Annotated in this window: 30 protein-coding genes and 1 pseudogene (1 of these 31 running past the window's edge); 18 read left to right on the forward strand and 13 right to left on the reverse strand. The window is 69.2% G+C overall.

The window, feature by feature from the left end; genetic code table 11:
- Nucleotides 1-272: 272 nt before the first annotated feature.
- Complete coding sequence (locus QM806_RS36485) at nucleotides 273-920, forward strand: IclR family transcriptional regulator (RefSeq protein ID WP_005570725.1); 648 nt, start codon at nucleotides 273-275, stop codon at nucleotides 918-920.
- Nucleotides 921-925: 5 nt separating this feature from the next.
- Here the strand turns inward: QM806_RS36485 and QM806_RS36490 are convergent, their stop codons facing one another.
- Nucleotides 926-1,468: a gamma carbonic anhydrase family protein gene (locus QM806_RS36490; protein WP_182623694.1), complete on the reverse strand. Its 543-nt coding sequence runs from the start codon at nucleotides 1,466-1,468 to the stop codon at nucleotides 926-928.
- A gap of 213 nt (nucleotides 1,469-1,681) precedes the next feature.
- On the opposite strand from QM806_RS36490, the gene QM806_RS36495 reads away from it, so the two are divergent.
- The 4 genes from QM806_RS36495 (at nucleotide 1,682) to QM806_RS36510 (ending at nucleotide 7,682) form a co-directional block, all read left to right on the forward strand.
- Nucleotides 1,682-2,899, forward strand: a complete 1,218-nt coding sequence (locus QM806_RS36495) for a CaiB/BaiF CoA transferase family protein (RefSeq protein WP_054247054.1) — start codon at nucleotides 1,682-1,684, stop codon at nucleotides 2,897-2,899.
- A 16-nt stretch (nucleotides 2,900-2,915) separates the two neighbouring features.
- Nucleotides 2,916-3,785 (forward strand): hydroxymethylglutaryl-CoA lyase, encoded by an 870-nt coding sequence (locus QM806_RS36500; protein WP_005561919.1) that lies wholly within the window; start codon nucleotides 2,916-2,918, stop codon nucleotides 3,783-3,785.
- 28 nt (nucleotides 3,786-3,813) lie between these two features.
- Nucleotides 3,814-5,181: an SLC13 family permease gene (locus QM806_RS36505; RefSeq protein WP_054247057.1), complete on the forward strand. Its 1,368-nt coding sequence runs from the start codon at nucleotides 3,814-3,816 to the stop codon at nucleotides 5,179-5,181.
- Between the two features lie 221 nt (nucleotides 5,182-5,402).
- On the forward strand, nucleotides 5,403-7,682 hold the full coding sequence (locus QM806_RS36510) for a SulP family inorganic anion transporter (RefSeq protein ID WP_283294637.1): 2,280 nt from the start codon (nucleotides 5,403-5,405) through the stop codon (nucleotides 7,680-7,682).
- Nucleotide 7,683: 1 nt separating this feature from the next.
- On the opposite strand, the gene QM806_RS36515 is transcribed toward QM806_RS36510, so the two are convergent.
- Nucleotides 7,684-8,580, reverse strand: a complete 897-nt coding sequence (locus tag QM806_RS36515) for an AurF N-oxygenase family protein (protein ID WP_005255915.1) — start codon at nucleotides 8,578-8,580, stop codon at nucleotides 7,684-7,686.
- A gap of 99 nt (nucleotides 8,581-8,679) precedes the next feature.
- The gene (locus tag QM806_RS36520; RefSeq protein ID WP_283294639.1) at nucleotides 8,680-10,263 is read right to left on the reverse strand and encodes an MFS transporter; all 1,584 of its coding nucleotides are present in this window, start codon (nucleotides 10,261-10,263) and stop codon (nucleotides 8,680-8,682) included.
- Between the two features lie 90 nt (nucleotides 10,264-10,353).
- Here QM806_RS36520 and QM806_RS36525 point away from each other — a divergent pair, with 90 nt between their 5' ends.
- Entirely contained in the window at nucleotides 10,354-11,025 is a 672-nt protein-coding gene (locus tag QM806_RS36525) for a TetR/AcrR family transcriptional regulator (RefSeq protein ID WP_043787452.1), read from the forward strand.
- 204 nt (nucleotides 11,026-11,229) lie between these two features.
- On the opposite strand, the gene QM806_RS36530 is transcribed toward QM806_RS36525, so the two are convergent.
- Nucleotides 11,230-12,285, reverse strand: coding sequence for an adenylate/guanylate cyclase domain-containing protein (locus tag QM806_RS36530; protein ID WP_054247079.1), 1,056 nt, complete (start codon nucleotides 12,283-12,285; stop codon nucleotides 11,230-11,232).
- A gap of 163 nt (nucleotides 12,286-12,448) precedes the next feature.
- Here QM806_RS36530 and QM806_RS36535 point away from each other — a divergent pair, with 163 nt between their 5' ends.
- Nucleotides 12,449-13,162 (forward strand): DUF6319 family protein, encoded by a 714-nt coding sequence (locus QM806_RS36535; RefSeq protein WP_005255920.1) that lies wholly within the window; start codon nucleotides 12,449-12,451, stop codon nucleotides 13,160-13,162.
- A gap of 121 nt (nucleotides 13,163-13,283) precedes the next feature.
- Nucleotides 13,284-13,937, forward strand: coding sequence for a S1 family peptidase (locus QM806_RS36540; RefSeq protein WP_005255921.1), 654 nt, complete (start codon nucleotides 13,284-13,286; stop codon nucleotides 13,935-13,937).
- Nucleotides 13,938-14,003: 66 nt separating this feature from the next.
- Here the strand turns inward: QM806_RS36540 and ilvD are convergent, their stop codons facing one another.
- Nucleotides 14,004-15,698, reverse strand: coding sequence for a dihydroxy-acid dehydratase (ilvD, locus tag QM806_RS36545; RefSeq protein WP_009478121.1), 1,695 nt, complete (start codon nucleotides 15,696-15,698; stop codon nucleotides 14,004-14,006).
- A 37-nt stretch (nucleotides 15,699-15,735) separates the two neighbouring features.
- Nucleotides 15,736-16,302, reverse strand: coding sequence for a TIGR03086 family metal-binding protein (locus QM806_RS36550; protein ID WP_133986168.1), 567 nt, complete (start codon nucleotides 16,300-16,302; stop codon nucleotides 15,736-15,738).
- 83 nt (nucleotides 16,303-16,385) lie between these two features.
- Between QM806_RS36550 and QM806_RS36555 the strand changes: the two genes are divergently transcribed.
- From QM806_RS36555 to QM806_RS36570, 4 genes are all read left to right on the forward strand, one after another.
- Nucleotides 16,386-17,384: an aldo/keto reductase gene (locus QM806_RS36555; RefSeq protein ID WP_007297918.1), complete on the forward strand. Its 999-nt coding sequence runs from the start codon at nucleotides 16,386-16,388 to the stop codon at nucleotides 17,382-17,384.
- Between the two features lie 45 nt (nucleotides 17,385-17,429).
- A complete protein-coding gene (locus tag QM806_RS36560; RefSeq protein WP_037203483.1) occupies nucleotides 17,430-18,698 on the forward strand; it encodes an MFS transporter in 1,269 nt (422 codons plus the stop codon).
- A gap of 92 nt (nucleotides 18,699-18,790) precedes the next feature.
- Nucleotides 18,791-20,371, forward strand: a complete 1,581-nt coding sequence (locus QM806_RS36565; protein ID WP_005561894.1) for an FAD-binding oxidoreductase — start codon at nucleotides 18,791-18,793, stop codon at nucleotides 20,369-20,371.
- Complete coding sequence (locus QM806_RS36570) at nucleotides 20,368-21,282, forward strand: diacylglycerol kinase (protein WP_005561892.1); 915 nt, start codon at nucleotides 20,368-20,370, stop codon at nucleotides 21,280-21,282. Before QM806_RS36565 ends, QM806_RS36570 begins: the two co-directional genes overlap by 4 nt.
- A 4-nt stretch (nucleotides 21,283-21,286) precedes the next feature.
- Here QM806_RS36570 and QM806_RS36575 read toward each other — a convergent pair whose 3' ends face one another.
- Nucleotides 21,287-21,670, reverse strand: coding sequence for an RNA-binding S4 domain-containing protein (locus QM806_RS36575; protein WP_005561891.1), 384 nt, complete (start codon nucleotides 21,668-21,670; stop codon nucleotides 21,287-21,289).
- 141 nt (nucleotides 21,671-21,811) lie between these two features.
- Between QM806_RS36575 and QM806_RS36580 the strand changes: the two genes are divergently transcribed.
- Both QM806_RS36580 and QM806_RS36585 read left to right on the forward strand, forming a co-directional pair.
- Nucleotides 21,812-22,495, forward strand: a complete 684-nt coding sequence (locus QM806_RS36580) for a TetR/AcrR family transcriptional regulator (protein ID WP_005561889.1) — start codon at nucleotides 21,812-21,814, stop codon at nucleotides 22,493-22,495.
- Complete coding sequence (locus QM806_RS36585) at nucleotides 22,473-23,162, forward strand: GTP pyrophosphokinase (RefSeq protein ID WP_005255930.1); 690 nt, start codon at nucleotides 22,473-22,475, stop codon at nucleotides 23,160-23,162. Before QM806_RS36580 ends, QM806_RS36585 begins: the two co-directional genes overlap by 23 nt.
- On the opposite strand, the gene QM806_RS36590 is transcribed toward QM806_RS36585, so the two are convergent.
- Nucleotides 23,143-24,633 carry an MFS transporter gene (locus QM806_RS36590; protein ID WP_283294642.1) on the reverse strand — a complete coding sequence of 497 codons (1,491 nt, stop codon included), beginning with the start codon at nucleotides 24,631-24,633 and terminating at the stop codon, nucleotides 23,143-23,145. The two genes, QM806_RS36585 and QM806_RS36590, sit on opposite strands and share 20 nt — an antisense overlap.
- A 6-nt stretch (nucleotides 24,634-24,639) precedes the next feature.
- Between QM806_RS36590 and QM806_RS36595 the strand changes: the two genes are divergently transcribed.
- The gene (locus QM806_RS36595) at nucleotides 24,640-25,167 is read left to right on the forward strand and encodes a GNAT family N-acetyltransferase (protein WP_120659637.1); all 528 of its coding nucleotides are present in this window, start codon (nucleotides 24,640-24,642) and stop codon (nucleotides 25,165-25,167) included.
- 53 nt (nucleotides 25,168-25,220) lie between these two features.
- The gene (locus QM806_RS36600) at nucleotides 25,221-25,640 is read left to right on the forward strand and encodes a hypothetical protein (RefSeq protein ID WP_283294645.1); all 420 of its coding nucleotides are present in this window, start codon (nucleotides 25,221-25,223) and stop codon (nucleotides 25,638-25,640) included.
- 15 nt (nucleotides 25,641-25,655) lie between these two features.
- On the opposite strand, the pseudogene QM806_RS36605 reads toward QM806_RS36600, so the two are convergent.
- Both QM806_RS36605 and QM806_RS36610 read right to left on the reverse strand, forming a co-directional pair.
- Nucleotides 25,656-27,102, reverse strand: a pseudogene (locus QM806_RS36605) (MFS transporter).
- An 86-nt stretch (nucleotides 27,103-27,188) separates the two neighbouring features.
- Entirely contained in the window at nucleotides 27,189-28,157 is a 969-nt protein-coding gene (locus tag QM806_RS36610) for a hypothetical protein (RefSeq protein WP_283294647.1), read from the reverse strand.
- A 366-nt stretch (nucleotides 28,158-28,523) separates the two neighbouring features.
- On the opposite strand from QM806_RS36610, the gene ubiG reads away from it, so the two are divergent.
- Nucleotides 28,524-29,357 carry a bifunctional 2-polyprenyl-6-hydroxyphenol methylase/3-demethylubiquinol 3-O-methyltransferase UbiG gene (gene ubiG / locus QM806_RS36615; RefSeq protein WP_133986172.1) on the forward strand — a complete coding sequence of 278 codons (834 nt, stop codon included), beginning with the start codon at nucleotides 28,524-28,526 and terminating at the stop codon, nucleotides 29,355-29,357.
- On the opposite strand, the gene QM806_RS36620 is transcribed toward ubiG, so the two are convergent.
- The 3 genes from QM806_RS36620 to QM806_RS36630 all read right to left on the reverse strand — a co-directional run bounded on the left by QM806_RS36620 (nucleotide 29,354) and on the right by QM806_RS36630 (nucleotide 32,308).
- A complete protein-coding gene (locus tag QM806_RS36620) occupies nucleotides 29,354-30,202 on the reverse strand; it encodes a 3-hydroxybutyryl-CoA dehydrogenase (protein ID WP_005561875.1) in 849 nt (282 codons plus the stop codon). The genes ubiG and QM806_RS36620 overlap by 4 nt on opposite strands.
- 74 nt (nucleotides 30,203-30,276) lie before the next feature.
- Entirely contained in the window at nucleotides 30,277-31,437 is a 1,161-nt protein-coding gene (locus QM806_RS36625) for an acyl-CoA dehydrogenase (RefSeq protein WP_283294651.1), read from the reverse strand.
- 172 nt (nucleotides 31,438-31,609) lie between these two features.
- The gene (locus QM806_RS36630; RefSeq protein ID WP_133986173.1) at nucleotides 31,610-32,308 is read right to left on the reverse strand and encodes a TetR family transcriptional regulator; all 699 of its coding nucleotides are present in this window, start codon (nucleotides 32,306-32,308) and stop codon (nucleotides 31,610-31,612) included.
- A gap of 118 nt (nucleotides 32,309-32,426) precedes the next feature.
- Between QM806_RS36630 and QM806_RS36635 the strand changes: the two genes are divergently transcribed.
- On the forward strand, nucleotides 32,427-57,671 hold the 5' portion of the coding sequence (locus tag QM806_RS36635; RefSeq protein WP_283294653.1) for a non-ribosomal peptide synthase/polyketide synthase. 1,455 nt of this gene lie beyond the right edge of the window; the window shows 25,245 of its 26,700 coding nt (coding positions 1-25,245); it begins with the start codon at nucleotides 32,427-32,429; its stop codon lies beyond the right edge, outside the window.

The raw sequence follows: 57,671 nt of genomic DNA on the forward strand, positions 1-57,671 counted from the left end.
CGAGGTCGAGACCTGCCAGGCGTTCCTTGTCGGTGAGAGTCTGCTCGATCGTCATGATGGTGCCTTTCCTTGCAACGGTTTTCGGATGCCCGGGAGGTGAGCGCGACTACGCACCGGGGAAATGGCGAATGCCTGTCACAGAGGTAACCGGCCCCGGTTCCCGTCGTCAACCGGCACCCGGGCAACTAGCCGTATCGACGGGATGCGGACGGTCGCGCGCCGCTTTCCTATACAATCTGAATACTTCAATGGGGCAATAGAAATGGACTGCGATGGTTGCGCGGAGTGAGATCGGCGTCGGAGTGCTCGCCCGCGCGGTGGCGATCCTCGACGTCGTCGAGTCGAGCCCGATGGGCGCGAGCGACCTCGCCCGTGAACTCGACCTGTCCCTGTCGACCACGTACCGGCTGGCGACCGACATGGTCAAGCACGGCCTTCTGCGCAAGGATGAGGAAGGCCGCTTCTACCTGGGTCAGCGATTCGTCACCACGGCGTTGAGCGACCTCGCGATTCCGGCGCTGCGGGAATTGAGCGAGGCGACAGGGGAATCCGCGCAGTTGTGGGTTCGCCGGGGCGAATCCCGTCTCTGCGCCGCAAGCGTCGATTCCCAGCACGAACTGCGGGTGGCGTTGCCCGTCGGAACGTTGGTACCGCTACCGCAGGGGTCGAGCGGCCACGTGCTGTCCGGAGACTGGGAGGCAGACCCCGAAGCCGTGAAATCGGGTTGGTGGGTGTCGGTTTCGGAACGCACACCGGGATCCGCGTCCATCAGTGCGCCGGTCCGCAGGCACGGCGAGATCGTGGCTGCCGTGTGCGTGTCGGGTCCCGAGGGGCGGATGGGGAAGAACCTGGGTGCGTCGATGGGCCGCGCAGTCGTCGCTGCCGCGCGGCAGATCGAGAAATCCGTTCCGGGCGACTGACTCGCTCAGGCGATGTCGAACGTGGTGACGTCCGCCGACCGATGTTGCTGCGCCAGTTGACGGTAGACCGCTGCGTTGGCGGCGTTGTGGGCCACCTCGTCGTCGGTCAGTTCGCGACGCACCTTGGCGGGCACGCCGGCGACGAGTGAGCGCGGCGGAATTCGCGTGCCCTCGAGTACCAGCGCGCCGGCGGCGACCAGCGACTGCTCGCCGATCACCGCTCCGTTGAGGACGGTGGCTCCCATGCCCACGAGGGCGCCGTCCCCCACGGTGCAGCCGTGCAGGACGGCGTTGTGCCCCACACTGACGTTCCGGCCGACGACGACGGGGAAACCCGGATCGACGTGAACGGCCACTCCGTCCTGAATGTTGCTGCCCTCGCCGAGGGTGATGGAATCGCAATCGGCACGCAGCACCGCGCCGTACCAGACGCTGGTCTCCGCGCCGAGTGTTGCGGCGCCGATCACCGCGGCGGTCGGCGCGACCCACGTGGTCTTCTCCGCGCGCGGCGAACGTCCATCGATCGCAACGACGTGTGGTTCTCTCACCGTGTTCTCCTCCTGTCGAGCAGCGGATTCCTGCTGCATTCCGCAGCGTCCCGTCGTCCATTGTCGTGTGGCGCGGACTCCGGGCATTGCCAATTGTGACTGCTACCACTACCGTCATTCTTATCAGACGGGAATCTAACTGCCAAATAATGAGAATCAGCAGGTAGGAACCCAGTCGTCATCCAGTACAGATCGACGAGGGAGAACTCTCACATGCAGGTCCCAGAGAACGGCCCACTGCACGGCATCCGTGTGCTGGAACTCGGCAACTTCATCGCAGCCCCCATGGCGAGCCGCATCTTCGCCGACTTCGGCGCCGAGGTCGTCAAGATCGAGCGACCGGGCGTCGGCGACGAACTGCGGGGCTGGCGTCGCCGCCGCGGCGCGACGTCGATGATGTTTCGCACGATCGCGCGCAACAAGCGGTCCGTCACCCTCGACCTCCGGACCGACGAGGGCCGCGCGATCATTCTCGACCTCGCCGCGAAGTCGGATGTCGTCATCGAGAACTTCCGTCCAGGAACGCTCGAGCGGTGGGGGATCGGGCCCGACCAGCTGACGGCCGCCAACCCCGACATCGTGCTGGTCCGGATCTCCGGCTACGGGCAGACGGGCCCGTACCGGGAGCGCACCGGCTTCGGCGGCGTCGCCGAGGCCTTCGGCGGACTCCGGCACGTCACCGGCTATCCGGACCGTCAATCGGTCCGGGCCGCCGCCCCCATCGCCGACACGCTCGCCGGACTGCACGGCGCGATCGGCGCTCTGATGATGTTGCTGGCCAAGGCGAGGCAGGGCGATCACTCGACCCCGCGCGTCGCGGACGTGGCCCTGTACGAGTCGGTGTTCATGGCGATGGAATCCCTCGTCCCCGACTACGACGCGTACGGCATGGTCCGAGAACGGACCGCGGGCAACCTGCCCGGCGTGGTGCCCAGCGGCGTCTATCCGTGCGACGGCGGCTCCGTCATCATCGCCGGCAACTCGAGTGGCGTGTTCGGCCGGTTGATGCAGGCCGTGGGGCGCGGCGATCTGGCCGACGATCCCGAGCTCGCCGACGGTGATCAGCGATTCCGTCGGGAAGCCGAACTCGACGAGGCCATCTCGTCGTGGACGTCGGTGCGTCGCCCCCGCGACGTCGTCGCCGAACTCGGCGCCGCCGGTGTGCCCGTGGGCGAGGTGTACGACGCCGTGCAGATCGCCGACGACGAGCACTACAACGCCCGCGGCATGCTGCAGAGCCTGAAGGTGTCCGTCGACGGGGAACCCGAAGAGGTGCGCTTCCCCGGAGTGGTCCCGCAGCTCGACGGCGAACCCACACAGATCCGCTGGGCCGGACCCGAACTGGGTGAGCACACCGACGAGATCCTCGGCGGATTGCTGAATCTGTCGGGTGATCAGCTCGACGACTACCGCGCCCGCAACGTCATCTGAATCGGAGGAAAGTGAAATGTCAGTCACCATAACGGATGTCGTGCTGCGAGACGGACTGCAGGACGAGGATGTCGTCGTCTCCACCGACCACAAGATCGCCGTCGCGGACGCCCTCGTCGCCGCCGGTGTGAAGCACATCGAAGCGGCATCGTTCGTCTCACCCACGCGTGTCCCGCAGATGGCGGACGCCGACGACGTCATCGCCCGGCTGCCCCGCACCGACCCGTCGGTCACGTACAGCGCTCTGGCACTCAACCCGCGCGGGGTGCACCGTGCGATCGCGACCGGCATCGACGAGATCCAGGTCGTGACGTCCGCCAGCGCCGGGCACAGCACGGCGAACACGGGCCGGAACCCGGACGAGGCGCTGCACGGACTTGCCGAGGCATTGCAGAAGTACCCGGACCGGAGTTTCCTCGGAGGTGTGTCGACCGCGTTCGTCTGTCCGTTCGAGGGCATCATCGCCCCCGCCACACTGGTACGGGTGGCCAGCGCGATGGCCGCAATGGGTGTGCGCCGGCTCGGGCTGGCCGACACACTGGGGACGGCCACCACCGAGCAGGTGCTCGCATCGGCCGGGGCGGTACGCGACGCCCTCCCCGACATCGAACTGAGCCTGCACCTCCACAACGCGCACGGTCAGGCCCTGGGCACCGTGATCGCCGCGCACCGGCAGCTCGGCATCACGCACTTCGACAGTGCCATCGGCGGGTACGGCGGCTGCCCGTTCGCGCCCGGCGCCCACGGCAACCTCGCCACCGAGGAACTGGTCGCGCACCTGCACGCGCACGACATCGACACCGGTATCGATCAGCAGGCCCTCGGCCTCGCCGTCGACACCGTGAAACACGCTCTGGCCCAAGCTCGGCCCCTCACCGCAGTGTGATCTGCGAACTCACCTCGAAAGGCCGACCATGGTCTACACAATCTCCATCGTCGCTCTGATCGCGATCTTCACAGTGGCGACCCTCACCCCGATCAACATGGGCATCCTCGCGTTCGCCGGAGCGTTCGTCATCGGCGGCTGGGTGTCCGGGATCCCGGTCGAGGACATCATCGACGCCTTCCCCGGCAGCACGTTCATCATCGTCGGCGGCATCACGCTGCTGTTCGCCATAGCAAAGACGAACGGGACCATCGACCTCGTCATCGAGGCCTCGCTCCGACTCGTGCGCGGCAGGCGGTGGGCGATCCTGTGGATGATGTTCCTGCTGTCCGGACTGCTGATGGCCCTCGGGTCCGTCCTCGCGGTCGGGATGCTCGCCCCCATCGCAATGCCTCTCGCGGCCAAGAACAAGATCAACCCGTTCCTGATGGGTATGGTCATCAGCCATGGTGCCCTGGCCTGCGCGTTCTCACCCATCAATCTCTACGGCGCATTCATCAACGGACTGATGGACTCGACCGGCGTCGGATCGAATCCCCTGGTCCTGTTCGCTCTGCCGTTCGTCCTCAACCTGGCCATCGCGATCGTGCTGTTCCTGATCTACGGCCTCGACCTGATCGGTCGCCGCACTCCCCGCCCCGTCGAGGAGACGCCCGACGACGGAGGATTCGGCGGTTCCTCGCGCCGGCCGTCCGGGGGCGTGGCGTCGGGCAACGGCCCGGGCGGGAACACCGCGACCCTCACCGATCGCGAGGTCATCGAGGAGGCGCTGATCCACGAAGGCATGAAGCCGGTGAAGATGAATCGGTACCGGTTCGCGACGCTCGCCGGCATCGGCTTTCTCGTCGTCGGGTCGGTCGCGTTCGGAATCGACGTCGGCGTCAGCTCGATCTGCATCAGTGCGGTGCTGCTGCTGATGGCGCCCAAGTCGCACCCCAAGGTCATCGACAACGTGGCATGGCCGGCCGTGGTGCTCGTGTGCGGGATGCTCACCTACATGGCGGTCATGACGCAGAACGGCACGCTCGACTTCCTCGGCGATGCGGCGTCGGCTCTCGGATCGCCGTTGCTGACCGCGTTGATCCTCTGCTACGCGGTTGCGATCATCTCCGCGTTCGGATCGTCGATCGGTACCCTCGGCATCGCGTTGCCCCTCGCCGCGCCGATGCTCGCGATGGGAGAGGTCGGCGCCGTGGGATTCGTCGCGGCCCTGGCATTCTCCGCGACGGTGGTCGACGTCAGCCCGTTCTCGACGAACGGCGTGATGGTGCTCGCCAACGCGCAGGTCGAGGACAAGGGCCGTTTCCAGCGCAAGATGCTCGCCTACTGCGGTCTGATCGTGCTGTCGGCCCCGATGTTCGTCTGGGCACTGGTTGTCGTGCCCACGTCCGTCTAGGTCCGACCGGCCGTGCCGGTCACCGTTTTCCCTCGGTGACCGGCACGTCTCACAGTGTGAGAGCGGGCGACGTGAACTTTGTGAACTTTAAGCTTCATGTAATGAACTGTTGTCCAATAGTTTTCGATTCAACTGGGTGAAAAGTGCTGTCACAGTGACACATGCCACAAGACCCCGTCCGTTTCGGGCGTTTCGTCGTTCTCCGCCCGTAAGGTGACGACATGTCGATCCTCGAGAACGAGAAAGCACCCCCATCCGGTGCACCCGCCCCCGGACCGACCCTCGGCGAAAGGTTGCGAGATAACGCGCGATACGACCTGCCCGCGTCGCTCGTCGTCTTCCTCGTCGCACTGCCGCTGTCGCTCGGTATCGCGATCGCGTCCGACGCCCCGATCATGGCGGGGCTCATCGCGGCGATTGTCGGCGGTGTGGTGGCGGGTTCCATCGGTGGCTCACCACTCCAGGTCAGCGGTCCTGCCGCCGGATTGACCGTGGTGGTAGGAGAATTGGTCGCCACATTCGGCTGGAAGGCCACGTGCGCGATCACCGTCGCAGCCGGATTCCTTCAAATCATCTTCGGGCTCAGTAGAATTGCCCGTGCAGCCCTGGCCATCGCGCCGGTCGTGGTCCACGCCATGCTGGCCGGTATCGGAATCACGATCGCCCTCCAGCAGATTCACGTCCTACTCGGTGGCAGCTCGCACAGCTCGACCATCGAGAACCTCACTCAGCTCCCCGGCCAGCTGACGTCCGCCCGCTACGGCGACGTCCTCGTGGGAACGGTGGTCATCGCCGTCCTGCTGTTCTGGAAGAAGATCCCCGGCAAGCTGCAGGTGCTCCCCGGCCCGCTGGTCGCCGTCGTCGCCGCCACCGTTCTGTCCCTTGTCCTCCCACTCGACATCGATCGAATCACGTTGGACGGCTCCCTGTTCGACGCCGTGGCACTGCCTTCGATGCCGGACGGCCCGTGGCTCGCAGTGGCCACCGGCGTACTCACGGTCGCGTTGATCGCGAGCGTCGAGAGCCTGTTGTCCGCGGTCTCCGTCGACAAGATGCACGGCGGCACGCGTTCGGAGTTCAACCGTGAACTCGTCGGTCAGGGCTCGGCCAACATGCTCTCGGGTCTCATCGGCGGCCTGCCGGTCACCGGTGTGATCGTGCGCAGTTCCACCAACGTGGCCGCCGGGGCGCGCACCCGGGCGTCCGCCGTGCTGCACGGCGTGTGGATCCTCGTCTTCGCCGCGCTGCTCACCGGGCTCGTCGAGCAGATCCCGATGGCAGCGCTGGCCGGCCTCCTCATCGTGATCGGCATCCAGCTCGTCAAAATGGCTCATCTGCGGACGGCCCGGCGCACCGGCGACCTGTGGGTGTACGGCGTGACCGTGGCCGGCGTGGTCTTCCTGAACCTGCTCGAGGGTGTGATCATCGGCCTCGCACTCGCGGTGGTCCTGCTGTTGTGGCGGGTCATCCACCCCAAGATGCGGGCCGAACCTGTCGGCTCCGAGGATTCCGGGCGGTGGCGCGTGACCGTCGAGGGGTCGTGCAGCTTCCTGTCCATGCCGGCGTTGACGGGGATCCTCGCGAAGGTGCCCGAGGGCGCGCACGTCACCGTGGAACTGGCGGTCGACTTCCTCGACCACGCCATGTTCGAGGCGATCGACGACTGGAAGCGTCACCACGAGCGGAACGGCGGAACGGTCGTGATCGACGCGCTCGGTCCCGTCGACATGGACGCCGTCGGCGCGTCGCCGCCCCGGCGCGGCATCGGCGTGGTGAGCCCCCGCGGGTTCGCCCCGTGGAAGAGCTGGCAGCCGCGGCACACCGACACCGAGGACTCCACCACCACACCGGCGGCACTCCGGCCGGTCCTCGCGGGAGTGTCGGAGTATCACCGGCGGAACGCGGCTCAGCTGCTCCCGCACCTCGACGAACTGCGGGACGGACAGCGCCCCGACTCGTTGTTCCTCACCTGCTCCGATTCACGCATCGTGCCGAACGTGATCACCAGCAGCGGTCCGGGCGACCTGTTCACGGTGCGCAACGTGGGCAACCTCGTCCCGACCGGGAAACAGGACGTGTCGGTCGAGGCGGGACTGGCCTTCGCCCTCGACGAACTCGAGGTCAGCTCGGTGATCGTGTGCGGCCACTCCGGCTGCGGCGCGATGAAGGCCGTGCTCGCGAGTGCACCGACCGAGACCGACGGGTCCGATCGCGACGCCGTCGAACAGTGGCTGACGTTCGCGCAGCCGAGCCGGAACGCGTTCCTCAGCGGTCATCCGGTGGCACGTGCAGCGGCCGAACTCGGATTCGACGAGGTCGACCAGCTGGGCATGGTGAACGTGGCGGTCCAGGTGCAAACCCTCGGGCGCCATCCCCTCGTCGGCGCGGCAGCGGCCGAGGGTCGAGTACGCGTCGCGGGAATGTTCTTCGACATTCCGTCCGCCCGCGTACTCGAGATCACCTCGACCGGTGTGTCCTACCTGGACCACGTCCCCACATGATTCAGAGGAGATGGACCCTCTTGTAGAGGCGCTTGGACGGGCCGCCGACGAGGCCGACGCCATCGAGGAACTGCATCAACTTGGAACCGGACGTGCGAACGGTGTCCTTGTAGTGCTGGTTGTTCTTGGCCTCGGCGGCGGCCCGCTCCGGGTCGAGTCCGGCATTCGCATACACGTCCTTGCGGATCATGCTCTTCATCACGAAGTACACGACCACCGCGGTGTTGAGCCGCTCGAACTGCAGCCGAGCCCAGCTGGCGCCCTCGATGCGGCGGCCGACCTCTTCGCGGGCGAAGCGGATGTGGCGGGCCTCTTCGAGGACGTGGATCTTGCTGACCGTGCGGGTGACGGGCTGCACGCGCTCGTCCTTCATGAAGTCGCGCTGCATCATGTCGAGGATCTCCTCGGCGGCCATCACGCTGGCGTACGCGTTCGCGCCCCGGAAGAAGCCACCCCAGATGCGTCCGAGCTTGTGGATCGCGGGGTGCGGTCCGTAGCTCGGCATGTTGAGGCGTTCACCGGCGCGGGCGAACATCACCGAGTGGCGGCATTCGTCGGCCACCTCGGTGAGCGCGAACTGGACGTGGCGCGAGTGCTTGTCGCGGCCGTACACGTCGCGCAGGAGCATCTGCATGAGCAGGATCTCGAACCACAGTCCGACGCTGGACACGCTGGCGGCCTCGTGCTTGGTGAGCTCGATCTTCTGTTCTTCGGTCATTTCGTCCCAGAGGGCGGTGCCGTAGAGCGTGCTCCACTCAGGGGTGAGACCGAACTTGTCGTCGGGGATCGGTGCTTCCCAGTCGACCTCGACCATCGGGTCGTAGGACTTGCGTGCCGACGACGCCAGCAAGCGCTGGGCGGTCTCTTCGCGGTCGGAGACGACGATCGATGCGGTCATCACTACCCCTTGTTCTGTGACTAGGCGGTCAACTAACTGTGACATTCAGTAACTGATACTGAACGATACAATGACGGCGGTCACAAGGGCAACGTCCGCTCAGTCGACGTCGGCCAGTTCCTCGTCCTTCCGCGGCGCCGGAGACGACCCTTTCCGGCCCGGCGCCCACACCGCGAGCACGACCGCGGACGCAAAGCACACGCAGGCCAGGGCGATGGACGCCTCGTCCATTCCCTCGAGGAACGCTTTCCGGGCGAAGCTCGCGAGCTGCTCGCCCTGCGGGCCCGCCGACTGGGCGACGTGCAGCGCGGCGGCCAGGGAACTCGACACGGGCTCCTTCGCGACGTCGGGGACGGCGTCGACGGCCGGCTGGACGTGCCTGCCGTAGCCCGCGGCCAGGATGCTGCCTGCCAGTGCGACGCCGATCGCCGCCCCGATCTCGCGTGCCGTGTCGTTGACGGCGGACGCCACTCCCTGTTTCTCATCGGGAGTGTTCTGCACGATTGCGGTGGTGGCGGGTGCGGTGCACAGGCCGATGCCGAACGCGGCCACGACCAGCGGCAGAGCCACCTGGGGGTAACTCGAGTACTCGTCGAGCCGGACCATCAGCAGGATTCCGACACCGAGGATCGCGGCGCCGACGGACAGCAACGGGCGGAGGCCGACATAGGGGAGGACGAACGGCATCCCCGCGGACAGCATCATCACGGGTACCGCGATGGGGGCGAGCGCGAGCGCCGACTCCAGCGGCGAGTAGCTCAGCACCAGTTGCAGGTACTGCACCGCGAAGAAGAAGAGCCCGAGGATGGCGAGGAACTGCATCAGCAACGACATCGACCCCGACCCGAAGGCGCGGTTGGCGAAGAGCCTGACGTCGAGGAGCGGATGCTCGCGGCGCAACTCGACGAGCGCGAACGCCACCGCGGCGGCGACGCCACCCGCCATGAGTCCGACGACGGCAGGGTCCAGCCAGCCGCGGTGCGGCGCCTCGATCGTGCCGAGCACGAACAGGCCCACCGCCGTCGCGATCGTCACGGTGCCGGGAACGTCGAGCGGCGCCTGGTCGGTCTGGCGTGAGGAGGTGATGGTGAATCCGGTGAGGAAGAGGACGCCGGACACCACGGCGAGGCTGACGAAGATCGCCTTCCACGACCACTGTTCGAGCAGCAGTCCCGAGACCAGCAGTCCGGCGATCGCGCCCGACCCGGCGACACCCGACCAGATGCCGACGGCCCGGCCGCGCTGGGACAGTGGAAAACCGGCAGTGAGCAGCGACAGCGTCGCCGGCATCACGAAGGCCGCGCCGATGCCGGCGACCGCGCGGGACCCGATGATCCACTCCGGGCTGTCGTTCAGGATCGGAATGGCGGCACCCAGGCCGAAGATCAGCAGTCCGAACATGAGGAGGCCGCGGCGGCCGTAGCGGTCGCCGAGTGCGCCGGCGGGAAGCAGGAGTGCGGCGAGGGTGAGGGTGTAGCCGTCGACGATCCAGGTGAGCTGGCTCTGGCTGGCGCCGGTGTCGCGGGCGAGGTCGGGCAGGGCGGTGTTCAGTGCGGCCATCGCCGCAACGACGAGTGCGACCGCGCAGCACGCGACGGTCAGCATCCAGATCTGCCGAAGGGTCCAGCCGGTGGTGTTGCTCTGTTCGGTGTCCTGCGGTGGTGCGGAGTCCCGAGAGCGCACGATGTAATCCCTCCGTGGAAGTAACGAGACTGTCAGTATCGTTGGTAGACTGGTAGTTCACAAGAGGTGCGGCAGTGGCAGGAACGGGCGGTGCAGATGACCGAGCAGGATCCCCGCAGGCAGCGCTCTCGCGCGAGACTTCTCGACGCCGCGACAACTCTTCTCGCGAAGGGTGGCACCGACGCCGTGACGATCGACGCCGTCACCAAGCTGGCGAACGTGGCTCGGGCCACGCTCTACCGGCATTTCGGCAACGGCACCGAACTGGTCGCCGCGGCGTTCGGGCGGTTGCTCCCACCCGCGCCGACCGTGCCCGCCGACGGCGACCTCCGCGACCGGCTGGTCGAGCTGATGGTCAGTCAGGCGAAACTCATCGAGAGTGCCCCCATGAACGTGACGGCCATGTGCTGGCTCGGCATGGGCCCCGCGCTGGACGACTACTCGAGCGCGGCCGCTGTCGAGTCGGACAAACCGGAACTGCGGACGCTGAGGCAGACCATCGTCGAGCAGTACCGGGCGGCGTTCGACCAGGTCTTCGGCACACCCGAGGCGGCCGAACGCCTCGGCGAATTCGACTACGACCTCGCTCTCGCCCAACTCATCGGACCACTCGTCTTCACCCGGCTCGCGACCCTGACCCCGCTGGGACGGACCGCGTGTGAGCAGATCGTCGACGACTTCCTCGCCGCACGCGCCGCCCAGGTCGCCGCCGGTCCCGCGAAGCCGACGCTCCTCGAGATACCGCCTGCTCAGGCATTGTGACGTCGACAGCTCCGCGCGTCGTCATTACCGTGGCACGTGCGCGCGGCACCGGATGCCGCGCGTATCGAATGAATGGTGTGGGAAGGTTTCTCGATGATCACTGATGCACTCAACTGGCTCCTCGGTGCTTGGGGCGGCGTCGCCGCCGGCAGCAGCGGATACTCCATCCCGCCCGGAACCCTTCCCTTCGGAAGCTGACAGTCGCTAGGCGTCCCGGTCTCGACGCAGCACGAACTGTTCGAGTCGTCGAATCCCTCGAACACGTCGTGGACGTAGCTGCTTGAGGTAGTAACCGGGAGCGTCGGCGAGTTCGTGGGCGAGCGCCTCGTCGATCAGCACCGTGCCGGGACGCGCCGAACCGGTGAGTCGCGCCGCGGTGTTGACGACGGAGCCGTAGAGGTCGCCGAACCGGACGAGCACCGGACCCATCGCGAGTCCTACCCGCAGTTCGGGGTCCGCCTCGTCCGGCAGAACCTGCTCCTGCAGCTGCAGGGCGATCTCCGCCGCATCGGACGGCGACTCGACGGCGAACATCACCTCGTCGCCGACCGTCTTCACCACCCACCCCTGATGGCGGCCGATGACCGACGTCGACGCCGACTCGAAACGTTCCAGAAGGTCGCTCAGTTCCCGCGCGCCGAGCTGACGGGTCAACGACGTGTACCCGACGATGTCCGCGAAGCCGACCACCAGTTTCCGGCTCGCGACCTCCTCGCCGGGATTCCCGACGTTGCGACCGGTGGTCGAGGCGATGTGCCTGCGCCACACGTACGCCTGCAACGACTCGACCGCCGGAAGGATCTCGGCAGTGAGTTCGCGCACCTGCTCCCGGATGGCCTGCTCGTCGCTGCCCGCGGACCCGGCGAGTTGATCGACGATGTGGGTGCTGATCAACGAGACCTGCCATTCGGCGAGCCGCGACATCGACTGGCCGAGAGCACGAGCCGCCGCCACTTCGCGTTCCGGTGAGATGATCCCCTGGTCGACGAGCGACGCGATGGTGCGCAACGCGGCGGCGTCCCCCTCGGTGAACATGACGCCGTCCGGATCGGTGTCGACCGCGAAACCCATCGACACCCACAGGCGATCCGCCCGTTCGAGGGATACCCCCGCGAAGTCGGCGATCTCGGTCCGCGTGTAGCGGCGGGGCCCGCCCAGAAGCGACTCCTCGAGATCGGCCTGGACGTCGCGGAGCAGGGTCGGTGAGATCTCCGTCGTCGTTGCGGTCTCGTCGCCGTTCTCCGGTGCTTCCGAGGTCACGTCGTTCCTCTCGATACGGTCGATGCGCACGCATGGTCGCGGTGCGTCCATTCCCCTCAATCTGCCACTGTGCGAGCCCGTCCGATGCGGAACCGTCGGTGGGGTGTGCGAGAGTTGCGGTGCTCACGAGCGTAACCAGGAGACAGACCAGAAAGGACAGCGCATGCCGCCCCGTAGACGTTCCGGTGCCGCCGCACCGGATCACCTGACCGCGGAGAATCTCGAGACCCTCGCTGCCGCGATCGCGGAAGGTAAGCGGGCCACCGTGTATCTGCGCGAGGCGATGCCCAGCCTCGGGCTCGAGGCCGGAGCCTCGGCGAAAGTTATCTCCGTGCAAGGCAATACGCTCTTGATCCGCCCCAAAGGCGTCGACGACGAGCTCCCCTTCGAAGCGGAGGAGCTTCTGATGAGACGAATTCCGGCCGCCAAGTCTGCGCCCGCGCCCGCCGCTCCCGCGACCCCGGTCGTGCACCAGGAGATCGAGCCCGGTCCGCCCCCCGCCCCCAAGACTCCGGCCGCCAAGACCGTCGCGACGCCTGCGCCCGCCGCCACCGCGGTCCCGAAACCCGCCGCGGTACCGGCCAAACGCACCAGCAAGAAGGTGCCCGCGGGAGTCAGCGTCACCATCCACGCCGGCGCCGACAACGACTGGAGCGTCACCGTCGCGCACGGAGCCAAGCGTCCCGGCAAGGCCGTCCCCGTCTCGCCGGACGCCGTCGAGCGCGCCGTCCGGGAACTCGGGGAGGAGACGGCGATCGAGGCCGTCGAGTCGATCATCGTGGCGGCACGCAACCTCGCGGCGGCCCGGGTGGACGAGCTGAGCCGGCAACTCGAGGACGCCCGCAAAGCACTGGAGGCGCTCGGCGCCGTCGAGTAGCGCCCGGGTCGGCAACGGTCGCGGTCTCTACATCGGCATTCCCCCACGCAGGTCTTGTGCGGGGTGGGATTCTTATGGGGAGACACGCGGCCGTCGGGGCTCATCCGGGAAGGTTCGAAAAATGTTGAAACGATTCGCGGCGGTTGTTGCGGCGACAGCGGGAATTCTGGGATTCGTTGCGGCGGGGTCCGCGACAGCAGCTCCGGCCGCCGTCTTGGGGGGCGGTTCGGGGATCGTGGTGAACGACGAACTCGTCTGCTCACTCACCACCATCGGACACGACAACGCGGGCCGGCTCGTCGGCCTGACAGCGGGCCACTGCGGTGAATCGGGTTCCTACGTGGTGCCCGAGGCCAGCCAGGACAGCGGCATCGTCGGAACGTTCGTCGTCTCCAACCCCGTTCTCGACTACGCGGTGATCCAGTTCGACCCGGCGAAGGTCGTCCCGGTCAACAGGGTGGGCGGCGTCACCATCACCAACATCGGCGCACCGGCAGCCTTCCCACAGGTGGCGTGCAAGGAAGGCCGCACCACGGGCAACACCTGCGGCATCGTCTACGGCGACCTCATGCAGACGGGTGAGACGTGGACCCAGGCCTGCGTGATCGAGGGTGACTCGGGCGCACCGATGGTCGTCGGCACCACCCTGGTGGCCATGGTCAACGCCTACCTCGCGGCACCGTGCATCGGCCCGGAGATCGGCACCAACCTCAACTCGATCATCGCCGACATGAACGCGAGCGGCGGTCCCGGCGCCGGGTTCCGGCCCATCTAGGCCCTTCGGGCCCGTGCGCCTTTTTGGTAGCCAGGACAACCAGAAAGGCGCACGGGCGCGAAGCGCCTACCCGCAGACGGCGCCGCCCGAGGCGGAGCCGACGAGCTTCGTGTACTTGGCCAGGACCCCGCGGGTGTAGCGCGGGGGCAGAGGCTCCCACCCGTTCTTACGGCCGGCGAGTTCCTCCTCGTCGACGAGCAGTTCGAGGGTGCCCGTCCCGACGTCCAGTCGGATCTGGTCGCCGTCGCGGACGAACGCGATGGGACCGCCGTCGACGGCCTCCGGTGCCACGTGGCCGACGCACAGGCCGGTGGTGCCGCCGGAGAATCGGCCGTCGGTGAGCAGGAGGACGTCCTTGCCCAGTCCGGCACCCTTGATCGCGCCGGTGATCGCGAGCATCTCGCGCATGCCGGGTCCGCCCTTGGGACCCTCGTAGCGGATGACCACGACGTCGCCGTTCGTGATGGTGCCGTCCTCGAGGGCGTCCATCGCGGCGCGTTCCCGTTCGAAGACGCGGGCGGTGCCGGTGAAGACGTCGGAGTCGAACCCGGCCGACTTCACCACCGCGCCGCCCGGGGCGAGGGAACCCTTGAGGATCGTGATTCCGCCGGTCGGGTGGATGGGCGAGCTCATCGCGCGGAGCACCTTGCCGTCGGGGTCGGGAGGGGCGATGGCCGACAGGTTCTCGGCCATGGTCTTGCCGGTGACGGTGAGGCAGTCGCCGTGCAGCATCCCGGCGTCGAGCAGGGCCTTCATGATGACGGGGACGCCGCCGATGTGGTCGACGTCCTTCATCACGTGCTTGCCGAACGGTTTGACGTCCGCGAGGTGCGGGACGCGGGCACCGACGCGGGAGAAGTCGTCGAGGGTCAGTTCCACATCCGCTTCGCTCGCGATCGCCAGCAGGTGCAGGACGGCGTTGGTGGAGCCGCCGAACGCCATGACCACGGCGATGGCGTTCTCGAACGCCTCCTTGGTGAGGATGTCCCTGGCGGTGATGCCGCGTCGGAGCAGTTCGACGACGGCTTCACCGCTGCGCCTCGCGAATCCGTCGCGACGACGGTCGGTGGCGGGCGGGGAGGCGCTGCCGGGCAGCGACATGCCGAGTGCCTCGGCGGCACTGGCCATCGTGTTCGCGGTGTACATTCCGCCGCACGCGCCCTCGCCGGGACAGATGGCTCGTTCGATGGCGTCGACGTCCTCACGGCTCATCAGTCCGCGCGAGCAGGCGCCGACCGCCTCGAACGCGTCGATGATGGTGACGTCGCGTTCGGTGCCGTCCGACATTTTGGCGACACCCGGCAGGATCGAACCGGCGTAGAGGAACACGCTCGCGAGGTCGAGGCGGGCCGCGGCCATCAGCATGCCGGGCAGCGACTTGTCGCAACCGGCGAGCAGCACCGATCCGTCGAGGCGTTCGGCCTGCATCACCGTTTCCACACTGTCGGCGATCACCTCACGGGAGACGAGGGAGAAGTGCATGCCCTCGTGTCCCATCGAGATGCCGTCGGACACGGAGATGGTGCCGAACTCGAGGGGGTACCCGCCCGCGGCGTGGACGCCGTCCTTGACGGCCTTCGCGAGCCGGTCGAGCGACAGGTTGCAGGGGGTGATCTCGTTCCAGGACGACGCCACGCCGATCTGGGACTTTCCCCAGTCGTCGTCGCCCATGCCCACCGCACGGAGCATTCCGCGCGCTGCGGTCTTCTCCAATCCGTCGGTGACGTCGCGGCTGCGGGGTTTGGGATCCGGGGTACTCATGTCTCCCAGCGTAGGCGGGACCCTCGGCGGCGGTTGGTTAAATGCGTTGCCGGGGATCGCGACCGGTCAGGGCGATCAGGCGATCCTGGAGCGGCGCGTCGTCGGGAACGTCGACGGGGTCGGCGAACAGCCCGCTCTCGGAGAGCATCTCGCGTTGGCCGTCGAGATCCGACCAGACGCCGGCGACGAGTTGCGGGTCGAGTGTGTCGTCGGATCCGGTGGCCTTGGCGAGGTCCCATGCGTGGATGGTGACGTCGGCGATCTGCTGCCGCAGATACGGCTCGAGCGGCACCGTGCCGTAGGACAGGTGCACCTGCGTCCGCGGGTCGGTCGACGACCACGCGTGTATGGCCGCGTCCGAGTACCGCTGCCATTCCGACCGCATGTCGCCGTGCAGGGGCTCGATGTCCGGGGTCGCTTCGCCGACCGTCTTCCCGGCGAGCAGCGGGGGAACCCACTGCTGTTCCTCGATGACGTGCCGCACCAGCTGGGTGACGTCCCAGTCGCGGTCCGGTGTCGGCGCCGACCAGTCGGTGATCGCGGCGACCCGTGCACCGAACTCGCGGTGGGCGATGCGGGCGAGTTCGAACCAGTCGAATGCCATGCCTTCAGGGTAGAGGCAGCCGGGTCACGATCAGCGCGATTCCAAACGATGCACCTGTCGGGGTGCTCGGGAAGGATGGGGGCATGACCAACATCCCCACCGTGCAGTTGTCCGAAGGCTTCACCGTCAGCGCGCAGGGCTACGGCGCCATGTCCGTCGCCCCCGTGTACGGCCCCGTCGACGCCGCGGAGGCGCTCGCGACCCTCCACCACGCCATCGACATCGGAGTGACGTTCATCGACACGGCCAACGTGTACGGCGACGGTGCGAGTGAGATCGCGGTGGGCACGGTGCTGAAGGAACGCCGCGACGAGGTGCAGCTGGCCACCAAGTTCGGTCTCGTCGGCAACATCGCGAACGGCCGGCGCAGCATCAACGGCAAGCCCGAATACGTGGCGCAGGCCCTCGACGAATCCCTGTCCCGGCTCGGCGTCGACACCGTTGATCTGTACTACCTGCACCGCGTCGACCCCGAGGTGCCCATCGAGGACACCGTCGGTGCGATCGCGGAACAGGTGAAGGCCGGGAAGGTCCGCAACATCGGACTGTCGGAGGCGACCGGCGACGAGTTGCGTCGCGCCTCGCGCGTGCACCCCATCGCCGCGATCCAGAGCGAGTGGAGCATCTGGAGTCGCGACGTCGAGAAGCACGTGGTTCCCGCGGCGGCGGAACTCGGCATCGGCTTCGTGCCGTACTCGCCGGTGGGCCGGGGATTCCTCACCGGAACGTACGACCCGGCCACGCTGGGCGACAAGGATCTGCGTCGCCGGTTCCCGCGTTTCGGCGACGATGCGCTGCCGGCGAACCTGAAGGTGCTCGACGTCGTCCGCGAGGTCGCTGCCGAACTCGACGCGACGCCCGCCCAGGTGTCGCTGGCGTGGCTGGACGCGAAAGCCCGCGAGTTCGGGTTGCCGTCCGTGTCGATTCCCGGTACCCGGTTCGCGGCCCGTGTCACGGAGAACGCCGGCGCGCTCGCGCTCACGCTGACCGAAGGGCAGATCGCGCGTCTGGACCTGCTCGCGGATCTCACCGTCGGCGAGCGCACAGCCGATCCGACCTGGGTGTCGCTGGGCCGCGAGTGACTTCGACCGGCGGGTAATACCTGCTGGGGGGTAGTTTGATCTGCGATGAGCAGAGTGTGGTTGGTGTGGGGCGTCGGGGTTGTCGCTTATATCGTCGCCGTCCTGCATCGAACCTCGTTCGGTGTGTCGGGCCTCGCGGCGACGGAACGATTTTCGATCAGTCCGAGTGTGTTGTCGGGTTTCGTCGTACTCCAGATCGTGGTGTACGCGGGGATGCAGATCCCCGCCGGTGTGCTCCTCGACCGGTACGGATCGCGAGTCATGATTTCCGCGGGCGCCCTCATCATGGCGTCGGCGCAGATGCTGCTCGCGCTCACCGAATCGCTGCCGCTGGCGGTCGCCGCGCGCGTTCTCGTCGGCGTCGGCGACGCGATGACGTTCATCTCCGTGCTGCGCCTGGTGCCGCAGTGGTTCGCGCCGCGGCGGGTCCCGCTCGTGTCGCAGCTCACCGGCATCTTCGGTCAGATCGGTCAGATCCTGTCGGCGCTGCCGTTGATGCTGTTGCTGAACGGGCCGGGCTGGAGTTTCGCGTACGGCAGCGCGGCGTCGCTCGGTTTGCTGTCGTTCGTGCTGGCCGTCTCCGTCATCCGCAATGCGCCTCCCGGTCTGGAGGTGGTGGCCGCGCCCGCCGGACTGCGGGAGGTGGGCAGGCAGATCCGCACCGTGTGGGGGCGTCCCGGCACCAGGCTCGGGTTCTTCACCCACATGGGCACGCAGTTCTCGATGACCACGTTCGCCCTGCTGTGGGGTGTGCCGTACCTGAGGTCGGCGCAGGGATTGTCGCCGGCGGAGGCCGGTTCGCTGCTGACCCTGTCGGTGATCTCGGCAATTGTGGCCGGCCCGATCATCGGCATCCTCAGCGGCCGTTTCCCGATGCGCCGCTCCTATCTGGTGCTGGCGATCATGAGCAGCAATGCGGCGATCTGGACCGTTGTCCTGTCGCTGCCGGGTCCGGCGCCGATCTGGTTGCTGATCGTGCTCGTGATGGTGATTTCGGTGGGCGGCCCCGGTTCGATGATCGGTTTCGACTACGCCCGCATGTTCAACCCCAGCACCAGCATGGGAACGGCGCAGGGCATGGTCAACATCGGCGGCTTCCTGGCGTCGTTGCTGGTCATCCAGGCGATGGGTCTCATCCTCGATGCGATGGGCGGGTACTCGTTCGACGCGTTCCGAGTGGCCTGGCTCGTGCAGTACCCGGTTTGGATCGTGGCGATCACGGGTGTTCTGGTGACGCGTGGGAAGACACGGAAACAGATGGGATTGGTGCTGCGGCCCATCCGGCAGGTGTGGCGGGAGCGGGGCGGTCGCTGAAGAGGGCTAGTTACACTCTTACATGATGTGTAACACTATAACGCATGAGCAATGAGCGATCGGAAGATCACGCCGTCCTGACGGCACCCCCGATGCAGTGGGACGCCTGGGGCGCGCCGGAGAAGCACAAGATCCTCTCGGACGGCATCAAGGGGCTGCTGCAACAGGCCCTCGGCGTCACGATCAGGGAGCCCTCCGACCGGGCGGCCGACGACGTCGTCCTGGCTCCGAGCGCACTGTCCGACCAGCAGGTCGCCGCGCTCGCGGGCATCGTCGGAGAACAGTTCTGCAGCACCGCGCACTCCGACCGGCTGCTGCGTTCCGGCGGCAAGAGCACGCTCGACCTGCTGCGCCGCCGCAGCACCGAACCGCAGAACGCGCCCGACGCCGTCGTCACCCCCGGTACGGACGACGAGGTCGCCGACGTGCTCCGATACTGCGCCGACCACGGCATCGCCGTGGTGCCGTTCGGTGGCGGAACGAGCGTGGTCGGCGGGCTCGACCCCGTGCGCGACCGATTCGACGCCGTCGTCTCGCTGGACCTGCGCCGGTTCGACGCGCTCATCGACCTCGACGCCGACTCCGGCATCGCGACGCTGGGAGCCGGTGTGACGGGTCCGCTCGCCGAGGAACTGCTCGGCGCGCACGGCTTCTCGCTCGGGCACTTCCCGCAGAGCTTCATGTTCGCGACCATCGGCGGCTTCGCGGCCACCCGGTCGTCGGGGCAGGCGTCCGCGGGGTACGGGCGGTTCGAGGACATGGTGCAGGGACTGAGGGTGGTGACCCCCACCGGGACCCTCGACACGGGGCGCGCCCCGGCCTCCGCGGCGGGTCCGGACCTCGGCGAACTGTTCGTCGGGTCGGAGGGAACGCTCGGCGTCATCACCCGGGTGCGGGTGCGGGTGCACGCGGTCCCCGACACCACCGTCCGGGAAGGGTGGAGTTTCCCCGACTTCGAGACGGGCGCGGCGGCTCTGCGGGCGTTGCGGCAGGAAGGTGCGGTCCCGACCGTGCTGCGACTGTCCGACGAGGCGGAGACGGCGGTGAACCTCGCGACCACCGACAAGATCGGTGAGGAGACCGTCACCGGCGGCTGCCTGGCGATCACGACGTTCGAGGGCACCGCCGAGCACACCGCGGAGCGGACGGCGGAGGCTCGCGCCGTGCTGGTGGCGCACGGCGGCACGTCCCTGGGTGAGGCGCCTGGAAACGGCTGGGAGCACGGCCGTTTCGACGCACCGTACCTGCGCGACTCGCTGCTCGACGCGGGAGCGCTGTGCGAGACGCTGGAAACCGCGACCACCTGGGGCAACCTCGCTGCGCTCCGCACCGCCGTGACCACTGCGCTGACGGAGTCGCTGGCCGGGCAGGGCACCCCGCCGCTCGTCCTGTGCCACATCTCGCACACGTACCCGACCGGCGCCTCGCTGTACTTCACCGTCGTGTCCGCGCAAGCGGAAGACCCGATCGAACAGTGGCGGAAGGCCAAAACCGCCGCCGGTGATGCGATCATCGCCGCCGGCGGAACCATCACGCATCACCACGCGGTCGGAGTCGACCACCGTCCGTGGATGCGGGACGAGATCGGCGACCTGGGCGTCGCGATTCTGCGGGCGGTCAAGGACGCGGTCGATCCTGCGGGAATCCTCAACCCCGGCAAGTTGATTCCGTGAGCACGCAGCAGGTGATCGAGAAGGTCACCGTCCTCGTCAACCCCCTCGCCGGACACGGTCACGCACCCGTCGCCGGCCGCAAGGGGGTGGCGCGCCTGCGGGAGCGCGGGGTCGCCGTCACCGAGATCATCGGCACGGATGCCGATCACGCGCGCATGCTGGCGCGCCGGGCGATCGACGACGGCACCGACGCGCTCGTCGTCGTCGGCGGGGACGGCGCCATTAGCATCGGGCTGCAGGCGGCCGCGCAATCCGGGACACCGGTCGGGCTGATCCCGGCCGGCACCGGCAACGACCATGCGCGCGAATTCGGTATCCCCGTCGGCGATCCCGTCGCCGCGGCCGACGTGATCGCGGACGGGGAGGTGCAGGAATCCGACCTCGCCCGCATCACGCTCGCGGACGGCGCGGTGGTGTGGGCGGGCACCATCGTCGCGAGCGGATTCGACTCGCTCGTCACGGACCGCGCCAATCGGATGTCGTGGCCCAAAGGCCCGATGCGGTACAACCTCGCGATGCTCGCCGAGCTGACGCAGCTCCGCCCGCTGCACTACACCATCGAACTGGACGAGGAGACGTTCCAGGTGGACGCCACCCTCGTGGCGGTGGGCAACGGACGCTCGTACGGCGGCGGCATGCAGATCTGCCCGGGCGCGGACAAGAGCGACGGCCTGCTCGACGTCACGGTCGTCGACTACGGTCGCCGGTCGAGGCTGGTCCGGTTGTTCCCCCGCGTCTACAAGGGCACTCACGTGGATCTCCCTGACGTGCAGACCTACCGTTCGCGGAAGGTGCGATTGCAGTGCGACGGCATCACGGCGTACGCGGACGGCGACCGGGTCGGTCCGCTGCCGATCACCATCGAGGCGGTGCCGGCCGCCCTGCGCATCCTCAGCCACACCCCGGCCTGAGCGGTCACAACCCGCGCAACCGGTCCATCTCGCGGCGTTCGCGTTTGGTAGGCCGGCCTGCACCGCGGTCGCGTTGCGGTATCGACGCGAGGACTTCGCGCGGTGGGGGCGGTGGTGTGTTGTCGGTGTAGCACTCGACCGCCACCACCGCGCCGACCCGTTTGGTGATGGGCCGGACGACCTCGACGATGCGTTCGACACCCGCCGCGCGAATGCGGACCTCGTCACCGACCTTGACCGGCTGCGCGGGTTTGGCGGTGGTGCCGTTGACCCGCACGTGCCCCGACCTGCAGGCGGCCGCCGCCGCGGAGCGCGTCTTGAACAGCCGGATCGCCCAGGTCCAGCTGTCGACCCGGACGCTCGCGGGATCGGTACCGGAAATCGCCACCTGACCAGGATACGAAAGGGTGCGACTCGCTTGCTGATCGCGGGTGCCGCCTCGAGAAATCGGGCGCGGTCGTCCAGAACGCCGGGCGTGGGCTGACACGATAAACGGAGTGTGCTTTCCACTTCGGGTAGCATCGAGTTCATGGTGAAGCCGGGGTCGAAAGAGGCACGGAATGCGTGCAGGCAGGCGTTGCGCACCGACGCCGAGCGCAACCGCTCGCGCGTCGTCGATGCGGCGCAGGAGGTGTTCGCCGAGCAAGGGTTGACGGCCTCCATGGCCGAGGTCGCCCGGCGGGCCGGGGTCGGCATCGCGACGTTGTATCGCCGTTTCCCCACCAGGGAGGATCTGATCACCGATGTCTTCGCCGACAAGATGAGCGCCTACGTCGACGCCATCGACGAGGCCGCGGCAGACCCCGATCCGTGGAACGGTTTCTGCGCCTACGTCGAGCGGGTGTGCGCCATGCAGGCGGAAGATCGCGGCTTCACTCACGTGCTCACCATGACGTTCCCCACCGCAAGCGAATTCGAGGCGAAGCGGGCCGAGGCCTACCGCGGCTTCGAGCGGCTGATCGAACGCGCCAAGGAGACGGGTCGGCTGCGCGCGGACTTCTCCTCCCAGGACCTGGTGTTGCTTCTGATGGCGAACGCGGGGGTGGTCGAGGCGACAGGCGCCGCGGCCCCTGATGCCTGGCGTCGTCTCATGGGCTACATGCTCCAGGCGTTCTCGGCTGTCGGCGCCGCACCGCTGCCGCCTGCACCCACTCCGTCGGCGATGCACGAGGCAATGGTGGGGGTGACGTGTGGAGCAGCGAACGGCCGATGACGTGACCGGACTGCTGAGTCTCCGAAGCTCCGACGGGGGACGGGATCTCACCCGATTCCTGATGTCGTACAAATTCGGCATCGACGAGATGATGACCAAGATCAACATCTTGAAGGACGAGTTCACCTACATTCACGAGTACACCCCGATCGAGCACGTGAAGTCGAGGCTGAAGTCGGCCGACAGCGTGCTGGGCAAGGCTGCCCGCAAGGGTATTCCGCTCACTCTCGACTCCATCCGCGACAACATCCACGACATCGCCGGAATCCGGATCACCTGCAGCTTCATTCAGGACGCGTACCGGATCAGCGACCTGTTGACGGGCCAGCAGGACATCACCCTCATCGAGGTCAAGGATTACATCGCCGAACCCAAACCCAACGGATACCGGAGCCTGCATCTGATCGTCGAGGTTCCGGTGTTCATGTCCGACCGCGTCGAATCGGTGCGGGTGGAGATCCAGATCCGTACGGTGGCCATGGATTTCTGGGCAAGCCTCGAGCACAAGATCTTCTACAAGTACGACAAGGCGGTCCCGGCCGCGCTGCTGGACGAGTTGAAGGATGCTGCCGACGTGGCCCGCAATCTCGACGTCAAGATGGAGGCCCTCCACGACGAGGTGCGCGAACACGGGGCAGCGCTACACGTCATCGCTTCGGTGGAGTAGGGCTCGACCGGGCGATTGCCGGTTGCACTGCCGGACCGGTGACGTCGCAATGTGGTTTGCATGCAACCGAATCCGGGACGGGACCAAGCGGGGTGCGAGCGGGCGGGGCGGGCGCCCGGATCAGGGCTGCGGCGATGGTCGCCCCGACCAGGAGCAGTGCGATGCAGATGTACATCGCGATGCGGAAGCCGTGCGAGAAGCTGGTGGGGTCGATCATGCTTTCGGCGTCGATCCCCGCGATCCCGGGGAGCGCGGCCACCGCCAGTAGCTGGCTGGTGCGCGCGACGGCGTTGTTCACTCCGGAGGCGATGCCGGACTGGTCCACCGGGACCGACCCGAGCACGGCGGCGGTCAGCGGCGCGACCATCGCGGACAGCCCGAGGCCGAAGACGACGACGCCGGGGAGCACGACCGTCCAATAGTTCGCATCCGGCCCGATCCGGGTCATCAACAGCAGGCCGACCGCTGCGAGTGCGGGCCCGACGGTCATCGGCAGTCGGGGGCCGTGGGTCTGGGCGTAGCTGCCGGCGCGGGAGGAGAACGCCAGCATCGCCAGCGTGATCGGGATGGTGGCGACCCCGGCTTCGATCGGCGAGTATCCGGCCACCAACTGCAACTGCAGGACCAGAAGGAAGAAGACGCCACCGAGTGCGGCGTACACGGCGAGCGTCACCAGGTTCGCCGCCACGAATATGCGCGACGCGAACAGGCTCGGCGGCACCAGCGCGTTCGGTGAGCGCCGTTCCACCACGACGAACGCGATCAGCGCGACCGCGCCCACCACCCCGGCGATCAGGTTCATCTCGATCAGGCCGTAGGTGAGCGCGCCGAGACCGATCACCGCGCACACCGACCCGACCACGTCGAGATGATCGGGCGGATGCGGGTCGCGGCTCTCGGGGACGTGCCGCATCGACGCCCACACCACGACGACGGCGAGCGGAAGATTGATCAGGAACACCGACCGCCAGCCGGCCACCTCCACCAGCCAGCCGCCCAGTAGGGGGCCGATCGCCCCGGCCACCCCGCCGAGTCCCGACCACAGCCCGATCGCGGCACCCCGGTCATCCTCGTGGATCGACGCCGAGATCAGAGCGAGGCTGCCGGGGGTCAGCATCGCAGCCCCGACACCCTGCAGAATCCGTGCGATCACGAGCATGGTGATGTCGGGTGCGATGCCGCACAGGAGTGACGCCGCCGCGAACCAGACCGTCCCCCAGACGAAGACGCGGCGCCTGCCCCAGCGATCCCCGAGCGCCCCGCCCAGCAGGATCAGCGACGCCAGGGCGAGGGTGTAGCCGCTCAAGACCCACTGCATTCCCGCGACATCCGACCCGAGGTCCTCGCCGATGTGCGGCAGGGCGATGTTCACCACCGTGCCGTCCAGTAGCGCGAGACTCGAGCCGAGAACGGTGGCGGTGACCACCCACCGTCCCTGGCGGGTGCTCAGGCGCAGCACTGTCTCGGTCATCTCCCCATGGTGCGCCGCGGTCCAGGCAGCGGGGTGCTCGTTGCGATTTCTCGCACCGGATTCGGCATACTCGAGCCCGTGTACATCGAAGTCGACGACCTGTCCCGTGAGGCCGTGCACGGTCTGCTGGCCGAGCACCTGGCGGACATGCATGCGACGTCGCCGCCCGAAAGTGTTCACGCCCTCGATCTGCCCGGTTTGCGGGACCCGTCGGTCACCGTGTGGACGCTGTGGGACGAGGAGACCGTGCTGGGAACCGTGGCTCTGCGTGAGCTCTCGCCGGCCGAAGGTGAGATCAAGTCGATGCGGACTGCCGCGGAGGCGCGCGGGCGGGGTGTGGCCACCCGGCTCCTCGCGCACCTGGTCGACGAGGCGCGGGCACGCGGGTACGTCCGGCTCAGCCTCGAGACCGGCGTCGAGGATTTCTTCGCCCCGGCCAGGCGTCTGTACACCGAGCAGGGCTTCACCGAATGTCCCCCGTTCGGGGACTACGGCAACGATCCGAACAGCATCTTCTTCACACTCTCCCTGTGACGGCCCTGTCCGTGCGACACTTTCCGCCACGCACCTCGATATACGGAGAACTCATGGACATCATGCGCAAGGTCGCAGTCGGGGCCGTCGCGGTGGCCGGCCTGTCTTTCTTCGCCGCGGGGACGGCCGCAGCGGACCCGGTGCCGGCGCCCATGCCGCCGCCGCTACCTGCGCCCATGCCGGTCCCGTTGCCCGCCGGCACGTACCTCGGCACCACCAACGTTCTCGGTGGTGACCTGATCTGGAAGGGCAAGACGTTCGGACCCGGGTGGGTCATGGACAACTTCGGGGTGTTCTTCCCGTACATCTTCGGCATGACCACTCCGGAAGCGAGCGGTTCCCTCGTCACCGACTACAGCCCCTCCGGGCTTCCTTTCCTGACCGACCGGATCACGCCGAGGCCCGACGGGACCTACGAGGGCACCGTCTACATCAACGGCAACCCGGTGGCGGGGTACGCCCTCCGCAAGTAGGCAACCGGCAAGGGGCTACACCTTCGACGGCGCGAGCGGTTCGGGAATCGAGTTCGGCGCCGCGAGGGTGGCGCGACGGGTGGGAATGGCCAGCGTGATGGCCGCGGCGACGAGTGCGACACCGCAACCGATCAACAGGCCGGTTCGGAAGCCGCCCTCGGTCGGCAGGGTGTGGCCGGCGACCTGGACGCTCATCTGGGCGAGGACCACTCCGACGACGGCCGCGGACACCGCGGTGCCGACCGAGCGCATCAGGGAGTTGACGCTGTTGGCGGAGGCGGTCGCCGACTGCGGCACGGCGCTCATCACCAGAGCGGGCATCGCGCCGTAGGCCAGACCGACACCCGAGCCGCAGATGCAGGTCACCACGACCAGGCCCCACGTCGACCCCATCAGGAACATCGACGATCCGTAGCCGAGCGCGATGACGAGGCTTCCGACGAGCAGGGTGACCTTCGGTCCGCGGGTGGACGACAGCTTGGCGCCGAAGGGGGAGACCGCCATCATCATCAGACCCGAGGGGGCCATCCACAGGCCCATGGCCAGCATCGACTGTCCCAGGCCGTATCCCGTCGACGCCGGCAACTGCAGGAGCTGCGGAAACGATCAGGGACTGGGCGTACATGGCGAAGCCGACCACGACGGACGCGGCGTTGGTCAGCAGTACCTGACGGCCGGCGATCACCCGCAGGTCGACCAGTGGTTCGGGAGTGCGGAGTTCCCACCAGCCCCAGGCCGTCAACGCGACGGCAGTGGTCGCGAACAGACCGAGGGTGGTGCTGCTCGCCCAGCCCCAGTCGGCGCCCTTGGACACCGCCAGCAGCAGGGACACCAGTCCGACACCGAGTCCGACTGCGCCGATGGGATCGAAGCGGGCCTTGGGACCGTGGACGGGCGTGGCGGGCACGAAGAACCAGAGCAGCACGGCGATCAGCGCGCTGAGCCCGGCGGCGCCCCAGAACAGCACGCGCCAGCTCGCATTCTCGGCGACCGTTGCGGCGAGCGGCAGGCCGAGGGCGCCGCCGATGCCCATGGACGAGCTCATCAAGGCGATGGAGGAGTGCAGGCGCTCGGGCGGCAGCAGGTCCCGCAGTGCGCTGATTCCCAGCGGAATCATGCCCACACCGATGCCCTGCAGCCCTCGGCCGATCACCATCGGGGCCAGGGACGTCGCGAGTGCGCAGACCACCGAGCCGAGGACGAGCGGCACCGTGCAGATCAGCATCATTCGCCGCTTGCCGTACAGGTCGCCGAGACGTCCGGTGACCGGTGTCGCCACGGCGCCGGCGAGCAGCGTCGCGGTGATCACCCACGATGCGTTGGAGGCGGTCGTGTCGAGCAGTCGGGGGAGGTCGCCGATCAGCGGCACCACGAGGGTCTGCATGAGCGCGGCGACGATGCCGGTGAATGCCAGGACGGCGATGAGGCCGCCTGGCCGGACGGCGGGCGTCGGACTGTCCACACGAATCTCCTCAACTCTGCGAAACACAATTTGTGCACCATACACAGCGTATGCATGGTGCACAACGTATGTATCGTGCAATGAGCTCAGGTGGGGCGTTTTCCGAGGTGAGCGGCGGCGAGACCGCACGCGACCACGGCAGCCACGGACAGTCCGGTCGATGTCCACGCCCACGAGTCCGGCCCCAGCGTCCTCTCGGATTCGACGAGCGGCGCATACGCCGTCCACCCGTAGTCGGCGATCAGCGGGACGGCCAGCGCGGCAGGCACCGCCAGTGATGTCGCGGTGACCGGCTCGCTCGACGGCAGACTCGACGCGACCGTGTACGAGGCCGCGAGCGGAAGGAGGAGCCACGTCGCCCCGACGTGCAGGTTGTCCCACGGCGGGTGCTCGAACAACGCCGACGCGGCCACGACTGCGAGCGCCGCGATGCCGAGCACCGGGTGCGGGAAGCGCCGGCCGAGCACGGCGCCCGTCAGCACGAGCGCCGCGGGCACCAGCAGCCACGGCCAGGAATCCGGGAACGCCGCCACACCGATGTCCCCCGCGGCGACGAACGCCATTGCGGCGAGCAACACGATCCCGGTGCGGCTCTCCAGCCACAGCGAGGCGGCGATCACCGCCACGACCAGGACGAGTCCGAACATCCACCTGCCGTGCATCGCGCCGTAGGTGCCCACGTTCCAGACACGTCGAACGAACCACCAGTACAGCACCAGCCCGATCAGCGGCAGGACGATCCCGACGACGAGGGCGCGCGCGCTCGCCGCGACGTCCGTCCGCTCACCGAAGTCGCCGGACGCCAGCGTGACGGCCAGAACTACGCACGTGAGCGCGAGGACGGTCAGCGCCACCGGATCGACTGCGGGTGCCGGAAGGTAATCGGCGTAGCGCCGGGGAAAAGACGTCCGGAAGTGGTCGATCGGTCCGGCGAGGAGGAGTCCGGCGAGAACCCCCGCCGCGAGTGCGGTCTGCAACCATGCCCGGTCGGCGGTGGCGCACAGTCCGACGAGGCCGCCGAGCAGCAGGCCCGCACCGACTCCGCCGAGGTACACCTCGAAATCCCACGGCCCCGTCGACGGAGGACACCCAGCAGCGCGAGACCGGCGAACGACAGCGTCGACAGGACCCGGCGGGCACGAACCAGCGCTGCCACCAGGACGGCGACGACCGCAGCCAGGAAGGCACCGGCGGCCGGCCCGGCATACAACGCGTCCAGGCGGTCGCCGCCGACCACGAACGCGAACTCCCTGGACGTGGTGGACGTCAACGCAATTCCCGTGACGAACCCGCCCAGCAGCAGGCACACGTGCGAGACCCTGAATGTCATCCTCTGAGCATCGCGTAAGGGCACCGGCCTTGAAGTGACCGACGCTCAGGAGAAGGCTGGAGGTCGTCGCTGTGCCGTCGGCAGAGAAGGGGTGGTCCGCTTGGTCATCGACAACGACGTCTACAACCGTGTGGGGGAGTCGTGGTGGGAGGAAGACAACCCACTCAACCTGCTGCACGGAAGCCTCACGCCGGGACGATTCGCCTACTTCCGTAAGGTGCTCGGCGAGACGGTCGGTCGTGACCATCACGGGCTCCGCGCCCTCGACGTCGGGTCGGGCGGTGGGTTCCTCGCGGAAGAGTTCACCCGCATCGGTTTCCGGGTGACGGGCATCGATCCGTCCCCTGTGTCGGTCGACACCGCACGGCGTCACGCAGCCGGTTCGGCCCTCGACATCGAGTACCGCATCGGGTCGGGTGAACAGCTGCCGGTACCGGATGCCGCGTTCGACGTCGTCTACTGCTGCGACGTCCTCGAGCACGTGTCGGATCTCGACGGCGTGATCGCCGAGACGTCCCGGGCGCTGAAACCGGGCGGCCTGTACCTGTTCGACACCATCAACCGCACATTCGCCAGCAAGCTCGTCGCGATCAAGATCATGCAGGAGTGGCGGATGACCCGGATGTTCGACACTCCCATCCACGACTGGTCGATGTGTATCCGCCCCGCGGAGCTGGAGCCGATCATGGCGCGGCACGGACTGCGGCTCGGCGAGATCGTCGGGCTCGGGCCGCGGTCGAAGAATCCGCTCCGGCTCCTCGACCTCGCCCGGGCCGGCGGAACACGGCTCAGTTACGGGGAGTTGAGCCGCCGGCTCGACTTCGGGCAGATCCGGAGTACGGCCATCTCCTACATGGGATTTGCGGTCAAGAACGGCGAAAGCCCGCCGCGACGACGCGACGGGCTTCCGGACGGGCGTGACTAGCTGTAGTCGTAGAAGCCCTTACCGCTCTTCTTGCCGAGCTGTCCGGCGTCCACCTTGCGCTTGAGCAGCGTCGGGGGAGCGTAGTGCGGCTCGGCGAACTCCGCGTACAGCGACTCCGCCGCGGCGAGGGTGATGTCGAGACCGACGGTGTCGATCAGCGTCAGCGGGCCCATCGGGTAACCGCAGCCGCCCTTCATGGCCTCGTCGATGTCCTCGGCGGTGGCGTAACCCGACTCGAGCATCCGGACCGCCGACGTGAGGTACGGGATGAGCAGCGCGTTCACGATGAAACCCGCACGGTCCCCGGCCCGCACCGTCTTCTTGCGCAGCGTGTTCTTCGCGTAGTCGGTGACCGCGAGGACGGTCTCCTCCGACGTGACCAGGCTGACCACGATCTCCACCAGCGGCATCACCGGCACCGGGTTGAAGAAGTGGACACCCACGACCTGCCCGGGACGCTGCGTGGCGTTGGCCATCTTGATCAGCGGGATGGACGACGTGTTGGACGCCAGGATGCCCGACGGCTTCACGATCTTGTCGAGCTTCTGGAAGATGTCGACCTTGAGCGACTCGATCTCCGGCGCCGCCTCGATCACGAGGTCGCGGTCCGCGAACTCCTCGATGTCGAGGGTGACCCGCACGCGGGCGAGCGCGGCATCCGCGGCGTCCTGGTCGAGCTTGCCCGCCTTGACCCCGCGAGCCAGGGACTTCTCGATGCGGGCCTGCGCGGCCTCGGCGAATTCCGGCTTGGTCTCGAGGATGAGAACCGAGCTACCGGCCTTGATGCATACCTCGGCGATGCCGGCACCCATGGTGCCGCCGCCGATCACGCCTACTAGTTCCACAAATTCTCCTCACGTAGCCGTGCGCCTTTTTGGTAGCGGGAGCTACCAAAAAGGCGCACGGGCGGCGTAGCCGCCTACTTCAACAGTGCACGCGACATCACGACGCGCTGGATCTGGTTGGTGCCTTCGTAGATCTGAGTGATCTTCGCATCACGCATCATCCGCTCGACAGGGAAGTCGGTGGTGTAGCCGGCGCCACCGAACAGCTGGACGGCGTCGGTGGTGACCTCCATCGCGACGTCGGAGGCGAAGCACTTGGCGGCCGCGGAGATGAAACCGAGGTTCTTCTCGCCGCGCTCGGCGCGGGCCGCGGAGGTGTAGACCATGAGGCGTGCGGCCTCGACCTTCATCGCCATGTCGGCGAGCATGAACTGCACGGCCTGGAAGTCGCTGATCGACTTGCCGAACTGCTTGCGGTCCTTGGTGTAGGCGAGAGCGGCGTCGAGGGCGCCCTGTGCGAGGCCGACTGCCTGCGCGCCGATGGTGGGACGGGTGTGGTCGAGGGTCTGCAGCGCCGTCTTGAAGCCGGTGCCGGGCTCGCCGATGATGCGGTCGCCGGGGACCTTGCAGTTCTCGAAGTAGAGCTCCGCGGTGGGCGAGCCTTTGATGCCGAGCTTCTTCTCCTTCGGTCCGACGACGAAACCCTCGTCGTTCTCGTGGACCATGAACGCGGAGATGCCGTTGGCGCCCTTGTCTGCGTCGGTGACGGCCATGACGGTGTACCAGCTGGATTTGCCACCGTTGGTGATCCAGCACTTGGAGCCGTTGAGGATCCAGTCGTCGCCGTCGGCCTTGGCGCGGGTGCGCATGCTGGCGGCGTCCGAACCGGCTTCACGCTCGGACAGTGCGTAGGACGCCATGGCCTTGCCGGACGCGAGCTGCGGCAGGACCTGCTGCTTGAGTTCCTCGGACCCGTTGAGGATGAGGCCCATGGTGCCGAGCTTGTTGACGGCGGGGATCAGGGACGAGGAGCCGCAGACGCGGGCGACCTCTTCGATGACGATGCAGGTGGCGACGGAGTCGGCGCCCTGGCCGTCGTATTCCTCGGGGACGTGGATGGCGTTGAACCCGGAGTTCACGAGGGCGACGCGGGCCTCCTCGGGGAAGCGTGCATCCTCGTCGACTTCCTTCGCGTAGGGTGCGATCTCCTTCTCGGAGAGCGCGCGGATCGCGGACCGCAGTTCGTCGTGCTCTTCACCGAGCTTGAACAGATCGAAGTCCGGATTTCCGGCCATGGGGCGCTCCTTGCTGAGTCTCGACGGCACCGAGTCTGAATAGGCACTCCGTGCCAAGGTCATTGTCGTTCAGGTGGGCCGCAACGTTCGTGGTCGGCAAACTACTGCCACTACAGTGCAGTCAACCACGGCACTGAGTGCCAGTCAAGGGTGGTTGTCGTCACCCGGCCACTCAGCCCCGGCGCCGGGACAGCTGGGACTGGATACGCCCGGTGATCTCCTCCACCGGCGTTCCCGGCGGGTACGACACCACCAGCACCGCGTCCTGTTCCTGCGTCGATGCCCCCGGAGCGACGCCGAACGTCCGGCGCACGTCGAGGAGGGCCCGCTCGAGTTCCTCGGCGGTCGCGTCGGGGTCGCCCTTGATCATGTTCCGGAGCAGGAAGTTGTGGCACGCGGTGACGGCGGCCGCGAATCCGATGACCTTCAGGACCGGCTCGGTGGGTACGACCCCGCGCAGGTAGTCGACGAACAACCGCTCGTAGCGGAAGCCGGTGACGATCTCCCGGTCGCGCAGGGCGGGAACCCGCTGGACCACCTGGTACCGGCGAGCCGACAACTCCCGGTTCTCGCGAAACCTGTCGAAGACCAGGCCCGCCGTCCTGCAGACCGCCGCCCACGGGTCGTCGGAATCCGTGGACAGATAATCGCCTGCCTGCTGCAACAGCGATTCGTGATCGGCGAAGATCACGTCCTCCTTGGAGCGGAACTGGCGGAAGAACGTCCGCCGGGACACGCCCGCGGCGGATGCGATCTGCTCGACGGTCGTCGCCTCGTACCCGTTCTCGGAGAACAGCCGGATGGCCTGCGCCACCACGTGGACGCGGAAGTCCGCGGGATCGATGCCGGGTGTGTCGACGCGCTCGGTCATGGGGCCCAGTATCCATTGGCGGCTTTTGTCCCGCAGTGCCCTGGACCCGGCGCGTCCGAGGGGCGGATACTCGAAACAGTGCGTCCGTCCTGGTAGGGCGGGGCGAGGTCGAGTTCGAGTGTGCCCAGGACAAGGTGAAGGACCCGTTCCGGGGGCGGGAGAAACGCGCCGCCCCGCGGACCTCCGTGTTCCGGGCGGCGGCGAACCGATTCCGCTCTCGGCGGCGCAGCGGGCCACGTGGTTCGCGCAGCAACTCGAACCGCAGGTCCCGATCTCCATCGCCCAGTACGTGGAGTTCCACGGTGTGCTCGACATCGACCTGCTCCGGCAGGAGACGGTGGAAGCGGCCCGTGAGTTCGAATCACCCTTCCTCAAGGTGTACGACGTCGAGGGCCGGCCGCTGCAGTACGTGGACCATCGGACGGACACGTCGATCGCGTACGTCGACTTCCGTGCGGAAGACGACTCGGTGGCGGCGGCACACGAATGGATGGAACGCGATTACGTCACGCCGCTCGACCTGAGCGCCGACCGGCTGGTCGAGACGTCGATCCTGCAGACCGGTGACACACACTTCCTGTGGTACAGCAGGATTCACCACGTCGCGCTCGACGGCTACGGCGCCATGACGATGCTGCGCCGCATCGCACACCGCTATTCCGCGAAAATCGCGGGCCGCGAACCGGATCCGAACCGGGCGGTGAGCCTGCGGCAGTTGTACGACATCGACAGCCGGTACCGCGCCTCCGAGCGTTTCGCAACCGATCGAGAGTACTGGGCCGCGCGGGTCGCCGGGCTCGAGGGCACCACGCTGGCGCGGACGGCGGGGCAGGTGTCGGCCACCAGCACGGTGGAGAGTGCCATCCTCTCGGACGACGTCGTGGCGGTTCTCGATTCCCGCGACAGTCTGTCTGCGGCGACCATCATCGCGGCCGCGGCATGCTACCTGTCGCGACGTACCGGCAGAACCGATGTACTGGTGACGATTCCGGTGTCGGCGCGCACCACGGCGGTGCTGCGCAATTCCGGTGGCATGCTCGTCAACGTGGCCCCGATGCCCGTCAGCGTCCGGGCCGACGACACCGTCGCGGAACTGATCGAGAAGGTCCAGCGTGAGCTGGTCGCCGCACTGCGACACCAGCGGTGCAGCCTCGACGACATCCGCCGCGACGCCGGCGACACCGCGACGACGGCACTGTACGGGCCGATGGTGAACGTCATGTTGTTCCGCCAGGAGGTCGCGCTGGGTTCGCTTCTCGGCGATTTCCACATCGTCACGTCGGGCCCGGTCGAGGACCTGCTGATCAACGTGTATCAGAGCGGCACCCCCACCAGGATCTTCGTGGACTTCCGCGCGAACCCCAGCCGCTACGAGGAGGCGGAACTGCGGGAGCACCATCGGCAGTTCGTCGAGTTGCTCGAGGAACTGGCCACCGCAGATCCGGCGTCCCGGGTGGGCAGCATTCACGAGACCAGTGCCCGCACCGGCGAACGACTTCTGCGCGAGGCCGAGGAAATCGAGTATTGGCGCCGGCAGCTGGACGGGTTGCCCGACTTCCTGCCGTTGCCCACCGACCGCCGCCGGCCGGCAAGGTTGTCGCCGGCGAGCGACCGGGTCACCGTCGTGGTGCCGGGGGAGTTGCACCGCCGCGTGGCCGCACTGGCCGACGCCGCCGGCACCACCGGCCGAACGGTGTTCCTGACGGCCCTGTCGATCCTGCTGGGCAGGGTGACCGGAAGCAGCGACATCGCCGTCGGAATCGCCGTGGACGTGGGCGATCGCACGGATACCGTGGTGGTGCGATCGCGTTACGCGAGCGAGGTGTCGTGCCACGACTATCTGTCGCACGTCCGGGACGTCGCCACCGAGGCGGTGGCGCACACCGCTGTTCCGTTCGACCGGCTGGTGCGGGAGCTCGACGTGTCGGTGTCGGACGCGTACGCACCGATCGTTCAGGTGCTGCTCGACACCCGCGCGCCCGGCTCCCCGGGTTGCACCGTCTCCGGCCTCGACCTGTGCGTGACCGTGACCGAAGCGGTCGACGAGTCGGGGGCTGCGGCGGGTGTGACCGTCGAATTCGGTTTCGCCGCAGACCTGTTCGACTCCCACACGATCCGGGTGGCCGCCGAGCGGTACCTCCGCATACTCGGCGCGATGGCGGCCGACCCCGAGGTTCCGGTCGGAGACATCGAGATCCTGTCCGCGGGCGAACGTTCCGCGCTGACACCGGTACGAGGACGGCCGGGCCGGTCCGAGCGCACCCTGCCCGACCTCTTCGCGGACGCCGCCGCGCTGGATCCGGCGGCGACGGCCCTGTCGCGGCAGGGCGAGGAGTTGTCGTACCGCGAGCTGGACCGGTGGTCGACGCAGGTCGCGCGAATGCTGATCGACCGCGGGGTGGGGCCGGAATCGTTCGTCGCGCTGGCACTGCCGCGCTCGTTCCGGTCGGTGGCGTCCGTGTGGGCCGTCGCGAAGACGGGGGCGGCATTCGTTCCGGTGGACCCGAACTACCCGCCCGACCGAATCGACTACATGCTCGCCGATTCCGGTGCGGTGCTGGGCCTGACGGAGGAGTCGCTGCGGGGACGCCTCCACGATTCTATTCCCTGGTGCGTGCTCGACGACCAGGACTTCCAGGCCGCCTGCGCGGCCCGGCCCGACAATCCGGTGACCGACTCCGACCGCATCCGGCCCCTGCACCTCGACAATTCCGCGTACCTGATCTACACGTCCGGCTCGACGGGGCAGCCGAAGGGCGTCACCGTCACGCACCGCGGGCTCGACAACTTCGCGGCCGACCAGCAGGAACGCTTCGGCGCCACGAGATCGTCCCGGACACTGCACTTCTCGACGCCGAGTTTCGACGCGTCCGTCTTCGAGTACCTGCAGGCGTTCGGGGTGGGTGCCACGATGGTGGTCGTGCCGCCATCCGCGTACGGCGGCCCGGAACTGGCCGACCTCCTGCGGTCGGAACGCGTCACGCACGGCTTCGTCACCACGGCCGCGCTGGGCACGATCCCGCCGGATGCGCTGGGCGACTTCCTCGACGTGGCCGTGGGCGGTGAGGTCTGCCCGCCCGAACTGGTGGCCCGGTGGGCGCCGGACCGCAGGCTGCACAACGCGTACGGTCCCACCGAAACGACCGTCATGGCGAACATCAGCGCACCGATGACCCCCGCTGACCCCATCACACTCGGCGGGCCGATCAGAGGTACCGAGGAAGTGGTACTCGACGCCCGGCTCCATCCGGTACCCGTCGGGGTACCCGGTGAGCTGTACATCGCCGGTGCCGGTGTGGCGCGGGGCTATCACCGCCGTCCCGGTCTCACCGCGGCGCGCTTCGTCGCCGACCCCTACGGCCGCGGCCGGATGTACCGCACGGGTGACGTGGTGCGGTGGCGGCCCGACCACACGCTCGAGTACCTGCGGCGCAGCGATTTCCAGGTGAAGGTGCGGGGTTTCCGCATCGAGCTCGGCGAGATCGACGCGATTCTGCAGACACATCCGGACGTGCGGCTGGCCGTCACCATCGGCAGGCCGGGGCCGTCCGGGGACACGGTCCTGGTCTCGTACGTCGTCCCGGCCCCAGGCAGGCCGATCGAGACGACGGAACTGCTGCGACAGGTGCGGAACCGGTTGCCGGCGTACATGGTTCCCTCGGTCGTCGTGGTGCTGGACGAGATCCCGTTGACCCCGGTCGGCAAGCTGGACCGCGCGGCACTGCCGGAACCGCGGTTCCTGTCCGCGGCCGCCGAATTCAAGGCGCCTACCGACCCGGTCGAGGAATCGATCGCCGAGGTCTTCACCGAGGTCCTCGGCGTCGAACCGATCAGTGTCGACGACAGCTTCTTCGACCTCGGCGGCAATTCTCTCGTGGCGACGCGGGTGATCGCGCGCGTCAACGCGGCACTCGGATCGGACGTGGGTGTGCGAGCGTTGTTCGAGGCGCCCACCGTCGAACTGCTGGCCGCGTACGTTCGCCGTTCCGGTACGGAACTCGTGGACCGACCGCCCCTGGCCGTCGGGGAGCGGCCCGAACGGATCCCGTTGTCGCTGGCGCAGCAACGGATGTGGTTCCTCAACCAGTTCGACACGTCGTCGGTGGCGTACAACATCCCGATGGCCGTGCGCCTACTCGGACCTCTGGACTCCGACACGCTGCGGGCCGCGGTGGGCGACGTCATCGAGCGGCACGAGTCGTTGCGCACCGTGTACCCCGCGTCGGCGGACGGGCCGTACCAGGTGGTGGTCGACACCGCGGACGTCGTCCCCGACCTCACCCCGCACGTCGACGGCGACGAGTCGCTGCACGAGAGGATCGCGACCCTCCTCGCGGGCGGATTCGACGTGAGCGCGAAGGTCCCGCTGCGGGCGGCGCTGTTGTGGATCGGCCCCGACGAACACGTGCTGGTGTTCGTGGTGCATCACATCGCCGCCGACGGGGCGTCGCTGGCGCCGCTGGCCCGCGACCTGATGGTCGCATACGCGGCACGCCGGTCCGGGACACCGCCGAGCTGGGAGCCGCTGCCCGTGCAGTACGCCGACTTCAGCGTGTGGCAGCGTCGCCTCCTCGGCAGTGCCGACGACGCGGACAGCCTCATGTCCCGGCAGTTGCAGTACTGGCGCGGTGTGCTGGCCGAACTCCCGGAGGTCAGCGCCCTGCCGCTGGACCGGAACAGGCCGGTGACCCGCTCGCTCGAGGGTGCGACCGCGGCGTTTGCGATCGACGCGGGCCTGCACCGGCAACTGCTCCTCCTCGCGCGCGAGCACCACGCAACCCTGTTCATGGTGATGCACGCGGCGCTGGCCGTGCTGCTGTCGAGGATGTCCGGATCGGGCGACGTCGCCATCGGCACCCCGATCGCGGGTCGTGGCGAGGCGGCGCTGGACGACCTCGTGGGGATGTTCGTGAACACGCTGGTGCTGCGGACTCCGGTGGAGCCCGGTGAGGTGTTCACCGACGTGCTGGCCCGGGCCCGCGACACGGATCTGGGCGCGTTCGGGCACACGGACGTTCCCTTCGAGAGCGTCGTCGACGAGCTGGCGCCTGGCCGGTCGACGTCCCACTCGCCGCTGTTCCAGGTGCTGCTCGAATTCCAGAACACCGTGCGCGCCCACCTCGAACTGCCGGGCCTGACCGTCGAGGCGGTCGACGTCGACCCGGGGGTCGCCAAATTCGACCTGCAGCTGTCGCTCGCCGAATACCACGACGAGAAGGGCACCGCCGCAGGTATGGCCGCCGCATTCCTGTACGCGACGGACGTGTTCGACCGGACGTCGGTGGAGGGGTTCGGGGAACGCTTCGTCCGGGTGCTGCGGGCGGTGGTCGACGACCCGGCGGCGGTGGTGGGGGACATCCCGGTTCTCGGTGCGGTCGAGCGCGACCTGGTGCTGGACCGGTGGAACCGTGCGGGTGTCCCGGCCGACGCACAGACCGTGGTCGAGTTGCTCGCGCGGGTGACCGCGTCGACCCCGGACGCCACTGCGGTCGTGTGCGGTGACGAGACGCTGACCTACGGCGAACTGGACGAGCAGGCGAACCGGTTGGCACGGTTGCTGATCGCCGAGGGGGTGGGAACCGAGTCGCTGGTCGCGGTGATGGTGGAGCGCACGCCTGCCCTCGTGGTGACGTTGCTGGCGGTGCTCGCCGCCGGTGGCGGGTACGTCCCGGTCGACACCAGCTATCCCGCCGAGCGGGTGGCAGCGATGTTCGAGGACGCGCGACCCGTCTGCGCCGTGGTGAGCGCGGAATTCGCGTCGCTGGCGCCGGCCGGAATTCCGGTGGTGGCGATCGACGATCCGGCGACGGCGCGTGCGGTGGCCGAGCTGTCCGGGCTGCCGGTCACCGACTCGGACCGGTTGCGGCCGCTGTGGGCCGACACCGTCGCGTACGTCATCTTCACGTCGGGGTCGACCGGGCGGCCGAAGGGCGTCCAGGTATCACATCGGTGCGTTGTCACGCTGCTCGCCAACACCCGGGAGCTGTTCGGGTTCGACTCGTCCGACGTGTGGACGCTGTTCCACTCGTACGCGTTCGACTTCTCCGTCTGGGAACTGTGGGGTGCGCTCGTCCACGGTGGCCGGCTGGTGCTGGTCGACTACTTCACCGCACGATCGCCGGACGCGTTCCTCGAACTGCTGCGCCGGGAACGGGTGACGGTGCTGAACCAGACCCCGACGGCGTTCTACCAGCTGACGGAGGCCGATCGTGCGGCGAACGCCGTCGAGGACACCGACCAGGCGCCACTGTCGTTGCGGCACGTGATCTTCGGCGGCGAAGCCCTCGACGTCGGGCAACTGGAGCGGTGGTACACCCGGCACGACGACCGGGACCCCGTGCTGGTGAACATGTACGGCATCACCGAGACCACGGTGCACGTCAGCTTCCTCGCCCTCGATCGTGCGCTGGTGGCGTCCGTGCCGGGCTCGGTGATCGGCGGCGGACTCCCCGGTCTGCGTGTCTACGTCCTCGACGGCCGGCTGCATCCGGTGCCGCCCGGGGTGGTGGGTGAGCTGTACGTGTCCGGCGACCAGGTGACCCGCGGCTATATCGGCAGGCAGGGTTTGACCGCGACGCGTTTCGTCGCCGACCCGTTCGGCCACCACCGGGCGGGGGCGCGCATGTACCGGTCGGGCGACGTCGTGAAGTGGGGTGCGGGCGGCCGGCTCGAGTACATGGGGCGCAGCGACTTCCAGGTGCAGCTGCGCGGGTTCCGGGTGGAACTCGGCGAAGTGGAGGCGGCTCTGGCCGCGTGCGCCGGGGTGGCGCAGTCGGTGGTCGTGGTGCGCGGCGACGACCGGGACGGCGACCGGCTGGTGGGCTACGTGGTCCCGGAGATGGGTGCGGATGTCGATGCGGCGGCGGTTCTCGACGCGGTCGGGGCGAGCGTTCCGTCGTACATGGTGCCGGCCGCGGTGGTGGTGATCGACGCCCTGCCCCTGACGGTCAACGGCAAACTCGACCGGAAAGCGCTGCCCGAAGCGGACTTCGGCACGTCGACGGTGGGGTTCGCCGCCCCGCGCAATCCGGTGGAGGAGATCGTCGCCGCCGTGTTCGCCGACCTGCTCGGCATCGTCCGGGTGGGGGCGAACGACAACTTCTTTGCGCTCGGCGGGAACTCGCTGACCGCGACCCGGCTCGTCGCCCGCCTCAACGCCGCGGTCGGCGACCGGCTGGGCGTGCGGGACGTGTTCGACGCCCCGACCGTCGCCGGGTTGGCCGCCCGCGCCGAGGCCGGGGAAACCAACCTGGAATCCCGGCCGGCGCCGACCCCGCGGGATCCGTCGCGGGAGGTCCCCGTCTCGCTCGCACAACAGCGGATGTGGTTCATCAACCAGTTCGACACGGCCAGTGCGGCGTACAACGTCGCGATCGCGCTCCGCCTCACCGGCACGCTCGACACGCAGGCGCTGGAAGCGGCCGTCGCCGACGTCGTCGAGCGCCACGAATCCCTCCGCACCGTCTTCCCCCTCACCGACAGCGGTCCGCGGCAGGTGATCCTCCCGGCGGAGAAGGTGGCGCCCGCTCTCACACCGCACGCCGTCGAGTCGGCGGACCTCGGCGCGGAACTCCACCGCCTGCTCTCCGCAGGGTTCGACGTGACGACGGAGGCACCGGTGCGGGCCCGGCTGTTCGGGGTGAACGAGCACGAGCACGTGCTGGCCGTGGTCGTGCATCACATCGCGGCGGACGGCTTCTCGATGGTTCCGCTCGCCCGCGACGTCCTGTCGGCGTACACCGCGCGGCGCCGCGGCGTCGCGCCGGACTGGACCCCGCTTCCTGTGCAGTACGCCGACTACACACTGTGGCAACGGGACTGGCTCGGCGACGAAGACGACGGCGGTTCGCCGCTCGTCCGCCAGCTCGACTACTGGACCGCGACACTGGCCGACCTCCCGGATGTGCTGGAATTGCCGACGGACCGGCCCCGCCCGGCCGCCCGGACCCTGGGTGCAGGCCGCGTCGAGTTCGAGATCGACCCGGACCTCCACCGGAGCGTCGTGCAGCTCGCCCGCAGGCACGGATCGACCGTGTTCATGGCCCTGCACTCCGCGCTGGCCGTCCTGCTGTCGCGGCTGAGCGCGTCGGACGACGTCGCCGTGGGCACCCCCATCGCGGGCCGCGGCGAGGCCGAGCTCGACGACCTGGTCGGCATGTTCGTGAACACCCTCGTGCTCCGGACCCCCGTCGACGGCGCCCGCACGTTCGCCGAGCTGCTCGCGCAGGTCCGCGAGGCCGATCTCGGGGCGTTCACGCACGCGGACGTCCCGTTCGAACGCGTCGTGGAAAGCCTGCGTCCCTCCCGCTCGACGGCGTACTCGCCGCTGTTCCAGGTGATGCTCGAATTCCAGAACACCGAGCGCCCCGAGCTGGAGCTGCCGGGCCTCCACGTCGAACCCCTCGACCTCGCGTTCGACACGATCAATTTCGACCTCCAGCTGACCCTGCGGGAGAACACCGACGCCGAAGGGCATCCCGGGGGCCTCAGTGCGGCGCTCGGGTACGCCGCCGACATCTTCGACGCGGACACGGTGGCCGCGTTCGCCGAGCGCCTGGTCCGGATCCTGAGCGCCGTCACCGAGTCCCCGGACGCCCCGGTCGGCGACGTCGACGTCCTCGGCGCCGGCGAGCGGGTCGCACTGACGTCCGCGAGCGGGGGCCCCGGCGTGGCGGCTCGGACGCTGCCGCAGTTGCTGGCGGCCGCCACGGCCGCGGACCCGGACGCCGCGGCGCTGTCCTTCGAAGGACGTGAGGTGTCCTACCGGGACCTCGACGAATGGTCGAACAGGCTCGCCCGGCTCCTGATCGAGCGCGGCGTCGGCCCGGAACAGGTGGTGGCTCTGGCGCTGCCGCGGTCGATCGAATCCGTGCTGGCGGTCTGGTCGGTGGCCAAGACCGGGGCCGCGTTCCTGCCGGTCGACCCGAATCATCCGGCCGACCGCATCGAGTACATGCTCGGTGACTCGGGCGCCGTCGCCGGTCTCACCACGGCCGCGTTGCAGTCGGCCCTTCCCGCGTCGATCCCGTGGCTGGTGCCGGGCGACCCCGGAACCGAGGCCGAACTGGCGCTGCTCCCGGCGGCGGCGGTGACCGACACCGACCGCACGTCGGCGTTGCACGTGGACCACCCCGCGTACGTCATCTACACGTCGGGATCGACGGGCAGGCCGAAGGGCGTGGTGACCACACACCGCGGCCTGGCGAATTTCGCTGCGACGGAGCAGAACACGTTCGACACGACCGCGGCGTCCCGCACCCTGCACTTCGCGTCGCCGAGCTTCGACGCCTCCGTGCTGGAGCTGATGCTGGCGGTCGGGCCGGGCGCGACGATGGTGATCGCGTCCCCGTCCGTCTACGGCGGCGAGGAGCTCGCGGATCTGCTGCTGCGCGAGCGGGTCACGCACTGCTTCGTCACCCCGGCGGCGCTCGCCTCGGTCGATCCCGCCGGCCTCGAGAGCGTGCGGTGCGTGGTGACCGGCGGCGAGGCCTGCCCACCGGAACTGGTGGCCCGCTGGGCGCCGGGCCGGGCCATGTTCGACGCGTACGGTCCGACCGAGTCGACCGTCGTGTCGAGCATCAGCACCCCGCTGGCGCCGGGCGAACCGGTCACGATCGGCGCGCCGACGCTCGGGTTCACCGAGGCGGTCCTCGACGCGCGGCTGCATCCCGTACCGGCGGGGGTCGCGGGGGAGCTGTATCTCGCCGGCCCCGCGCTCGCACGTGGCTATCTCGGGCGATACCCGCTGACTGCGGAACGCTTCGTGGCCAACCCGTTCGGGCCGGCGGGCAGCCGGATGTACCGGACCGGCGACCTCGTGCGCTGGACGGTGGACGGGCAACTCGACTACCTGGGGCGCACCGACTTCCAGGTGAAGATCCGCGGATTCCGGATCGAACTCGGCGAGGTCGAATCGGCGCTGCTCGCGCACGGCGACGTGGCGGCGGCGGTCGCCGACGTGCGCCGGGACGAACGGTCCGGCGACCGGCTGATCGGGTACGTGGTCCCCGAACCCGGAGCGGACATCGATCCGGGCGAGGTGCTGCAGTTCGCGGGCACGCGGCTCGCGGCGTACATGGTGCCCGCCGCCGTCGTGGTGATCGCGGCGCTCCCGGTGACGGTCCACGGCAAGCTCGACCGGAAGGCGCTGCCGGAACCGGACTTCGGTGTCGCCGTCACCGACAGTCGTCCGCCGCGCACCGAGACGGAGGCGCTGCTCGCCGGTCTGTTCCGGGACGTGCTGGGACTCGAGTGGGTGGGTGTGGACGATTCGTTCTTCGCGCTGGGCGGCGACAGCATCATGTCGATCCAGCTGGTGGCCCGCGCGAAGGCAGCCGGCCTGATTCTCTCCCCGCGGGACGTGTTCGAGCGCAGGACCGTCGCCGGTCTCGCCGAGGTGGCCCACTACGAGCGCGCGGATACCGTGGTGCTGGAGGAACTTCCCGGCGCCGGCGTCGGCCCGGTTCCGCTGACACCCGTCGTCGCGTGGATGCTGGGGCGCAGCGGCGGCCGGCTGGACCGGTTCTCCCAGGCCGTGCTGGTCACCGCGCCGCCGCGGCTCACCCGCGACGATCTCGCCGCCGCCGTCGACGCCGTGCTGGACCGCCACGACATGCTCCGCGCGCGGCTCGCCGTCGACGAGGCGGGGCAGTGGGCCATGACGGTGCTGCCGGCCGGATCGGTGCCTGCCGACGCGCTGATCCGTCACGTGCCCGTGACGTCGTTCGACCCTGGTGATTTCGATGCGGTGGCGAGGGCGGAACTGAACGCGGCGGCGGACCGCCTGGACCCGGCCTCGGCCAGCATGGTGCAGGTGCTCTGGTTCGACGGTCCCGGCGGGCAGGGGCGGTTGCTGCTGGTCGCGCATCATCTCGTGGTCGACGGCGTGTCGTGGCGGATCCTGATCTCGGATCTGGCGGCGGCCCACACCCGCGTCGCGGAGGGGCTGACCGCGGCGCTGGCTGCCGTGGGGACGTCGATGCGGCGGTGGTCGCACGGACTCACCGATGCCGTAGGGCCTCGACGCGCCGAAGCGGGCCGGTGGCAGTCGATCCTGGACGGCCCCGATCCGCTCGTCGGCTCCCGGCCGCTGGATCCCGCAGTCGACGTCGATGCCACGACGGGCCGCGTCACCGTGGAAGTCCCCGCACACGTCACCGAGGCACTCCTCACCACGCTGCCCGCCGCCTTCCACGGCACCGTCGGCGACGGCCTCCTCACAGCGCTCACGCTGGCGATGATTCGGTGGCGGCGCCGTCGTGGGGTCGAGTCGGCCGACGTGCTGATCAACCTCGAGGGTCACGGACGCGAAGACCACGTCGTGCCCGGCGCCGACCTGTCCCGCACCGTCGGGTGGTTCACCACACTGTTCCCGGCGCGACTCGACCTCACCGGCATCGGCGTCGACGCCGCCCTCGCCGGCGACGACGCGGCCGGGTCCGCGATCAAGGCGATCAAGGAACAACTCCTCGCCATCCCCGATCACGGCATCGGCTACGGGATGCTGCGGTACCTGGATCCGGTCGGCTCGGAGGCACTGCGCCGATTCCGGCCACCGCAGGTGAGTTTCAACTATCTCGGCCGGGTGGCGACGAGCGGGGGCGACGTGCCCTGGCTGCCCGTCGCCGGCAGCGGGGACCTCGGCGGAACCCAGAACTACGACATGCCCGCCGCCTGGGTCGTGGACGTCAACGCCGCCACCACCGCCCGGGACGGCGCCCCGGTACTCACCGCGACGTGGTCGTACCCCACGGGTGTGCTGGCCGCCGAGGACGTGGAAGAGCTGTCCGCACTGTGGGTTCGGGCACTCACCGCCCTGGCCGAGCACGCGAGCCGTCCGGGCGCAGGCGGGCTGACACCGTCCGATCTCGATCTGGTGTCGGTCGGGCAGACAGACATCGACCGGTTCGAGAGCACCTACCCGGACGTCGCCGACATCTGGCCGTTGTCACCGCTGCAGGCCGGTCTGCTGTTCCACGCGCAGCTGTCCGAGCATCGCCTCGACGCGTATCAGGTGCAGCTGGTCCTCGACCTGCGCGGCACCGTCGACTCCGCCAGACTCCGCCGCGCCGCACAGGGCCTGCTCGACCGGCACGCGAACCTCCGGGTGGCGTTCGCCGACACCGGTGGCGGACCGGTCCAGGTGGTACTCGCGAGGGCGACCGCGCCGTGGACCGACGTCGACCTGTCGGATCTCGACGACACCCCGATCGCGACGGAGGCGGCGGCACTCGTCGCGGCCGAGCGCGCCGTCCCGTTCGAGATGTCCGAGGCGCCGCTGCTCCGATTCACGTTGCTGCGCATCGCACCCGACCGGTACCGGCTGGTCGTGACCCATCACCACATCCTCCTCGACGGATGGTCGACGCCGCTGGTGATCAAGGACCTGCTCGTCCTCTACGCCACGGACGGCGACACGACGGCCCTTCCCCGCGTCACGTCCTACCGCGACTACCTGCAGTGGATCGGCAGGCAGGACCACGAACGGTCCACGGCTGCCTGGGTATCGGCCCTCGCCGGCTCGGACGAGCCGACGTTCGTGGCGCCCGCGGCGCGCGGCGAGCCGAGCTTCGCCGAACCCGAGGACGTGCGCCTCGACGTGGGCGAGGAGAAGACCCGGGCGCTCGAGACCCTCGCGCGGGAGCACGGGCTGACGTTGAACACCCTCGTCCAGGTGGCGTGGGGGCTCGTGCTGACCACGCTCGGCACCCGCGAGGACGTGGTTTTCGGAGCCACGGTGTCCGGCCGCCCACCGGGAGTAGCAGGCATCGAGTCGATGGTGGGGCTGTTCATCAACACGGTGCCCGTCCGGTTGCGCCTGCGCCGCGAGGAGACGCTCGCCGAACTGCTGCAGCGTTTCCAGCGTGAACAGTCCGCCCTCCTCGATCACCACTACGTGGGACTCACCGAGATCCAGCGCGCCGTGGGCGAGGGCGCCGCGTTCGACACGCTGACCGTGTTCGAGTCGTATCCGGTGGACCGCATGGGGTTGTCGGAAGACACCGACATCGACGGCATGCACGTCGCCGGGATCGAGGGGATCGACTCCACCCACTACCCGTTCACCCTGATGGCGCACGTCGACACCGGACTGCACCTGCGACTGCGGTACCAGCCGAACGTCTTCCCGAGCGAGTTCGCGGAGTCGGTGGCGGCCCGCGTCGCGCGCGTCGTGCAGATCCTGCTGTCGGATGTCGATACACCCATCGCCCACCTCACCCTGCTGTCGGAGGCCGAACTCCGGGAGTACACCGCGGTGTCCGGGGCCCCCGCCGGTCCGCCGAAGACCCTGCCCGAGATCCTCACCGCCTCGGCCGGGAACCGGCGGGAGGCGCCCGCGCTCGTCTTCGACGGACGCGAGACGAGCTACCGCGAACTCGACGAGCGGTCGAGCGCGCTGGCCCGCGTCCTCATCGAACGCGGTGCCGGGCCGGAGACGTTCGTGGCGCTCGGGCTACCCCGATCACGGGAATCGGTGCTGGCCGTGTGGGCGGTCGCGAAAGCGGGCGCGGCGTTCGTGCCCGTCGACCCGAACTATCCCGCCGATCGCATCGAGCACATGCTGGCCGATTCCGGTGCGGCACTGGGTGTGACGACGTCGGCGCACCGGCACCGATTGCCCGGTTCCGTGCCGTGGCTGGTGCTGGACGATCCGGCCTTCGACCGCACGTGGGCCGCCGCATCGTCTGCCCGCGTCACCGACCTGGACCGCCGGTCGGTGCTCGACGTCGACCACGCCGCGTACGCCATCTACACATCCGGGTCCACCGGCAGGCCGAAGGGCGTCGTCGTCACCCACCGCGGTCTGGCGAACCTGCTCACCGAACAGACCGAGCACTACACCGTGTCGCCCGACGCCCGGTGCCTGCACATCTGTTCACCCAGCTTCGACGTGGCGATACTCGAACTCGTCCAGTCGTGTGCGGCCGGGGCGACGCTCGTGATCGCTCCCCCCGACGTCTACGGCGGGGCGGAACTGGCCGCGCTGCTGCGGCGCGAACGCGTCACCCACGCCTGCATCACCCCGGCCGTCCTGGCCACCGTGGAGCGCGATCGCATCGAGCACCTCGAGGCGCTCGTCGTGGCCGGCGACGCCGTCGGTGACGAGCTGGTCGCGGCGTGGGGTGCGGATCGGGCGATGTTCAACGGGTACGGCCCCACCGAGGCCACCATCCTCACCACCTTCAGCCGGCCGATGAGACCGGGCGAGCCGGTCACCATCGGGAGCCCCGTCCGGGGCATCGCGCTGTCGGTCCTCGACGCGCGGCTGCAGCCCGTTCCGGCCGGGGTGCCCGGCGAGTTGTACATCGCGGGACCGGCGCTGGCCCGCGGATACCACCGCCGGCCGGCTCTCACCGCGGAGCGGTTCGTCGCCGACCCCTACGGCGGCGGCCGGATGTACCGCACGGGCGACGTCGTGCGGTGGCGTCGCGACCGCACCCTCGAATACCTCGGGCGCAGCGACTTCCAGGTGAAGATCCGCGGTCAGCGCGTCGAACTGGGGGAGATCGATTCGGTTCTCACCACCCATCCGCACCTCGACTTCGCCGCGACCCTCGGCAGGCCGGGCCCGCTGGGGGACACGGCGCTGGTGTCGTACGTGCTGCCGCACGACGGCGAGGAGGTGGCGGCGCCGGACGTGCTCGCGTTCGCGGGCCGGATCCTGCCCAAGTACATGGTGCCCGCCGCGGTGGTCGTCCTCGACGAGATTCCACTGACCCCCGTCGGCAAGCTCGACCGGAAGGCGCTGCCCGCACCGGAATTCACGTCGGCGACCATCGGGTACCGGGCGCCCACCACTCCGGTCGAGGAGGCCGTCGCGCAGGTGTTCGCCGACGTGCTCGGTGCCCCGCGTGTCGGTGCGGACGACAGCTTCTTCGAACTCGGCGGCGACTCGCTGAGCGCCACCCGGGCGGTGGCGCGCATCAACTCGGCCCTCGACGCCGGGATCGGCGTGGCCGCGCTGTTCGACGCGCCCGTCGTGGCCGATCTGGCGGTCCGGATCGACTCGGCGGCGACGGCGACCACCCCGTCGGTGGCACTCGCCGCACGACCGCGCCCCGACCGGATCCCGTTGTCGCTGGCGCAGCAACGCATGTGGTTCGTCAACCAGTTCGACACGTCTTCGCCTGCCTACAACATCCCGATCGCTCTGCGACTGACCGGAGTCCTCGATCACGCCGCCCTGCTCGCGGCGGTCGGCGACGTCGTCGAACGGCACGAATCGCTGCGCACCGTGTTTCCCGGGTCGGTGGACGGACCGCACCAGGTGATCGTCGATCCCGGGCGGGCCACCCCCCGCCTCGATCCGGTGGCCGTCGCCGGTGACCGTGCACTGCGGGACGCCCTCGCAGCCCTGGTCGGCGCCGGTTTCGACGTGAGCGACGAGATCCCGTTCCGCACAAGTCTGTTCGAGCTGGAGCCCGAGCAGCACGTCCTGGCCATCGTGGTGCACCACATCGCCGCCGACGGGTTCTCCATGATGCCGCTCGCCCGCGACGTCATGCTCGCGTACACCGCCCGGACCGTGGGGGACACCCCCGGCTGGACTCCGCTGACGGTGCAGTACGCCGACTACAGCGTGTGGCAGCGGGACTTCCTCGGCGCGGTCGACGACCCGGACTCGGTGCTGTCGAGGCAGCTGGGCTACTGGACGGACACCCTGTCCGGTGTGCCCGAGGTGCTGCAGATCCCGGTCGACCGGCCGCGCCCCGCCCAGCGGTCGTACGGCGGGGACGTCGTCGAGTTCGAGGTGCCGGCCCGGCTGCACCGGGCGTTGAACACGATCGCGGCCCAACATAATTCGACGCTGTTCATGGCGGTCCACGCGGCGTTCGCCGTCCTGCTGTCCCGGTTGTCGGGCACGGACGACGTCACGATGGGAACGCCCGTCGCCGGTCGCGGGCAGACGGTGCTCGACGACGTGGTGGGCATGTTCGTCAACACGCTCGTGCTGCGAACGGTGGTGGATCCGCGGGCGTCGTTCGGTGAGGTACTGACCGCGGTCCGGGCCGCGGACCTCGGTGCGTTCGAGCATGCGGACATCCCGTTCGAGCGGCTTGTCGACCATCTCGCCCCCGAACGATCCACGTCGCACACCCCACTGTTCCAGGTGCTCATCGAGTTCCGGAACGCGGAGGGCACCCACCTCGAACTGCCCGGACTCACCGTCGACTCGCTCGACGTGGACCTCGGCGTCGCGAAGTTCGACCTGGAACTGAGCGTCGCCGAACAGATCGACACGGACGGCGCACCGGCCGGACTCGCTGCCGGACTGCGGTTCGCGACGGACGTGCTCGATCGCGGCACCGTGGCGCGGTTCGGGGACCGGTTCCTGCGGGTGCTCGAATCGGTCGCCGCTGCCGAGGGCCTCCCGGTGGGCGACATCGAGATCCTGGACAGGGTGGAGCGGGATCTGGTGCTGCCGGCGCTCGCCGAGCCCGCCGCGCCGGACGCGACCCTGGCGGAACTGTTCGAGCGGGCCGCGCAGCGATCCCGCCACGCGACGGCCGTCGTGTGCGAAGGCGTCTCGCTCACCTACGACGAGCTGGACAGCCGGGCGAATCGTCTGGCGCGGTTGCTGATCGCGCGGGGCGCCGGCCCCGAGACCCTGGTGGCCGTCGCCGCGGCGCGGTCGGTGGATCTGGTGGTGGCGCTGCTCGCGGTGGTGAAGTCGGGCGCCGGCTATGTGCCCGTGGACGTCACGTACCCGGCGGAGCGGCTCGCGTTCGTGTTCGCCGACGCCCGGCCGGTGTGTGTGCTGACCACCGAGGCCGAATCCGGCGCGGTCCGGGCGAGCGGGGTCCCGCTCCTCCTCGTGGACAGCGCGGAGACGGTGGCAGAACTCGACCGTACGTCGCCGCTGCCGGTGACCGACGGCGACCGGACCGGACCGCTGCGCCCGGACTCGGTGGCGTATGTCATCTACACCTCCGGCTCGACGGGCCGGCCGAAAGGCGTTCAGGTGGCGCACCGCAACGTCGTCACCCTGTTCGCGAACACGCAGCCCCTGTTCCGGTTCGATGCCTCCGACGTGTGGACCATGTTCCATTCGGCGGCGTTCGACTTCTCCGTGTGGGAGTTGTGGGGCGCGCTGCTGCACGGCGGCCGGCTGGTGGTGGTGGACTACTTCACGACCCGCTCACCCGACATGTTCCTGCGACTGCTGCGGGACGAGAACGTCACCGTCCTGAATCAGACCCCCACCGCCTTTTACCAACTCGCCGAGGCGGACCGGGTCGCCGGCGCCGCCGAACTCGCCCTCCGCGTCGTGGTGTTCGGCGGCGAAGCCCTCGACCTGGGGCAGCTCACCCGCTGGTACGCGCGGCGCGTCGACACCGCCCCGGCGCTGGTGAACATGTACGGCATCACGGAAACCACCGTGCACGTCAGTCACCTGCCGCTGGACGAGGAACTCGCCGCATCCGCCTCGGCCTCGGTGATCGGCCGGGCACTGCCCGGCCTGCGCGTCTACGTGCTCGACACCCGCCTGCACCCGGTGCCGCCGGGAGTGGTCGGGGAACTCTACGTGTCGGGCGGGCAGGTGTCCCGGGGTTATCTGGGCCGGTTCACGCTCACGTCGACCCGGTTCGTGGCCGACCCGCACACACCCGGATCGCGGATGTACCGGTCCGGCGACCTCGGCCGGTGGAACACGGACGGCCAGCTGGAATATCTGGGCCGCAACGACTTCCAGGTGCAGGTCAAGGGTTTCCGCATCGAGCTCGGTGAGGTGGAGTCGGCGCTCCTCGACTGCGACGGTGTGGCGCAGTCGGTGGTGTCGGCGCGGCGCGAACGACTGGTGGGCTACGTGGTGCCCGAGGCGGGCCGGGTGCTGGACCCGGCCGGAATCGTCGACGCGGTCGCCGACAGGCTGGCGGCGCACATGGTGCCCGCGACCGTGGTGGTGCTCGACGCCCTACCCCTCACGGTGAACGGCAAACTCGACCGCCGAGCGCTGCCCGAACCGGACTTCGGACGGCAGGTGTCGCTCAGTCGTGCCCCCGCCACGGAGACGGAGCGGATCCTGGCCGCACTGTTCGCCGAGGTCCTCGGCCTCGAATCGGTGGGTGTCGACGATTCGTTCTTCGCGGTGGGCGGCGACTCCATCATGTCGATTCAGCTCGTCACCCGGGCGAAGGCGTCCGGGGTGGTGATCACCCCGCGGGACGTGTTCGAACGCAAGACGGTTGCCGCACTCGCGGAGGTCGCGACCGCGGGGGAGGAGACCGTCACGCTGGAGGAGTTGCCCGGCGGCGGCGTCGGCGAGTTGCCACTGACCCCGATCGTGCACTGGATGCTGGGCAGGGACGGCGATTTCCGGCGGTACTCCCAGGCCGCGCTGTTCACGACCCCCGCCGCACTGGACGAAGACACGCTGACGGCGGCGATGCAGGCCGTCCTTGACCGGCACGACATGCTGCGCGCCCGACTGTACCGCAGCGACCGGGCCGAGCGGGGTGCGGCGATGGTGGTCGCACCGCCCGGCTGGGTGCGGGCGACCGCGGTGGTGCGCACGGTGCCGCTCGACGCCGCGGACTCGTTCACCGAGGCCGCGTCCCGCGAACTGGACGCCGCCGCGGGCCGGCTCGACCCGGAGTCGGGTGTGATGGTGCAGGCGGTGTGGTTCGCGAGCAGCGCGACACCGGCCGCCGCGGGACGGCTGCTGATCGTCGCCCATCACGTGGTGGTCGACGGGGTGTCGTGGCGCATCCTCGTCCCCGACCTCGCCCTCGCCTGCGCTCAGGTGCTGTCGGGTGAGCCGCCTACCCTGCCCGGCATCGGCACGTCGATGCGCCGGTGGGCGCACGCCCTCACGGATGTGGCGCAGGAACCCTCTCGCACAGCCGAACTCGACCTCTGGCGGCGGATGCTCGACACCCCGGACCCGCCGCTCGGGTCGCGGCCCCTCACCGCAACCGACATCCAGACCTCCGACGTCGAGGTCCGGGTTCCCGTCGAGGTGACGGAGGCGCTGCTGACGACGCTTCCCCAGGCCTTCCACGGGAGCGTCGGCGACGGACTGCTGACGGCGCTGGCGTTGGCGCTCGTCCGCTGGCGCCGGGCGCGGGGCATCGAGTCGTCCGGCGCGCTGGTGAATCTCGAGGGGCACGGTCGTGAGGAGCAGGTGGTGCCGGGCGCCGATCTCGCCCGCACCGTCGGCTGGTTCACCACGATCTTCCCGGTAGGCCTCGACCTGAGCGGCGTGGACGTCGACGACGCGTTCGCCGCCGGCCCCGCCGCCGGAGCCGCGGTCAAGGCCGTGAAGGAGCGGTTGCAGTCGATCCCCGACCACGGCATCGGGTTCGGGCTGCTCCGTTACCTCGACGCCGAGACGGCGCCGGAGCTCGCGGCCCTGCCGAGCGCGCAGGTGAGTTTCAACTACCTCGGCAGGCTCGGTTCGGGTTCCGCGGCGGACGGCGACTGGACACCGGTCTCCGACGCGGGGCTCGCCGCCGCCGCGCAGTCCGGGCTGCCCGCTGCGGCCGTCGTCGACGTGAACGCCAGGACCACCGACACCGCCGCCGGTCCCGCCCTCACCGCCACGTGGTCGTTCCCCGTCGGGGTGGTCGCCGCCGACGACGTCGGCGAACTCGCGGGGCTGTGGGTCGGCGCGCTCGAGGCCCTCACCGCGCACGCCCGGTCCGGTGGCGGCGGCTTCACCCCGTCCGACCTGAGCCTCGTCCGGCTCGGCCAGAGCGCGATCGACGACCTCGAGCGCCGCTACCCGGCGATGACCGACGTCTGGCCGCTGTCGCCGCTGCAGGCGGGCATGCTGTTCCATGCCGAACTGGCCGACGAATCGGTGGACGCCTACCTCGTCCAGCTGATCCTCGACCTCGGCGGCGACGTCGATGCGGAACGACTGCGCCGGGCCGCCGGCGCCCTCCTCGACCGTCACCCGAACCTGCGCAGCGCGTTCTGTCACGACACCGAGGGCGGGGCCGTGCAGGTGGTTGCGGGCCGGGTTGCCGTGCCCTGGCGGGAGATCGACCTGAGCGGACTGGACGAGGACGCGGCGACCGCCGAGGTCGAGCGACTGCTGGCCGCCGACCGGACCACCCCGTTCGACATGACCACCGCACCGCTGATCCGGTTCCTGCTGGTGCGGACGGCCGGCGGCCGCTGCCGGCTGGTGTCGACGAACCACCACATCCTGCTCGACGGCTGGTCGATGCCGCTGATGATCCGGGAACTGCTCACGCTGTACGCCACGAATGCCGACCTGGCGCCGCTGCCCCGGGTGCGGGACTACCGCGACTACCTGGCGTGGATGAACAGGCGCGACACCGGCCTGTCCGCGCGGGCCTGGGCGGACGCACTCGCGGGGGTGGAGGAACCGACGCTGCTGGTCCCCGCCGACCGGGCTCGGCAACTGTCGACCGTGTCGCGGGAGTGGGTGTTCGACCTCGACGAGGACCGGACCGACCGGCTGCGCGAATCCGCGCGTGCTCGCGGGCTCACCCTCAACAGCATTCTGCAGACGGCATGGGGCATCGTGCTGGGGATGCTCACGGGCCGCGACGACGTCGTGTTCGGCGCCACCGTCTCCGGCCGGCCGCCGGAACTCTCCGGCATCGAGACGATGGTCGGGCTGTTCATCAACACCGTGCCGGTGCGCGTCACGCTGCGTCCGGAGGAGACGCTCGGCGCGTTGCTGGAGCGGGTGCAGGCCGAGCAGGCGGCGATGCTCGATCACCACTACACGGGTCTCGCCGAGATCCAGGACGCCGCGGGTCCCGGCGTCGGGTTCGACACGCTCACCGTGTTCGAGTCGTACCCGGTGGACCGGGCCGGGCTGTCGGAGGACACCGACATCGCCGGGCTCCGCGTGACCGGCGTGGATGCCCGCGACGCCGCCCACTACCCGCTGAGCCTCGTCGCGTCGGCGGCGGCGAGCCTGCACCTGAAGTTCGAGTACGTGCCCGACCTGTTCGCCCCCGGCGCGATCGAGGACATCGCCGAGCGGGTGGTGCGGGTGCTCGATGCCTGCACCGGACCCGACGTGCCGCTCGCCCGGCTGTCGCTGCTCACCGAGCGCGAACGGGCGGAACTGGTACCGGTCCGCGGTGGTCCCGCCGGCTCCGTCCGCACGCTCCCGCAGATCTTCACGGACGCGGCCGCCGTCGACCCGGATGCGGTCGCCCTGTCGTCCGGCGACGTCGAGGTGTCGTACCGGGAGCTGGACGAGCGGTCCACCCGGCTCGCCCGTGCTCTGATCGACAGCGGGCTCGGCCCGGAAACGTCGGTGGCCGTGGGTATCCCACGCTCGATCGAGTCGGTGCTGTGTGTCTGGGCGGTGGCCAAGACCGGGGCCGTGTTCGTACCCGTCGACCCGAACTATCCCGACGAGCGCATCACGCACATGCTCACCGATTCGGAGTGCGCACTCGGGCTGACGACGTCCGAGCATCGCGCCCGCCTGCCCGAGACCACCGACTGGCTGGTGCTCGACGACCCCGCGTTCGTCGACGAGTGCGCGGCCGCATCCGCGGCACCGGTCGACGACGGCGACCGCAGGGGACCGGTCACCCTCGACACGGCCGCATACCTCGTCTACACGTCGGGGTCCACCGGCAGGCCGAAGGGCGTGACCGTGACGCACCGCGGTCTGGACAATTTCGCGCGCGACCAACTCGCCCGCTTCGGGGCGGACCCCGCATCCCGGACGCTGCACTTTTCGACACCGAGCTTCGACGGATCCGTATTCGAGTACCTGCAGGCGTTCGGCGCGGCAGCGACGATGGTGATCGCGCCGACCACGGTATTCGGCGGCGACGAACTCGCCCAACTGATCCGCGAGCGGCACGTCACCCACGCATTCGTCACCACGGCGGCACTCGCGTCCCTCGACCCGGCGGGGCTGGATCATTTCACCGACGTCGTCGTCGGCGGCGAGGCCTGCCCACCCGAACTCGTGAACCGGTGGGCGCCGGGACGCCGGTTGTACAACGGGTACGGACCGACCGAGACCACGATCATGTCCAACATCAGCGATCCCCTGATCCCGGGGGAGCGGATCACCATCGGCGGACCGATCCGCGGTGTCACGGAGTTGGTGCTCGATTCCCGGTTGCAGCCCGTCCCGGTCGGGGTTCCCGGGGAGTTGTACCTCGCCGGTGCGGGACTGGCGCGCGGCTACCACCGGCGCCCCGGGCTGACGGCAGAACGGTTCGTCGCCGACCCCGCCGATCCCGGGAAGCGGATGTACCGCACCGGCGACATCGTGCGCTGGACGCCCGAGCACACCATCGAGTACCTCGGCCGCAGCGACTTCCAGGTGAAGGTGCGTGGGTTCCGCATCGAACTCGGCGAGATCGACACCACCCTCATGGCCGACTCCGACATCCGGTTCGCGGCCACGGTCGCCTACCGCGGACCGGCCGGGGACACACTCCTCGCGTCCTACGTCGTGCCCGCGCCCGAACGTGCGCTCGATACCGAGACGATCACCCGACGGCTCGCGGGCAGACTGCCCGCCCACATGGTTCCGTCCTCGATCACGGTGCTGGACCAGATCCCGCTGAACGCCGTCGGCAAATTCGACCGCAAAGCCCTGCCCGCACCCGAATACGACGTCGGCACGCGCGAATACCGGGTACCCGCCGATCCGGTCGAGGAGATGGTGGCCGAGGTCTTCGCGGAGGTCCTCGGACTCGACCGGGTGAGCGCGGATGCGGGATTCTTCGACCTCGGCGGCAATTCACTGAGCGCGACCCGCGCGGTGGCCCGCCTGCGCGCCGCACTCGGCACCGACATCGGCGTGCGCGCGTTGTTCGAGGCGCCCACCGTCGAGGCGTTCGCCGCGCGCATCGAGCACGCGGGAGCGGGTCCGTCCGGCCGTCCCGCCCTCACCGCCGGGGACCGTCCCGACCGCATCCCGCTGTCCTTCGCTCAGCAACGCATGTGGTTCATCAACCAGTTCGACACGAGTTCGCCCGCCTACAACATCCCGATGGTGGTGCGGCTCACCGGCGACCTCGACGTGGTTGCGCTGACCGCCGCCGTCACGGACGTCGTGACCCGGCACGAGTCGTTGCGCACCCGCTTCCCGCTCCGCGACGGCGAACCCGTCCAGGAGATCCGCGCGCCCGCCACCCCGATGCGCGCGCCGACCCCGGTCGCGGACGAAGGCCTCCTCCGGGAGGAGCTCACCCGGCTGGTGTCGGCCGGCTTCGACGTCGCCGCCGCCGTCCCGCTGCGCGTCGCCCTGTTCTCCCTCGACCCGACGGATCATGTGCTCGCCGTGGTGGTCCACCACATCTCGGCCGACGGCTTCTCCATGGCACCGCTGGTGCGGGATGTGATGATCGCGTACGAGTCCCGCGTCCACGGTCGCGCTCCCGCCTGGACGCCGCTGCCCGTGCAGTACGCCGACTACACACTGTGGCAACGCAGGCTGCTGGGGTCCGAGGACGACCCCGGATCGCTGATCTCGCGGCAACTGGCCTACTGGGAGTCGGCGCTCGCGGGGCTGCCCGAACTCCTCGAACTGCCTGCCGACCGTCGGCGTCCCGCACAGCAGTCGTTCCGGGGCGACCGGGTGCGCTTCGCGATCGACCCCGGCCTGCACGAGCGGATCCGGACGGCGGCGCGAGAGTACCGGTCCACCGAATTCATGATCGTGCACGCCGCACTCGCCGTTCTGCTCGGCCGGCTCGGCGGCACCGGGGACGTGGCGATCGGCACCCCGATCGCCGGCCGCGGCGAGGCGGCGCTCGACGACCTCGTCGGCATGTTCGTCGGCACGCTGGCGCTGCGCACCCCGGTAGCGGCGGAACAGCCGTTCCGTGACCTGCTCGCTCGGGTCCGCGACGCCGACCTCGGTGCCTTCGCGCACGCCGACCTGCCCTTCGAACGGGTGGTGGACGCAGTCGGACCGGTGCGGTCGACCGCCCACTCGCCGCTCTTCCAGGTGTCCCTCGAATTCCAGAACACCGAGAATCCCGCCTTGCGGTTGCCGGGGCTGACCGTCGAGGGGCTCGATCCCGACCTCGCCGTCGTGAAGGTGGACCTCGAGGTGATCCTCGACGAGCGGTTCGCCGCGGATGGCAGCGCTGCGGGGATGGTGGGTGCGATCGACTACGCGACCGACCTGTTCGACGCCGACACGGTGCGGGGGTTCGCAGAACGGTTCGTGCGCATCCTCGACACCGTCACCGCCGAACCCGGTTTTCCGGTCGGCGACATCGAGATCCTCGGCACCGACGAAGTCGCGGCGCTCACCCCGGCGCGCGGTGCGCCCGACGCCCCGAATGTCCTGCTGCCGGAACTGCTCTCGGCCGCGGTCGAACGAGACCGCAGTGCCGACGCGGTGTCGTACCGGGGCCGGACGATCAGTTACCGCGAACTCGACGAATCCTCCAACCGGTTGGCGCGCCGCCTGATCGAGGACGGTGCGGGTCCGGGAACGACCGTCGCTCTGAGCCTGCCGCGCTCGATCGAATCGGTGCTGTCGGTGTGGGCGGTCGCTCGAACGGGCGCGGCGTTCCTGCCGGTCGACCCCGGGTATCCACTCGACCGCATCGAGCACATGCTCACCGATTCCGGGGCGGTGTCCGGGGTGACCCTTCGGGCACACCGAGATCGGCTGCCCGGCACCGTGAACTGGATCGTTCTCGACGACGCCGAAGCCGAGGAGCGGATCCGGGTGCAGTCGCCTGCCCCCGTCACCGATGCGGACCGGACGGCGCCGCTGCACGAATCACATCCCGCGTACCTCATCTACACGTCCGGATCCACGGGCGTCCCCAAGGGAGTGGCCGTCACGCACCGCGGCCTGGCGAACCTCGCCGCGGAGGAGCGCGACCGTCTCGCCGTCACACCCGGCGCCCGGGTGCTGCACTTCGCGTCGCCGAGTTTCGACGCCTCCGTGTTCGAACTGGTCATGGCATTCTGCGCGGGCGCGACGCTGGTGATCGCCCCGCCGACGATCTACGGCGGCACCGAACTGGCCGGACTGCTGAGCGACGAGCGGGTGTCCCACGGATTCGTCACCCCGACCGCACTGGCGTCGATGGACCCCCTCGGCTTCGAGTCGCTGCAGACGCTGGTCGCGGCCGGTGAAGCCTGTCCACCCGAACTCGTCGCCCGGTGGGCGCCCGGCCGCAGGATGTTCAACGCCTACGGGCCGACCGAGACGACGATCATGTCGAACATCAGCGAGCCGCTGGTGCCGGGCGACCCGATCACGCTCGGCGCACCCACCCGCGGCGTCTCCGAGGTGGTGCTGGATTCGCGGCTGCGCCCGGTGCCGGTCGGTGTGGTCGGTGAGCTGTACGTGTCGGGACGCGCCCTGGCGTCCGGGTATCACCGTCGGCCCGGACTGACGGCGTCCCGTTTCGTGGCCGCCCCCTGGGGTGCG

The organism is Rhodococcus sp. IEGM 1351, from assembly GCF_030056875.1.
Taxonomy (GTDB): Bacteria; Actinomycetota; Actinomycetes; order Mycobacteriales; family Mycobacteriaceae; genus Rhodococcus_F; species Rhodococcus_F opacus.

What these genes read in the sequence shown, in the direction of transcription:
- QM806_RS36560 (WP_037203483.1), top strand. Translation starts at nt 17,430, where the DNA reads ATGAGCAGAGTGTGGTTGGTGTGGGGCGTCGGGGTTGTCGCTTATATC.
- QM806_RS36540 (WP_005255921.1), top strand. Translation starts at nt 13,284, where the DNA reads ATGTTGAAACGATTCGCGGCGGTTGTTGCGGCGACAGCGGGAATTCTG.
- QM806_RS36510 (WP_283294637.1), top strand. Translation starts at nt 5,403, where the DNA reads ATGTCGATCCTCGAGAACGAGAAAGCACCCCCATCCGGTGCACCCGCC.
- ilvD (WP_009478121.1), bottom strand. Translation starts at nt 15,698, where the DNA reads ATGAGTACCCCGGATCCCAAACCCCGCAGCCGCGACGTCACCGACGGA.
- QM806_RS36505 (WP_054247057.1), top strand. Translation starts at nt 3,814, where the DNA reads ATGGTCTACACAATCTCCATCGTCGCTCTGATCGCGATCTTCACAGTG.
- QM806_RS36495 (WP_054247054.1), top strand. Translation starts at nt 1,682, where the DNA reads ATGCAGGTCCCAGAGAACGGCCCACTGCACGGCATCCGTGTGCTGGAA.
- QM806_RS36535 (WP_005255920.1), top strand. Translation starts at nt 12,449, where the DNA reads ATGCCGCCCCGTAGACGTTCCGGTGCCGCCGCACCGGATCACCTGACC.
- QM806_RS36630 (WP_133986173.1), bottom strand. Translation starts at nt 32,308, where the DNA reads ATGACCGAGCGCGTCGACACACCCGGCATCGATCCCGCGGACTTCCGC.
- QM806_RS36515 (WP_005255915.1), bottom strand. Translation starts at nt 8,580, where the DNA reads ATGACCGCATCGATCGTCGTCTCCGACCGCGAAGAGACCGCCCAGCGC.
- QM806_RS36500 (WP_005561919.1), top strand. Translation starts at nt 2,916, where the DNA reads ATGTCAGTCACCATAACGGATGTCGTGCTGCGAGACGGACTGCAGGAC.
- QM806_RS36565 (WP_005561894.1), top strand. Translation starts at nt 18,791, where the DNA reads ATGCAGTGGGACGCCTGGGGCGCGCCGGAGAAGCACAAGATCCTCTCG.
- QM806_RS36590 (WP_283294642.1), bottom strand. Translation starts at nt 24,633, where the DNA reads ATGACCGAGACAGTGCTGCGCCTGAGCACCCGCCAGGGACGGTGGGTG.
- QM806_RS36595 (WP_120659637.1), top strand. Translation starts at nt 24,640, where the DNA reads ATGGTGCGCCGCGGTCCAGGCAGCGGGGTGCTCGTTGCGATTTCTCGC.
- QM806_RS36580 (WP_005561889.1), top strand. Translation starts at nt 21,812, where the DNA reads ATGGTGAAGCCGGGGTCGAAAGAGGCACGGAATGCGTGCAGGCAGGCG.
- QM806_RS36555 (WP_007297918.1), top strand. Translation starts at nt 16,386, where the DNA reads ATGACCAACATCCCCACCGTGCAGTTGTCCGAAGGCTTCACCGTCAGC.
- QM806_RS36600 (WP_283294645.1), top strand. Translation starts at nt 25,221, where the DNA reads ATGGACATCATGCGCAAGGTCGCAGTCGGGGCCGTCGCGGTGGCCGGC.
- QM806_RS36625 (WP_283294651.1), bottom strand. Translation starts at nt 31,437, where the DNA reads ATGGCCGGAAATCCGGACTTCGATCTGTTCAAGCTCGGTGAAGAGCAC.
- QM806_RS36550 (WP_133986168.1), bottom strand. Translation starts at nt 16,302, where the DNA reads ATGGCATTCGACTGGTTCGAACTCGCCCGCATCGCCCACCGCGAGTTC.
- QM806_RS36485 (WP_005570725.1), top strand. Translation starts at nt 273, where the DNA reads ATGGTTGCGCGGAGTGAGATCGGCGTCGGAGTGCTCGCCCGCGCGGTG.